The organism is Flavobacterium lacisediminis, assembly GCF_025909975.1.
Classification (GTDB): domain Bacteria; phylum Bacteroidota; class Bacteroidia; order Flavobacteriales; family Flavobacteriaceae; genus Flavobacterium; species Flavobacterium lacisediminis.
Genome location: NZ_JAPCIO010000003.1, coordinates 345,096 through 391,933, shown reverse-complemented (window position 1 = coordinate 391,933; position 46,838 = coordinate 345,096). Strand labels below are relative to the sequence as shown.

Here is a 46,838-nt window from a genome sequence, read left to right as displayed (position 1 = left end):
TGTACCAATAGTGATGGAGCAGTTGTAACCGTAAATGCTCTTCCAATTGTAGATTGTCCTGATGATTCAATGGATAACTTAGTGCAATGTGGTGTGTCTGCGACTTCAGCTCAAGCTTTAACAAATTCTAGTTTCAATACATGGTTCGGTTCTTTTGCTACATTAAATTCAAGTCTTGAAGTAATTAATATTACTTATGATTATGAACCAAATAGTGCACAACCACCTGCTGGTAATGCTCCTTTGAATCCAACTTTAGGTGTTCCAGGTGTTGTAGAAACATCAGTACTTGTTACATGGTTTGTTAAAGATGAAAACGGATGTGAATCTTCCTGTTCTGCAACATTTGCCTTGTCTTATAACTGTACTATTGGTTGTGAAAATACTATGACTCCAGTACTTTGTTATGGAGCAAATACGGGTAGTATTACAGTCGTAGCACAAGGTGGTACACCTCCATATACCGTTAATTTATTTAGAGCTCCAGATGTAGCTCCATACCGAACAGAGGGGCCATTAAATACAGGAGCTATTAGTGTAGTTTTCGATAATTTACCTGCTGGAACTTATAGTTATTCAGTTACTGATGCTTCAAATGGTGATTCATGTAATAATAATGAGCCTATTGTAATTACTCAGCCTCTAGCCGCCTTATCTAGTATAATAAGCGATGTTGATGTATTGTGTTATGGTGAGGGAACAGGTTCGATTGATTTAACTCCTTCTGGAGGAACTCCTCCTTATACTTATGCATGGACAGCTACAAATGGTGGACAGGTGCCAATAGGTCAAGAAGGTAATCAGGATTTGACTGATTTAATAGCTGGGACTTATAGTGTAATAATTACTGATGCCAACGGAACTACAGGGGGTTGTAGAGCAGAGAATAGCGCTGTAATTAGTCAACCTGATAAGTTAAGTTGTTCAATTGATGTAAATAGTGATGAACAGTGTGCTGGCGGTTTAAATGGTTCTGCAACTGTTAATGTTATAGGTGGAATAGGTGAATATAGTTATTTGTGGGATAACAATGAAACAACTGCGACTGCCTCAGGATTAAGTGGAGGACTACATTCTGTAACTGTTACAGATTCTAACGGTTGTTCTACAACTTGTGAAATTACAATTCAGACAATTCCTTGTGAGGATGGGCATTGTACCTATACTCAGGGTTTTTATGGTAATTATAATGGTTTAGGTTGTACTCCAGATTATGGAATTGTCAATTCACATACTATGATGGTTAATGCACTTAATCAGGTAGGAGGATTATATAATTTTGGAAGTACAAATACAGGGAATTATTTTCAACTAAAATTATCTGATGTTACAGGTGTAGTTAGACCGAAGGATAATAAAATTTATAAAATGCTACCTGGTGGTGGAACTCCAAGAAAATTATCTGGATTTGCAACATACGATGTTTTTTCAACTTGGTCAGATAACGATCCATTAACTGCTACGGGTTCTAAAAAAGGAGCTATCAATAATAATTTATTAAGTCAAACGATGACTCTATTCTTTAACATTCAAATGGATTCATCATTAGCTTTTTTCGAACTTGAATCAAGTTTTGCTACTGCTGCTTCAGTAGAGTGTGGTTCAAATATTCCTAATATGGAAACCATTCAAGTTTTCAATATTCCGCAAGGTATAATTGATTATCTAAGTTTAAATGGCGGTGCTACTGTTGGAAATTTATTTGCCTTAGCTAATAAAGCACTTGGAGGAGAAAATATCGGAGGAATTTCACATTCAAATGTTAATGCTGCCCTTGATGCAATTAATAGAGGATTTGACAAATGTAGAATAAGAGTTGCTATACCAGAATATATTGAAGTTGAAGCTCCTGTTGCTGAAAGTTTAAATATTATAGTTTCTCCAAATCCTTTTAAAGATTATATTAATTTAAATTATTTATTTGAGTATTACTCAAGTGTTGAAATTCAAATTTTTAATTCAAAAGGGGTTTTACTTTATGAATTTAAAGATAATGACGCTTACTATGGTAAAGAAATGCGAATTGATGTAAACTTTAACTATGGAAAAGGGGAGTTGTTTATCATAAAATTGGTTACAAATAAAGAATCAATTATTTTAAAACTAATTTCATCAAATTATTAAGCTAAAACTTATAAAAAAAGAGCTGTCAATCTAGTGCAGCTCTTTTTGTTTTTTAGATAATAGTTAAAATTCGTTCTAATGCCATTCCTCTGGATCCTTTAATAAGAAGTAAACTATTACTTGGTTGGTTCAACTTTAAAAAATCTGAAAATGTCTCAAAATCTTCAAAGAAGTTCATGTGTGAATTATTAATGCGATTACTATAAAAATCTTTTCCAATAAAATAAGTATTAATATTAGTTTCATTAAATAAAATTTCAATGATTTTTTTATGTTCAATCAGGCTTTCCTTACCTAGTTCAAACATGTCTCCTAGTATCGCAATTTTGTTTTTCTTTTCTAATTGTATGAAATTTGCTATGGCGGCCGACATACTGCTTGGATTTGCATTGTAAGCATCTAAAATAATTTCATTCCCATCTTTCTCAATTAATTGTGAACGATTGTTTTCTGGAATGTAATTTTCAATTGCTTCTTTGATTAAATCTTCTGAAACTTTAAAATAGTTTCCGATTGTTATCGCAGCATTGATATTGTTAGCGTTGTAAATTCCGATAAGATGTGATTTAATGATTTGATTATTGAAAAAAATAGTCACCATTGGATTGGCTTCAATTTTTGAGATTTTTAAATCTGAATTTTCATCATTTGTTGAAAATGTATATCTCTCTATTTTTTCAGTTTTTTCTTTTTGAATCGTGTCGTCTAGATTTACAAATGTAATTTTGTTGTTGCTTTTTAGGAAATCATACATTTCGCTTTTGCCTTTGATTACTCCTTCAACACCACCAAACCCTTCTAAATGAGCTTTGCCAAAATTAGTGATATAGCCGTAATCAGGTTTTGCAATTTGGCATAAGAATTCGATTTCTTTTTGATGATTGGCACCCATTTCAACAATACCAATTTCGGTTTCTTTTGTGAATCTTAATAATGTAAGCGGAACTCCAATATGGTTGTTTAAGTTGCCAATAGTTGCTAATGTATTGTATTTTTTTGAAAGCACTGCATGGATTAATTCTTTAGTAGTTGTTTTTCCATTACTTCCCGTTAAGGCTATAATTGGTAAACCAAGATAGCTTCTGTGGAATTTTGCTAATTCTTGTAATGATGTAAGGGAATCTTCAACTAATAAAGTACGCTCGTCTATTTGATACTTTGGGTTGTCAATTATCACATATTTTGCCCCTTTTTCTAAGGCTTCTTTTGCAAAAGTATTAGCGTCAAAGTTTTCTCCTTTAAGTGCAATAAATAGTGAGTCTTTTTCTATTTTACGAGTGTCTATTGAAACACTAGAGCAATTTAAAAACAAAGTATGTAAAGAGGCGATTGTGATCATGTGTGTTTTTTTAAATCGAAACGAAGATAAAAAAAAGCCCTTTCAAACGAAAGGGCTTTTTTAAGTATTTTGTATGAAAATTATTTTTTAGGATTTCCTCTAGGAGTCTTTTTGTTTGACTTAGGACCTACTTTAGACATTGCACATCTAAATCCGATATAGTCTGTAGCCATATCTTGAGGGAAGAATCTTCTAGAAGCAGGGTCTAACCAGTAAGCTCTATCTCTCCATGAACCTCCTTTGTAAACTCTAACATTGTCATCTACTAATGTAGTTCTTTTGCTAGATTTATCAAATTTCTTATTCATTTTACCTAAGCTATCTGCTGAAATAGAGTGCTTAGGAGCTTCGTACATTCTGAATTTTTCTTCACTTCCTCCTTCACTTCCTTCTTCTGAATCGTTAAATTTATAGTAGCGAGTAGATTGTCTATCACCATCTCTATAATTTCTGTTATCAGAAGTTGAGAATTGAGTTCTTAAATAAGTTTCGTTTTCATCAACTGGTACTTGAGCAATTTGACCAGGGAAATTTCTAGCCATAATTCTACCATTACTTAAAGTATCGTAAGTAATGTTGTCAGAAGTTACTAATTCAACAACTCCATCTTCACCAATTTTATTTTTAGTATAAACGTTACCTCTAAAGTAGTTGAAGTCATTTGCTTCATCATCAACCATAGGTCTATAAACGTCTTGTACCCACTCAGCTACGTTACCAGCCATGTCGTATAATCCGAAATCATTTGGTGCATAACTTTTTACTTTATTAGTAATGTCAGCTCCGTCATCAGACCAACCTGCAATTCCTCCGTAATCCCCTTTACCTTGTTTAAAGTTGGCTAATTGGTCACCTCTGTATTGTCTTTTAGACGAACGAGTATATTGACCACTCCATGGGTATTTCTTTTGTCCTTTGTAAATGTTGTATTCTCTGTTTCCAACTAAAGCTACAGCAGCATATTCCCACTCAGCTTCTGTTGGTAATCTGTATTCTGGTAAAATTAAACCAGAACTTCTTTGAGCATATACGTTTTTAGCAGTATCTGCAGCTGGTCTTCTACCTCCACCCATTTCTTTTTTCAATACAACTTCTTCATTACCTCCAAATGATTTAGATGGAGTATTGATATAAGTTTCAGTACTGAAAGAGTTTTCAGCAGTTACATCAGAACCTAATTTGATTTTGTTATCTTTTTTAAGGTAACCTTCACGCTCTAAAATATTCTCATTTACACGGTCAGTTCTCCATTTACTAAATTCAACAGCTTGAATCCAGTTAACTCCAACTACAGGGTAGTCAGCGTAAGCTGGGTGTCTTAAGTAGTTGTTAGTCATCGTTTCGTTATAACCTAAACGATTTCTCCATACTAGAGTATCTGGAATTGCTCCGTTGTAGATATGTTTGTAATTTTCTTCTGTTGGAGGAAATACAGTTTTTACCCAAAATAAGTATTCAGAATACATTTTGTTTGTAACTTCTGTTTCATCCATGAAGAAAGATTGTACGTGTTGTTGATTTGGAGAGTTATTCCAATCATGCATAACATCGTCTTGTACTTTACCCATTGTAAAAGTACCACCTTCTACTGAGATCATCCCTGGAGGGGTTTCTTGTTGCTTAAACTTGTCGTTAAACTGAAATCCACCTTTTTTGTCATTGATTTTCCATCCCGTAGCAGTAGAACCACCTTTTGTGCTTCCTTTTTTGCTACAACCAGTAAAACCTAATGCCAGTGCTAATACTACTAACACTTTTAAAGCCATAATTTTCTTAATTTTCATACTTTAGTAGGTAATAAATTTAGTGTCGCAAGATAATAATTATGAATTAAAATGCAACATGTTTTTAAAATTTTGTAAAAAAAAATTAATGTTATGTTAAAATCCTTTCTCTTACAACGTTTTAAGCTAAGTTTTATTGTAAAAAATTAGAATAAACTAAATATTTTTTTTCTCTTTGTAATATATAGGTGTTAATCACGTTTTATAGCTAATGAAAAAGACTACTTTATTTTTGTTTTTATTTTATTTTACGTTTGCTAAAGCTCAGCAATCGGAGAAAGTTTCGATTAATTGGAATTCGAGCGTGGATTATAATATTGGGGAAGCCACAATAAAAGTACCGCAATTTGATTTAGAGTTTTATGATATTGATATTCCTTTGAAGAAAATTCAGTATAGAAAAATTGTTTCTGTCTCTGCTCTTACTAATTCTTCAAGTCTTGTTATTTCAAATGTGATTTATCAAACCATGACTGAATCTGAACTTTTCGATTTAAATAAATCGCTTATTCCAAATAAAATTCAGGCGTCTTTAGAAGTTGTTCGTGCTCGTGATGATTATAAAGGGTTGCTTATTGTTAGTCCAATCATTAAAGAAGCTAATATTTATAAAAGAGTTATTTCATTTTCTTACTCTTTTCAAAATACTCAATCCAACAGAAATCAAAATCCAAATGTAGTTCAATCTATTTCTAATTCCGTTTTGGCAACTGGAAGTTGGTATCGCTTTTATGTTGAGAAATCGGGTATTTATAAAATTTCTAAATCATTTCTGCAAAGCCTAGGTTTCAATGTAAATGTTGATCCTAGAAATATTAAAATTTATGGAAATGGAGGTAGGATGTTGCCTTTGAATAATTCCTTGCCTTATTCTGATGATTTAGTTGAAAATGCTATTCAGTTTTCGGGTGAAGATGATGGTGTTTTTGATAACAATGACTATATTTTATTTTATGCCGAGGGAGTCGATACTTGGAATACGGAAAGTTTAACTAGTGTGAATTTATTTGCCGACAAGTCATATTATTATGTAACGTCTTCTGGTGGAGCAGGAAAAAGAATTCAATTAGCGACAGAACCATCAGGAACACCAACTCTTAATTTTTCTAAGTTTGATGATGTTTTATATTATGAAAAAGATTTAGTCAACGTTGGTAAAGTAGGTAGAAGATGGTTTGGGGAGCAATTTAATATTACAAATGAACAAACTTTTGATTTTACTATTCCAAATTTAGATAATGTAACACCGATTTCTATTTATGTAAATACAGCTTCTAAGTCTTTTGGGAATTCATCATTTGCTTTTAAAGTGAATAATCAGGATATTGGATCTATAAATTTTCCAGCTTTAGTTGCTTTTAGTGGTGTTGAAGGTTATGAGTCTGCAATTAATAATTCTATTTCTGTTACTTCAAACACAATTAGTGTAAAATTGACTTACAATAATGGAGGTGTTCCTAGTTCAAATGGGTATTTAGATTTTATTAAAATTTCTTCTAAACGTAACCTTGTTGGTTTTGGTAAACAATTTTCGTTTTTTAATAATGACGAACAAAATAATGTTGGAATAGGGCAATATACCATTACAACGGCTGCTAATATTCCTCAGGTTTGGGATGTAACAGATTTATCAAATGTTGCTAAGTATGAGAATACTGCGGGTGCTACTTTTTCTTTCAAAGTAAATTTAGGTAATCAGAGAAAATATGTTGCACTAGATTTGTCAGATACTTATGTCCCTTTGAAGGAAGCTAATAGTGTAGTTCAAAACCAAAACATAAAAGGGACAATTTTTAATAATAATCAAGGTAATTTTCAAGATATTGATTATTTAATTATAACTCCTCAATTCTTAATTACTCAAGCTGAACGTTTGGCAGATTTTCATAGAAATAATTCGGGATTAAGTGTACGAGTTATTACGTTGGAAAAAATTTACCAAGAATTTTCCTCTGGTAAGCAAGATATTGCGGCTATTCGTAATTTGATTAAATATGTATATTGGAATGCCTCAGTACCAGACAAGAGAGTTAAATATGTAAATCTATTTGGGGATGCTTCGTACGATTATAAAAGCAGACTTTTTAGTAATACTAATATAGTTCCTGTTTTTCATGGTTTCAATCCTTTTTCTTCTGATATCAATAATATTTCTAATATGTCATTGTATTCGTCATTTATGTCGGATGATTTTTATGGATTAATGGATGGTGGTGAAGGACAAATGAATGGTGGTTTTGACGGGATTGATATTGCTGTTGGGCGAATGTTGGTTTCTAATATTGGTCAAGCTAAGGAAATGGTGGATAAAGTAGTGGAGTATCATGATGAGCAATCCTATGGTAGATGGCGAAATAATTATGTAATCTATTCAGATGATGCTGATAATACAACCGATGCCACGCTTCAGTTTGGATTGGATAATTTGGCTAATACATTAACAACACAAAAACCTTTTGTAAATGTCAAAAAAATACATGCCGATGCTTATATCCAACAAGTGGCAGCTGGTGGTGAACGTTATCCTGAAGCGAAAAATGATTTTTTAGATGCTTTGGAGCAAGGTGCGTTAGTGTTTAATTATTTTGGTCATGGAAATGAGGAAGCATTAGCTAGGGAACGTTTATTTGAAAAAATTGACGCTCAAAATTTGACCAATCGTTACAGATATCCACTTTTTATTACAATAACTTGCGAATTCACACGTTTTGATGATCCAAACCGTTTTACCGGAGGTGAATATATGTATTGGAATAAAAGCGGTGGAGCAATTGCTTTAGCAGCTACAACCCGGCAAATTGGTGTAACAACTGGTTTTGTGATGAATAATTATTTGAGCGAATATTTGTATGCATTTGGTTCTACAAATTATCCAACAATTTCAGAAGCGCTTCGATTAACAAAATTAGCAACAACTTCTGATAATAGAAGAGTAGTTTCTTTTATTGGTGATCCTGCAGTTAAGCTTGCGATTCCTAGACCTAAAGTTGTATTAACAAAAGTAAATGATGTTCCTGTAAATCAGCCATTGCCAGTATTGCAAGCCTTGAGTTTAGTTAAAATTACAGGTGAGGTTTGGGATGAAAATGATGCAGTAATTTCAAATTATAATGGTGATTTAGCTGTGCAAATTTTTGACAAAGATATTAACAGAAGTACGTTGGGGAATAATGGTGTTACTAATGGAAGCGGACTTATAATAATGAATTTTGTAACTTTAGGAGAAACTGTTTTTAGAGGAAATGCTTCGGTGGTTAATGGTCAGTTTGAGTTTAGTTTTGTGGTGCCTCAAGATATTAGAGTGCCAGTAGGAAATGGAAAGATTAGTTTTTATGCTAAACGCGATGCGCCTAATTTAGATAATCAAACAGGTTTTGATAAAACAATCCAAATTGGAGGTGTTAACGTAAATGCTCCTACAGATTCTAATCCGCCTACAGTGCAATTGTATATGAATGACGAAAGTTTTGCTTCTGGCGGAATTACAAATTGTTCGCCTTATTTGATTGCTATTTTGAAAGATGAAAATGGGATCAATACGGCTAGTGGAATTGGTCACGATATAGTGGCTATTTTAGATGGTGACGAATCTAATCCGTATGTGTTGAATGAGTATTATGAAACAGAAAATGATGATTATACAACTGGAAAAGTAAGATTTCCATTCCGAGATTTAACGCCAGGAATGCATACAATTTTATTTAAAGCCTGGGATGTATACAACAATCTAGTAACTGCAGAAATTCAGTTTAATGCGGTTTGTTCAGATGAGGGTTTACGTATTGAAAAAGTATTGAATTATCCTAATCCGTTTGTGAGTTATACCGAATTTTGGTTTAGCCATAATATGCCATTTGAGCCCTTAGATGTTCAGGTTCAAATTTTAACTATTTCTGGGAAATTAGTAAAAACAATAAACCAGCAAGTTATAACTGATGGTTTTTTATGTAGAGAAATTACTTGGGATGGGAAAGATGATTTTGGTGATAAGATAGGAAAAGGCGTTTATGTATACAAACTAACAGTTCGGTCAACAACAACAGGTAAATCGGTAGAAAAATTCGAGAAACTTGTAATCCTATAATAAAATACTATATTTGTCAAATTAATATTAATGAAAAAAATGAGAAAAATTGCTTTATTATTAGCCGTTTTAGCGGTTAGTCAATATGCAAAAGCACAAGAAGATAATCGTGTTATTACTACAGGAGTTCCATTCTTACTTATAGCTGCTGATGCGCGTTCTGCGGGTATGGCTGATATGGGGGTAGCAACATCTACTGATGCTTTTTCACAACAATATAATCCAGCAAAGTATGCTTTTTCTTTAGATAAGCAAGGTTTTTCTGTGAGTTATACGCCTTATCTTACCAGTATTGCAAACGATATTTCACTTGGTCAATTAACTTATTATAATAAAATTAATGAAAGAAGTGCTTTTGCTGGTTCTTTCCGTTTTTTTGGATTAGGAGACATTGAATTAAGAGAAACAGGTGATCCTAATGAAATTCCAAGAACTGTAAATCCAAATGAATTAGCATTAGATGGTTCTTATTCGCTAAAACTAAGCGAAAGATTTTCTATGGCAGTTGGAGGTCGATATATTCGTTCAAATTTAAAAATTGCTGACGCAAGTACAGATGCATCTTCAGCTTCAACTTTTGCAGTTGATATTGCAGGTTATTATCAATCTGAAGAAGTTGCGTATGATGATTTTAATGGAAGATGGAGAGCTGGTTTCAATTTTCAAAATATGGGACCAAAAATAAGTTATGATAATGATGATTTAAATGATAATTTCTTACCTGCAAATATGCGTCTTGGTGGAGGTTTTGATTTTATTTTTGATGAATATAATAAGGTTAGTGTTAGTGCTGAAGTTACTAAGTTATTAGTGCCAACACCTCAAGAAGTTAAAGATTTTGATGATGATGGAGATATTGATAGTTCTGATTATGCAGAAGCAAATAGTAGATATAGAAAAACAAGTTGGGTAAGTGGTATTTTTAAATCATTTAACGATGCTCCTGATGGTTTTTCTGAAGAGTTAAAAGAGTTTACTTGGGCTTTAGGTGCAGAATATTGGTATCAAGACTCATTTGCATTGCGAATGGGGTATTTTAATGAAAATGAATTAAAAGGAGCAAGAAAGTATTTTACTTTAGGAGCAGGTTTCAAATATAATATTGTCAAAATTGATGTGTCGTATTTGTTTTCTACTTCAACAGTGAAAAATCCATTAGAAAATACGTTGCGTTTCTCACTTACCTTTAATTTTGGTGATAAATACGATGAACTTTAAACAAAAAATAAATTAATAAACAATCCAAATTCTTATTTTAGAATTTGGATTTTTTTTCCTTACATATGAAGCAAATTTCAATAAACACGACCATTTCGGTACTTTTAAAAGAAGAATTATCTCAAGAGGAGGCAACATTAATGATGCAAGCGGTAGAAGCTAGAAGTAAAGCTTACGCACCTTATTCAAAGTTTACTGTGGGTGCAGCTATTCTTTTGGATAACGGAATTGTAGTTCAAGGTTCAAATCAAGAAAATGCAGCTTACCCTTCAGGCTTGTGTGCTGAGCGTGTAGCAATTTTTTATGCAGGGGCAACCTATCCAGATGCAAAAATTGTAAAAATGTTTATTACGGCATCTCCGCAAGATAGAGATTTAGAAGAGCCAATTCCACCTTGCGGAAGCTGTAGGCAAGCAATCGCAGAATACGAATTCAAACAAGATATTCCAATTGCTATTTTCTTTATGGGAGCAAAAGGCGATATTTATAAGTCAGATTCATTAAAAAATCTACTGCCTTTGGTTTTCGATAAAAATCATCTATAACGATTTCGTAACTTTTTTTATCGATTTTGTTATAAAAAATACAAAAATCGTAGAATTTAATTTTTTCAATCAGGTTCTATGTAGTATTTTTGCTGTTCGTAAAATTGTGATTGATAAATAATGCCTTTCACAATTCAATTGTATTAAAAAAACAAACTAAAATGAAACCAATTACAAGAGAAGTTTACCTAAAGTGGTATGAAGACATGCTATTTTGGAGAAAGTTTGAAGATAAACTTGCAGCTGTTTATATCCAACAAAAAGTTAGAGGATTTTTGCACCTATACAATGGTCAAGAAGCAGTTTTAGCTGGGGCTTTGCACGCAATGGACTTGTCTAAAGATAAAATGATTACCGCTTACCGTAACCACGTTCAGCCAATTGGAATGGGTGTAGACCCAAGAAAAGTTATGGCAGAATTATACGGAAAAGCTACAGGTACTTCAAAAGGTATGGGTGGATCTATGCATATTTTCTCTAAAGAACATGGTTTTTATGGAGGTCACGGAATTGTAGGAGCACAAATTCCAGTAGGGGCAGGTATTGCTTTTGCTGATAAATATTTCAATACTGGCGGAGTTACCTTAACTTATTTTGGAGATGGTGCTGCGCGTCAAGGTTCATTACATGAGGCTTTCAATATGGCAATGTTATGGAAATTACCAGTAGTATTCATCGTTGAAAATAACGGTTATGCTATGGGAACTTCTGTAGAAAGAACTGCTAACCATACTGATATTTGGAAACTAGGTTTAGGATACGAAATGCCTTGCGGACCAGTTGATGGAATGAATCCAGTGAAAGTAGCAGAAGCTATGCATGAAGCTATGGAAAGAGCACGTCGTGGAGACGGACCAACTTTCTTAGAAATGAAAACTTACCGTTACAGAGGACACTCAATGTCTGATGCACAATTATACAGAACAAAAGAGGAAGTGGAAGAATACAAAAAAATCGACCCAATTACTCAAGTTCTTGATATTATCAAAGAAAATAACTACGCTACAGAAGCTGAAATCGAAACAATCGATCAAAGAGTAGCTGATTTAGTAGCTGAATGTGAAAAATTCGCAGAGGATTCTCCGTTCCCAGAAGTAAATCAGTTATATGATGTAGTGTACGAACAAGAAAATTATCCTTTCATCCCACATAAATTATAAGAACTATGGCACAAATTATAACAATGCCCCGTTTGAGTGATACGATGACAGAAGGAGTTGTAGCAACTTGGCTAAAAAAAGTGGGTGATACAATCAAAACTGGCGATATTTTAGCCGAAATTGAAACGGATAAAGCTACAATGGAGTTTGAATCATTTCATGATGGTGTTTTATTACACATTGGAATTCAAGAAGGACAATCAGCTCCAGTGGATTCTTTATTAGCTATTATTGGAAAAGAAGGCGAAGATATTTCGGCTTTATTAAGTGGAGGTAATGCTACTGAAACTAAAGAAGAAAAAGTAGTTGAAGAAGCAAAACCAACTTCTGCTGCAGTTGAAATTCCAGCTGGTGTAAAAGTAGTAACAATGCCTCGTTTGTCTGATACCATGACAACAGGTACAGTTGCAACTTGGTTAAAGAAGGTAGGAGATACTGTAAAAGAAGGTGATATTTTAGCTGAAATCGAAACGGATAAAGCTACTATGGAATTCGAATCTTTTAATGCAGGAACTTTATTATATATCGGAGTACAAGAAGGTGATTCTGCTCCAGTAGATACCATCTTAGCAATTTTAGGACCAGCAGGAACTGACGTTTCAGGAATTGCGGCTAATTATAAAGTTGGTGCTGTTGTTGAAGCTCCAAAAGCAGAAGAAGTAAAAGAAGTTGCTCAAGCAGTTGTAGTAACAGAACAAGCTACTTCAGGTAGAGTTTTTGCTTCTCCATTAGCTAAAAAAATTGCGCAAGATAAAGGAATCAACTTGTCTCAAGTAAAAGGTTCAGGTGAAAATGGAAGAATTGTAAAATCGGATGTAGAGAATTTCTCTCCATCTGCCGTTGCAACTCCAACTCAAGCCGTTGCAGAAGCTACAAGTGCAGTTGCAGCTGTGAAACCATTTGTTCCAGCAGGAGAAGTTTTCCAAGAAGAAATCAAAAATTCGCAAATGCGTAAAACCATTGCGAGAAGATTATCAGAATCTAAATTTACAGCACCGCATTATTATTTAACTATCGAGTTAGATATGGACAATGCTATTGCTTCAAGAAATATGATTAACGGATTGCCAGAAACGAAAGTTTCCTTCAATGATATGGTAATCAAAGCAAGTGCGATGGCATTGAAAAAACATCCACAAGTAAATTCACAATGGAGAGAAGATGCAATGGTAATCAATCACCACGTGAATATTGGTGTTGCAGTAGCAGTTGAAGACGGATTAATGGTTCCAGTATTGAAATTTACAGACCAAATGAGTTTAACTCAAATTGGTGCTAACGTCAAAGATTTAGCTGGAAAAGCAAAATCTAAGAAAATTCAACCAGCTGAAATGGAAGGAAGTACGTTTACAATTTCTAACTTAGGAATGTTCGGAATTCAATCGTTTACTTCTATTATCAACCAACCAAATTCTGCTATTTTATCTGTTGGTGCTATTATTGAAAAACCAGTAGTTAAAAACGGACAAATCGTAGTTGGAAACACAATGACAGTTACTTTAGCTTGCGACCACAGAACAGTGGACGGAGCAACAGGAGCTCAATTCTTACAAACGTTCAAAGCGTTTATGGAAAATCCAGTAACGATGTTAGCATAATAAGTGTTAAATTTATCATACAAAATCCCGATTTATTCGGGATTTTTTTATTTTTACTTAAAACTACATGCTATGAAAAAATTCTTGTTACTAATTTCTTTTGTTGGATTGTCATTGAATGCACAAACCAATGTTACTTCGAAAAATATTTCAAAGGTAAACTATCAAGTTGCTGAAGAAAATGTAATTAAAACCTTGTCTTATTTAACTTCGGATGAATTAGAAGGAAGAGATTCTGGTAGCGAAGGAATTGAGAAAGCTGCGGTTTATTTAGAAAATCTATTAAAAGAAAATGGAGTAAAGCCTTATTTTAAAACGTATCGCGATACCTTATCGAATTTTGACAAACCGGCTTTTAATATTGTAGGTTATATAGAAGGAACCGATAAAAAATTGAAAAATGAGTTTGTGGTAATCGGAGCGCATTATGATCATATCGGAATGTTGCAAAATGGTGTTAATGGCGATGTAATTGTAAATGGCGCAAACGACAACGCAACTGGAACAACTGCCGTGACTGAAGTAGCTAAATATTTTGCCAAGTTTAAAAACAACAAACGAAGTATTCTTTTTGTGTTCTTTTCTGCAGAGGAAAAAGGCCTTTTAGGTTCGAAACATTTGGCAGCCAAATTGAAAGAACAAAAAATGGATTTGTATTTCATGTTCAATTTTGAAATGATTGGTGTGCCAATGAAAGACAAAGGAATGGATTTCTATCTAACAGGTTTTGGAAAATCGAATATGGCAACCAAAATGAACGAATATGCTGGAGAAAAATTGGTCGGATATTTACCAATTGAAACAAAATATATGCTATTCAGAGCTTCAGATAATTATCCATTTTTCACCGAGTTTAATGTGCCGGCGCAAACCGTTTCTACATTTGATTTTGAAAATTTTGAATTCTATCACCAACCTGATGATGAGTTTGAATTGATGGATACGAAACACATGACCAATGTAATTTCAAAAACAATTCCGGTTTTAGAACAAATGATTAATGCGTCTAAAAAAGAAATTAAATTGAATTAAATTCCGTTCATTCGATTCAAAATTTCTAATAAACTCGCTTTCTTTCTTTTGGAAACGGGTAACGAACTTTTGTCGCTCATTACCACATAGCCTCCATCTTTAAAAATAAAACTGGTAAGATGGTTGAGGTTGATTATATGTGAATGATGTATGCGCTCAAAACCATTATTACAAAGTAAATCTTCAAATTCTTTCAACGGCTTTGAAATGAGTAGTTTCTTTCCATCGATGAAGTGAATGTGTGTGTAATTTCCTTCTGAAGTACATTTTAAGATGGATTTTATTTCATGAATAAAAATACCTTGAGAAGTTTGTAATGCTATGCGCTTATTTTGATTTTGAAGCGATTGATTTTTAATAAAATTCTCAATTTGAACCTGAACTTCGGAGGAGTTTATGGTTTTTGCTTTGGCTACAGCTGCTTTTAATTCATCGCCATTTATAGGTTTTAATAGATAATCTAAAGCACTAAATTTAATTGCATTAATCGCATATTGACTATAAGCTGTAGTGAAAATTACATGAAATTCACCTTTTTGAAACGCTTCTAAAATTTCAAAACCAAGTCCGTCTGTTAATTGAATGTCTAAGAAAACCAATTCAGGTTTGTTCTCTTTTATTAACTGAATGGCTTCATCAACACTTCCAGAAGTTCCAATGACTTTTAATTCTGGACAGTAGCGATTTATATCGGCCATTAAGGCTGAAATTGCTTGTATTTCGTCTTCAATTATAATTGTTTTCATTACCAAATGGTTTTATATGGAATTTGTATAATTACCTTCGTTCCAGATGAATTTCCTAAACTATCTGTTATTTCATTTATTTCAAAAATCACTTCAGTCGCTTCTTCATTTTCTATTAAGGCTAGTCTTTCTTTTGTTATTGAAATTGCTTTTGATTCGTGTTGGCGTTGCCTTTGTTTTTCTAATGATGCTTTAATTCCAATTCCGTTATCAATAACTTGACATAAAAGCGATTTTTCATTTTTGGTAAACGAAATGGTAAGTTGACCATGTTCTTTTTTTGGAGCTAAGCCATGAATAATCGCGTTTTCAACAATAGGTTGTAATAGTAAGGTTGGAATTGCAGTGTCTTCTAAATTGATTTTCGGGTCAATTGAAATGTCATAATCAAAAACATTTTTATAGCGAATTTGAGTCAATTCAATATACAATTTTAGCATTTTCACTTCGGTTCCTAATGGAATTGTTTGTTCGGTGTTTTCTAATAACATACGAAGCAACATCGAAAATTTCGAAATATAATCTCCCGCTTTTTCATCATTTCCTTCCGAATAATAGCCTTTAATCGTATTCAAAGCATTAAAAATAAAATGCGGATTCATTTGCATTCGTAACGCTTTTTGTTCCAATTCAATCATTTGTTTTTCTAGATTGGCTTTGTCGCGTTCCATTTCAATTTGATGGCGCTCTGTTTCAAATTTTTGATTTAAACTATGAATCCTTTTTTTCCAAATAATAAAAAATGCCAATCCAAAAACACCAAATAGAACTGCTAAAAACCAATAGGTTTTCCAAAAAGGCTTTCGGATAGTGAAAGCTATTTTTTCAATTTTACTTTTTACTCCAGAAGCATTGGTAGCATAAATTTGAAATTCGTAATCACCGGGTTCTAATCCTTGATAATTAATTTGACGTGTTTTTGTGGTACTCCATTTTTCGTTTTGTTTGCCTAATTTAAAAAAGTAGGTGATGTTCTTTTGTGAGTTAAATGAAAGTCCAGTGTAGTTTATGCTAATATCGTTTTCAGAATATCGAAACGATAATTCGGGTTTCATAGCTGTGTTTTTGCCATTTACTAAGAATTCTTCGATTTTTAGATTTGGAATTATTGTACTCGATTGTAAGGAATTAATATCGAGATATAGCAAACCATCATCTGAAGCCAAGAATAAATTGGATTCAATAATTTCGGTATCGTTAACTTTTAGATTTTCTATACCAATGAATTTGTTTAAGTTTTCAAAAGTGAATTTTCCATTAGTAAAAGTAATTTGATTCACGCCTAAATTAGTGCTAATAAGTAATGAATTTGGGCGAAATCCTATTTTAATTGAATATAAAATATTGCTATTTAATCCATCTTTTTTGGTAAAATGTTGGATGAGTTTGTCGTTCTGAAAAACAAATAATCCATTAGAATTAGTAGCAACAAAAAGTAAATTCGTTGCTTTGTCAAAATATAATTTTGAAATTATGGTTTGGGTTTTCGGATAGTTTTCAGATAAATAAATTGGTTTGTTGTTTACAATCTTATAAATGCCATTGTTTGTTCCTGCCCAAATGGTTTTATCATTTCTAATTAATGAATTAGTTCGTTCCTTTAAAACAACTCTTTTGTCAAACGAATAAAGATCATAATTAGAAAGTTTGTCAATTTCTTTTTTTGGAATTTTTAATAGATAATTGGCACCAATCCATAAATCACCAAATTCATCTTCAACTATCGATTTTGCGCCAATAAATGGGATGTTTTTATTCTTTTCACCTTGAATTAAAATTGCGTGCTTTCCAATGATGTATTGATTTTTATTTGAAAAATAAATCTGAAAAATATAGTTTTTAGATTGGATGCTTGATTTAGCATCAAAACTTTTAAGATCTTTTGACTTATCAACTTTATAGAACAAGTCATTAGCCGTTCCACACCATAAGTTTCCAAATTCATCTTTAGTTAAGCAAGTTGAAATTAACGATTCATTAGTGTTGGATTTTAATATTTTAGCTGTTGTATTTGGAATATAGTAAAGTCCATTATCAAGAGTTGTAATCCAAATTCTGTTTTCAAAATCTCGTTGAACACTTGAAATAGCGTTTTCTTTAAAGAAAATTTCAAAATTTGGTTTTAGGTTGTTTAAATCATTCACATAAACACCGTTTCGTGTGCCAACCCAAATTTTGTTATCCTTATCTATAGACAAACTAATTATGCCAGTTTCAGGAACAGGAACGTCAAATAATTTGGTGCAAACATTATTCTTGATAGTATAAATCGCATTTAGGTGTGAAAAATAGAGCGTATTGTCCTTAAGAATAGAGCGTACGATTACAAATCCGTTTAATTTTTTTTGAGGTAATTTTTTAATTAATTTAAACTTGTTGTTGTGAATTCCGGTAGGATTAATGAAGTAGTCTATATTGTTTTGGATGTAATGTAATATGATTTGTTTTCCATTAATAAAGGTATTTGTGTTTTTTTTGAAGTTCAAAATTCTAACATTACCATTAGAATAAATTACAATGATTTCCCCTTTTGTGTTTTCAGAAATACGCGAAATGTAGCCGTTTTTTTGATTGGTTTTTAAGAGAGCAAAATTAGATTCGTTAAAGATTTTGTTGTCTAATAAAAATGAAATTTTACCATTATATGCGAGAAACCAAATACGCCCTTTTGAATCCTGAAAGCAGCTAAAATTTTCATTATCAGCTAATCCATCTTCAGTACTTAATAAGGAAAACGAATAACCATCATATTTTAAAATTCCTAAATCACTTGCAAACCATTGGTAACCATTTTTGTCTTGTAGTGAATGGTAAATATTTAATGAAGGCAATCCATCTTTTCTTCCAAAAGAAACGTGATAAGGTTCTTGAGAAAGAGCAATTTGCGTGAATAATAATAAGAAAATATAAAGTTGTTTAAAATGCATTTTTGTTGCTTATGATAACAAATGTAAAATATTTAATTTACTTGAAATTGAAATCCAGTTACAATTACAACTTCTTGTCGACCACTTTTCCTCTTTTACAATTCATTTAATAAGTAATACCAACCACTTTTCATTTATAAAATTCCCACTTTAATATAATTTGTTGTTTTGTTTTATAATAATTCAAAATCAAATAATTATGAAAAGATTTTTACTTTATTCAATTTGTTTTTTATTGGCACAAAATTTTAGTGCACAAACTCAATTAGGTACGACAATGAATGGTGCTGTAACGGGAGATTTATTCGGAGCATTTGTTTCTATATCGTCAAATGGAAATAGATATGTTGTTGGAAGTTCTGATAATACCATTTCTTCTGCTTTTGGAGGATATGCTAGGGTTTATGATTATAATGGTTCAGCTTGGAATGTTTTAGGTGCCGATATTGCAGAAGAAGTGAATGGTGATAATGCGGGAGCTGTTGCTATTTCAGGAGATGGAACTCGAATTATTATTGGTGGTTATTTGAATGATGGTAACGGAACAGATTCTGGTCATGTAAGAGTCTATCAATGGAATGGTTCTGCTTGGACACAAGTGGGAGCAGATATAAATGGGGAAGCAGCCGGAGATAATTCGGGTGTATCTGTTTCTATTTCTTCAAATGGAAGTGTAATTGCTGTTGGGGCTCATAATAACGATGGTAACGGTGCAAATTCTGGACATGTTAGAGTGTACGCTTGGAATGGTTCAGCATGGGTACAAAGAGGAGTTGATTTAAATGGTGAAGCAGCATCTGATAATTTTGGTGTAGCCCTTTCTATGTCGCAAGATGGAACAAAATTAGCAGTTGGTGCAAGATATAATGATGCTGGAGGTTCAAATGCAGGACACGTGAGAGTGTTTAATTGGAATGGTTCATCTTGGGTACAAATGGGCGCAGATATTGATGGGTTTCAAGTAGATATGGCCTTTGGAAGTGCAGTAAGTATTTCAAATACAGGAACAAGAGTAGCAATTGGAACACCATTGTATAATGGAACAATAGGAGATCAAGGAATAGCAAGAGTTTACAATTATAATGGGTCCTCTTGGTCTCAAATAGGGCAAGATATTATTGGATGGAGCGGTACTTCTGGAACAAATTTAGGGAAGTCAATTTCGATTTCAGGTGATGGTAATGCAATTGTTGTGGGATCAAGTGGCTATTCTGGAGGAGGAAGTACATTTAGGGGGTTAGCCGAGTATTATAAATTAGTATCAAATGTTTGGACGCAACAAGGTGCTGATGTTTTAGGAAATACTAACGGGGATCGATTTGGATTTGGGGTTTCATTGTCTAATGATGGAAACAAAATTGCAGTAGGAGCACCTTATAATGCTTCAAGAGGATATGCAGAAGTTTTTGATTACACAGCCTTATTATTTTCAAACGATTTTCAATTAAATAATAAATTCTCAGTATATCCTAATCCAATAAATACTCAATTTCAATTGAATACCGATATTTCAATCGATAAGGTAGAAGTATTAAATCTTCAAGGACAAGTTATCAAAACATTTGAAAGTCAAGAATCTTATAATATTAATGAGCTATCTGCTGGAATTTATTTAGTAATGATTCATTCTGAAGAAGGAAATGGAATTAAAAAAATAATCAAAAATTAGTAGTATGAAAAAGTTTTTAAAATCGATTGTATTGGTTGCAGTAACGTTATCTCTTGGCTCTTGTAGTGATAATGATGACAATCAAACAAATGACAACATGAGTTTTACTCAAGTTTCAACCTCTGGTTCATTGCCATTAGGTTTGAGAGGACATCAAATGATTCAATTTAATAATAAATTATGGATAATTGGCGGAACTAATGATTCCAATACTATTACTAACACAGTTTTAAATAGTGTTGATGGAATTGTTTGGAATTCGGTAACTACAACTGGAGATGCAATTCCAGCAAGATCTTATCATAAATGTATTGTCTTTAATAGTAAATTATGGATAATCGGTGGATATGATGGTAATGGGCGAAGTGATGTTTTTTCATCTACCGATGGTGTAAACTGGGTTGAAGAAACTACAAACGTTGCTTTTGGAAATCGTTATGCGTTTGATGTTGTGGTTTATAATAGTAAATTATGGTTAATTGGAGGTGTAAGCGGAAATAACACGAATGTTCACAACGATGTTTGGTCGAGTTCAGATGGTGTTACTTGGACAGAAGAGGAAGATTTAACTTCATTTGAAAAACGCGGTCATCATAAAGCATTTGTTTACGATAATAAAATGTGGATTTGCGGTGGTAATGGTGACGGAAATACCTATGGAGACATTCAATCTTCTTCAGATGGAATCAATTGGACACAAGAAGTAATATCAGGATTTGAACCTATTTACGGACATCAATTAGTAGTAAAAAATGATGAATTCTATATTTTAGGAGGTCGCGATTCGAATTCTTATTACAATACTATCCTAAAATCTACAGATGGTAAAAATTGGTCAGAAGTTGAGGTTTCAAATCCTTTTCCGGCAAGTTGTTATCATCAAGCAACTCTATTTAATGGCGAAATTTTTGTACACGGAGGTTCAGATGGAAGTTCTTTAAATGTTTCTAGTATGTGGAAATCCAACTAAAATGATTTGTCATGAAACAACTTTTTTCATCCATAGATAAATACAAATTAGAGTTATTGCTTTTGTTGTTATATATTCTAATAGGTTTGGTTATTGTTGCTATTGTATAATTTAGTTTGTTAATCTAAATCCCGAAATTTCTTCGGGATTTTTTTTATTCCTATTTTTACAAAATAATCACTTTGAAATCGAAGATTAACGTACACAAAAAAAATAAAATTGTGAGTAAAAATATCATCATCACTGGAACTTCTCGCGGAATTGGTTACGAATTAGCTTTGCAATTTGCAAACGCCGGACATCAAGTATTGGCGATTTCCAGAAAAACACCAAAAGAGTTAATTGAAAATCCAAATATTACGTGTTTGTCAATTGATATTTCAAATCCAGAAGAATTGCTTCAAGTGGAAAATTTTATCAATAGAACTTGGAAAAAAGTAGATGTTTTAATTCACAACGCAGGAAGTTTGTTGCATAAACAATTTACACAAATTACTTCAGAGGAATTTCAAAACATTTACAAAGTCAATGTTTTTGCTGTTGCCGAATTAACAAAAATCTGTATTCCATTCATGGAAAAAGGAAGTCATGTAGTAACAATTAGTTCTATGGGCGGCATACAAGGAAGTATGAAATTCGCTGGATTAGCTGCATATTCTTCAAGTAAAGGAGCTGTAATTACCTTGTCAGAATTATTAGCAGAAGAATACAAAGAACAAGGAATTTCATTTAATGTTTTAGCACTTGGAGCTGTAAATACCGAAATGCTACAAGAAGCGTTTCCGGGTTACGAAGCACCACTTTCAGCGAAAGAAATGGCAGATTACATCTTTAATTTCGCCTTAACCGGAAACAAATATTACAACGGAAAAGTATTGCAAGTTTCATCTTCAACTCCTTAAATATGAAAAGCATTATTTCATTTTTATTTTTCATTTTTTGGATAAATTTTTCATTTTCTCAATTGAAAGACACTCTTTATGGAAACGTGAAATCGGTTAGGGAAGAATTAACTTTCTTAGACAAAGACAGGCAAAATTATAGGCTCTTTAGTGTTGATGGAGATTATGGTCATAGTGGTTTTATGAGTAATATTTATACTAAAAGTAGATTTTATAGTAATTGGTATCATTCTTCTTTTGTGCATTATTTGAATTATTATAAAGAATTTGATGAAAAAGGAAAAGCAACTTTTGAATATTGGTTTTATAAAAATGGTGATACAGTAAGATCATATAATTACAAATACAACGAAAACGATAAACTAGTTCAAGTTAAAGAATTTTATGATTTGGATGATTTTAAAGTTACAAATTATAGTTATAATAGATATGATGGTAATTTAATTTCTGAACTGGTATATTATTCAGACACTCCGGAGGTGTATAGATATGATTACTATGTTTATGACAAAAAGAGTAAAAATTTAATTGAAGCGAATAATTTTAATTATGAAGGGCATCTTGGAGGCTTAAAATTTGTCTATGATGAATTTGGAAGGAAAAAGAAGAAAATTAGCCAAGATTACTGGGTTTATGAATATCATAATGATGGGTCTAGTTCGGTTTATTTAGGAAATGTAAAAAGAGATAAAATAAAAGAAGAATATTTTTATGATGAAAAAGGTAATCTTCAAGAAACATGGCTTTATGAAAATAAACCTAAAGACGAAAATCAAGTTGAATTAGGTAGTAAAACAAAATATTACTATTCAAATAAAGGATTGCTTGAATGTTCAATTGTAACCACTGCACACGATACTCTGACTAGTTTAATTGAATATAAATATGATAATAGAGGTAGAAAAACAGAAGAGATTTATATAAATAGAAAATTTATAACGGATAAATCTGATATTTTATTTGATAAGAAAGACATAAAAATAAATAGTATAAAATTCCCCAAAAATGATCTCATTATTCAGAGAAAATTGAGTTATAAATATGATAAAAATAATCTTATCGAGTTAAAAGAAACAGATACTTTTGGAGATATTGTTACAACAACTTGTAAATTCGAATATGTTTTTGATAAAAATTATAATTGGATTGAACAAGTAAAATATATTAATGGTGAAAAGTTATATGTTTGGAAGAGACAAATTACGTATTGGTAAATTATAATGAGCGAAGTTTTACAAAAATACCTTCCTGAACATGCAGTTCATCATTGTTTTGAGTTAATCAAAGCAAATCATGTGCATCTTAAAATTGTCAACGAACGTCAAACGCGTCATGGTGATTATCGAAAAGATGCGCAAGGTTATCATTTGATTACAGTGAATGCAAGTTTGAATAAATACCGATTCTTAATCACATTAATTCACGAAATAGCCCATTTGGTAGCATTTGAAAAATATGGTCGAAACATAAAACCGCATGGCGACGAATGGAAACTCACTTTTCAACGCATGATGGTGCCGTTTATTCGTCCGGAAATATTTCCAAATCAATTATTGCCCTTACTTGCGAAACATTTTAGAAATCCGAAAGCAAGTAGTGATACTGATGCAAAATTAGCTATCGCATTAAAGCAATTTGACCAAAAAGAAACCGATAAAAATTATATCTTTGAAATTCCGATGGGAAGTCATTTTAGAATTCACAATGGGAAAATTTTTAAGAAAATAGCATTACGTGTTAAGCGATATGAATGTTTAGAAATAAGTTCTGGACGATTGTATTTGTTTCAACCCAATGCTGAAGTAGAATTGTTGCCGAATTAGAAAAGCAATAAAAAAATCTTTCAAAAAATGAACAAAAATTATTACGCAATATTAATGGCTGGTGGAGTTGGTTCTCGTTTTTGGCCTGTGAGTACAACTGAATTTCCTAAGCAATTTCACGATATGTTAGGAACTGGAGAAACGTTGATTCAAAAAACCTTTACTCGTTTGTCTCAAATTATTCCAAAAGAAAATATTTTAATTCTTACGAATGAAGATTATAATAACATTGTTTTAGAACAATTGCCAATGGTAAAACAAGAGCAGATTATTTTAGAACCTGTAATGCGAAACACTGCGCCTTGTATTTTGTATGCTTCGTTGAAAATAAAAAAACAAAATCCAGATGCAGTTATGGTAGTAGCGCCATCAGATCATTGGATTGAAGATGAAGTACAGTTTTGTTCTAATTTGCAACACGCTTTCGATTTTTGTGAGCGCGATGAAAACTTAATGACTTTGGGAATTTTACCAACATTTGCCAACACTGGTTACGGTTATATCGAATTTGATAAATTAGACTCACGACCAATTAAAAAAGTAAAACAATTTCGCGAAAAACCAGATTATGCTACAGCAAGAAAATTCATTCAAAGCCGAAATTTCCTTTGGAATGCAGGGATTTTTGTTTGGAGTGCCAAAACTGTTTTAAAAGCCTATGAAGAGTTTCAGCCTGTTATGTTTGCGCATTTCATGAATGGTTATGAAGCTTTAAATACACCAAAAGAAGCGGCTTTTATTAAAGATAATTATCCTTTAGCTCAAAATATTTCGGTCGATTATGCAATCTTGGAAAAAGCGCAGAATGTTTACGTTTTACCTGCTACTTTCGATTGGAACGATTTAGGAACTTGGGGTTCATTATATGATAAATTACCAAAAGACGAACAAGAAAATGCAGTTGTAAATGCAACCGTTTACTTAGAAAATGCAACTAATAATATCATCAGAACTGAAGGGAAAAAGTTAGTAGTGATTGATGGTTTAACTGATTACATTATAGTTGACAAAGACGATGTATTGTTGATTTATCCAAAAAATAAAGAGCAAGATATTAAGCAAATAGTTTCTAAATTAAAATAGTACTATTTCACATCATCTTCCAAGTACATTTTTCTTACACGCTTGAATAACTCAGAAGAATAAACAAAATCGGTAACGGCTTCGTTATCGGTTTTGAAAATTTCTTTATTGCTTCCTTCCCATTCCAATAATCCGTTTTTTAAGAAAACGATTTTCTGACCAATTTCCATTACAGAGTTCATGTCGTGAGTGTTAATTACAGTAGTAATGTTGTATTCTTCAGTAATTTCCTGAATCAAATTGTCAATTACAATAGCAGTTTTTGGATCTAAGCCTGAGTTAGGTTCATCGCAAAATAAATATTTCGGATTATTTACAATAGCTCTAGCAATTGCTACACGTTTTTGCATTCCACCAGAAATTTCAGACGGACGTTTGTGGTGTGCGTTTACCAAATGAACTCTATCTATAACAAAATCAACACGCTCTTTAATTTCTTTTGGCGTTTTATTTGAGAACATTTTTAAAGGAAATCCAATATTTTCTTCCACAGTCATTCCGTCAAATAAAGCACTTCCTTGGAATACCATTCCTATTTCGGTTCTTAAAGTTCTTTTTTCGTCGTTTGAAAGTTCTGAATAAATTCTGCCATCAAATGAAATTGTTCCGCTATCAGGAGTGTGTAAACCTAATAACGATTTTAAGAAAACAGTTTTTCCCGAACCACTTTGTCCAATAATAAGATTGGTCATTCCAGCTTCAAAACGAGTAGAAACGCCTTTTAAAACGGTTTGTTCGCCAAACTTTTTTACGATGTTTTTTACTTCAATCATTAGCTCAATAGGAGTTGGGTTAATATAAAGTTCATTAAAATAATTACTACCGATGTCCAAACGAAGGAAACAGTACTTGCTTTACCAACTTCTAAAGCGCCACCTTTCATGTAATAACCGTGAAAGGAAGGAATAGTCGCAAGCAATAAAGCAAAAACAATAGTTTTTATAAAGGCATACGCAATATGAAACGGAATAAATTCGGTTTGAAGTCCGGTAGTGAATTCAAAACTAGTGGTAAAACCGCCATAAACGGCAGCCATCCAACCTCCAAAAACACCCAAAAACATACTCAATCCAATTACGAACGGATATAAAAGTAAGGCGATAATTTTTGGAAAAATCAAATAGTTCAATGAGTTAACTCCCATAACTTCTAGTGCGTCAATTTGCTCCGTAACGCGCATGGTTCCAATACTTGATGTAATAAATGAACCCATTTTACCTGCCATAATAATGGAAATAAATGTTGGAGCAAACTCTAAAACCACCGATTGACGTGTTGCAAAACCTATCAAATATTTAGGAATTAAAGGATTGGTCAAATTTAACGCTGTTTGAATTGCCACAACTCCTCCAACAAAAAAGGAAATAAAAGAAACTATCCCTAGCGAACCAATGATTAAATCATCAACTTCTTTTAAGATTAATTGTTTCATTACCGACCATTTAGTAGGTTTGTTGAAGATTTCTTTCAACATGATAAAGTATTTTCCTATTTGCGATAAGTAGCGAACTAGCATCATATTATTTAGTGTTCAGTGATCAGTTTCTAGTATTCAGTAAAAATACTATATTTTTTTGGAATAGGTTAAAACAACTTTTCTTTCATTTTTTTCCAGCGGTAGTTTCTGAAAAATTTGGCTTGCTCAGGAGTTACAAATAAAGGTTTTCCAGATGATTTTGCTTTCCAAAACCCCATTAAATAGTCTATAAATAAAAGAGGTTTACCTTTTCGCATTGCCAATTTCAATGAGGAAATGGCAGTGATGATAAATCCATAGCCTAAACTGTAAAAAGCTTCTCCTTGTTTATAACGCGCTGCTTTGTTGTAGCTTGCACCAGTTGGTTTTAAGTGTTTTACGTGTAAACTTTCGTCGGTTACTACTTTCCAATTGTAGAATTTACAAAGCAATTCGTCAACCGTGTCCCAACCCATTGCAGGTTTTAATCCGCCAATTTGTTTGTATGTTGCTTTTCGATAGGCTTTTAAGGCTCCACGTATGTGATCTTTATCGGTTAGATTTTCTAAAACCCAATCCCCATTTTTTTCTACATAACAAAACCCACCAGCCATTCCAATTTTCTCATCTGATTGGAAGTACTTTATAATCGTTTCGAAATAGCTGTTTGGAAAAATCAAATCTGCATCTACTTTTACAATGATGTCATAATTGTCATCAATGTGTTTTTCTCCTTCATGGAATGCCTGAATTACTTTACTTCCTGGAAGATGAATCGCGTCAGATTTTTTATTAACTAAAGTGATAAAAGGATGTTTTGATGCAAATTCAGAAACAATTTCTGGAGTTTTATCAGTAGAATTATCATTGACCACTACCACTTTTGCTGGCAAAATCGTTTGTTCTACTAACGATTGAAGTGTTAATGAAATGAATTTTTCCTCGTTGTATGTTGGTATGATTATGTAGTATCGCATAGACTAATTACTATTCACTAATTACTAATCACTTTCTTTCTGCGTAAACCAAATAATATCTCGGTGTAAACCATCTTAATAATGGTCTAAAACCAAGTTTCTTAACAGGATGTGTGAATTTTACTCGGTCAACAATTTTATATCCTGCTTTTTCCAAAAGCCAATCCAATTGCCAATCTTCAAATTCGTGATAATGTCTGTCCCACATATCCGTTTTGCTTCTATAAGCTGAAGAAAACCACAAACGTAATGGAATCGAAATTAAAATTTTATCTGCTTTTACGTTTTGTAAAACCGTGTAAGGATTTAGTAAATGTTCGAAAATTTCAAAACCTGTAAACACATCGTAATTCTCAGTTTGAAGAGCCGATTGATCATTGTCAATGTCTTCGCCTTTTGTGTTGATAACAGAATAGCCATTATCTACCATGATTTTTGAAAAAGGATTTGGAACGCCTAAATCAAAAATGGTTTCAGAAGTTTTGATATGTTTTTTTAGAAAATCTAAAGTGATATTGAATCGTTTACTCGGATATGTTTTCTCGTACATTGAAATAAAATTGGAGTACAAATTTACTTTTTTCTTTGAACATCCAACTTCGAACATCCAACTTTTTTACATCTTGTACACAATTGCGTTAATATTCATTCCCGCACCAACAGAAGCAAAAATAATAACATCGCCTTTGTTTAAATTTTGTCCTTCTAATTCTCCGTTTACAATTAAATCGTATAAGGTTGGAACCGTTGCAACACTTGAATTTCCTAATTTATGAATACTCATAGGCATAATTCCAGCTGGTGTTTCCATCTTGAATAATTTGTAAAAGCGATTAATGATGGCTTCGTCCATTTTTTCATTTGCCTGATGAATTAAAATTTTCTTTACATCGGTAATAGCGATTCCGCTTTTCTCTAAGCAAGAAGCCATTGCTTTTGGAACATTAGAAAGTGCAAATTCGTAAATTTTTCTGCCATACATTTTGATGTAGCGAATATTTGGGTCTTCATTTTTATTAAACGAATTTCCAAAATATAAAAACTTAGCTTCATCAAAAGAAAAAGTAGCTGATTCATGAGCTAAAATTCCGCCTTCATCATCAGTGGCTTCAATAATTGTTGCTCCAGCGCCATCAGAGTAAATCATGCTGTCGCGGTCGTGTTTGTCTACAACTCTTGATAAAGTTTCAGAACCAATAACCAAACATTTTTTAGCCATTCCGGCTTTAATATAGGCTTGTGCTTGAATAACAGCTTCTATCCAACCTGGACAACCAAAAAGAATGTCATAAGCGACACATTTAGGATTTTTAATTTGTAATCCATATTTAACACGAGTGGCTAAACTTGGAACAGTATCTGATTGAATTGTATTTGTTTGAATGTCACCGTAGTTGTGAGCTAATATAATATAGTCTAAAGTCTCAGGATCAATACCTGATTTTTCAATTGCTTTTTTTGCAGCAATTATTGCCATGTCAGAATTAACCATGTCGTCAGCGGCATAGCGTCGTTCTATAATTCCGGTAATTTCAACAAATTTCTCTGCAATAATATCATTTGTCATATTAAAAGCAGTGCCGTCTTCATTTAAAAAATCATGTTGAGCAAAATCAGAATTAGTTACCTTTTTTGTTGGAATATAACTTCCTGAACCCGTTATTTTAATATTCATAATAGTTATTGTTTGTCTAACGAAATTATTAATTATTTCTTAACATAATGTAAAAACGTCTATTTTTTTGTAGTAATTATTGAATCTTTAATTTAAGCTCAAAATAATACGAAATTGACTTTTTTTAAGGGGTTTTTACGAAAATTTTATCTGCATAATAGTCGCCATACTCAACCCTTGTGTTTTCATTTGCTCGGCATATTTACCTTCAAAATATTCATCAATCGTTGAATTAAAATGATGCAACCAAGTTTCAAAATGGTCTTTTGTAAAAGCATGCTTGTTATGAACCTCTTTATGAATCGAAAACATATTGTTATAGTAGCCACCTTTTAAAAATAAGGATTGCTCCCAAAACGTAGCCAAAATCTCAAAATGTTCTTCCAAATGTTGGTCAACCGATGTAACTTTGGTAAAGAAAAAATTGATTGATTCATCAGCTAAAAGCTTTTCATAGAACTTACGCATGATGAGTAGGATGTCTTCTCTATTTTCAATGTCTTTCATTTCCAGATTTTATAATCGTACAAATTTACAACAATACTTCTTGAAGCAAGTGACTTTTGTCATGTTTAAAAAAAATCCCAAAAACCTGAATTGGAATTTGGGATTTTAAATATTGGAAATTTATTTTTTACATGTACGCTTCAATTGGAGCACAAGAACAAACTAAATTTCTATCTCCATACGCTTCATCAACACGACGAACCGTTGGCCAGAATTTATTTTCAGCAATATAATCTAAAGCAAATGCCGCTTGTTCTCTTGTGTAAGGGAAAACCCACTCGTTAGCTGTAACCATAGCTAAAGTATGAGGCGCATTTCTTAAAATGTTATTGGCATCCTCTTTTGTTGAAGCTTCAATTTCTTTACGAATTGAAATCATCGCATCACAAAAACGATCTAATTCCGCTAAATCTTCTGATTCAGTTGGTTCAATCATTAATGTTCCAGCAACTGGGAAAGAAACCGTTGGTGCGTGGAAACCATAATCCATTAAACGTTTTGCAATATCGGTTACTTTGATTCCTTTTTCTTCGAAAGCTCTACAATCTAAAATCATTTCGTGAGCCGCTCTTCCCATTTCTCCAGAATATAAAACTGGATAATGTTCATCTAAACGTGCTTTCATGTAATTTGCATTTAGGATAGCATATTTAGTAGCGTTTGTTAATCCTTCAGCGCCTAACATAGTTATGTAACCGTAAGAAATCAAACAAACTAAAGCAGAACCATAAGGTGCAGAAGAAATTGCGGTAATTGCTTGGCTTCCTCCTGTTGGAATAACTGGATTAGTTGGCAAGAATGGAACTAATTTTTCATTCACACAAATTGGTCCAACACCCGGTCCACCACCACCGTGAGGAATAGCGAACGTTTTGTGTAAGTTTAAGTGACAAACATCAGCACCAATAGTTGCAGGATTTGTTAATCCTACTTGCGCATTCATATTCGCACCGTCCATATACACTAAACCACCATTATCGTGAATGATTTTGGTGATTTCAATAATAGCACTTTCAAAAACTCCGTGAGTTGAAGGATAAGTAACCATCAAAGCAGATAAGTTATCTTTGTGTAAGATTGCTTTTGCTCTCAAATCTTCAACATCGATATTTCCATTATCCATGGTTTTTGTTACGATGATTTCCATTCCTGCCATAGCAGCAGAAGCTGGATTAGTTCCGTGAGCAGAAGCTGGAATTAAACACACATTTCTATGGTTATCGCCTCTTGATAAATGGTAAGCACGAATAGCCATCAAACCTGCATATTCACCTTGAGCACCTGAATTTGGTTGTAACGTTGTTCCTTGGAAACCTGTTACGACATTCAATTGCTGCTCTAATTTTTTCAACATGATTTGGTAACCTTCTGCTTGTTCAACTGGAGCAAAAGGGTGAATGCTGTTCCAGTTTGCCATAGATAACGGCAACATTTCAGCAGCAGCATTTAATTTCATAGTACAAGAACCTAATGAAATCATTGAGTGATTCAATGATAAATCTTTACGTTCTAATTTTTTGATATAACGCATCAATTGCGACTCTGAATGATGGTTGTTGAAAACCTCATGTTGTAAGAAAGTTGATTTTCTTACTAAGCTTTCAGGAACCATAACTTCATTAGCTAATTGACTAACTGTAATTTTATCTTTTCCAGTAGCTTCAGCAAAAATAGCGATGATTTGGTTGATGTCATTTAAAGAAGTCGTTTCGTTAAATGAGATCGAAACCGTTTCTGCATCTGGATAGAAGAAGTTTACTTCGTTTTTCTCAGCAATTGCTTTTACTTTTTGAGCATCTGCTTTTACTAAGATTGTATCGAAGAAAGCAGTATTCGTTTGGTAAACACCTAATTTATTTAAAGCATCGGCAGTTGTAACCGCAGAAGCATGTACTTTATTAGCAATATATTGTAAACCTTTTGGTCCGTGAAAAACAGCATACATTCCAGCCATAACTGCTAATAAAACTTGTGCAGTACAAATGTTTGAAGTTGCTTTTTCACGTTTGATATGTTGTTCACGAGTTCCTAAAGCCATACGTAATGCGCGGTTTCCGTTTACATCGATAGAAACACCAATGATTCTTCCTGGCATTGAACGTTTGTATTCTTCTTTAGTCGCAAAATAAGCAGCGTGTGGTCCACCATAACCCATTGGAATTCCAAAACGTTGTGTAGTACCAACTACAACAGCAGCTCCCATTTCACCTGGCGAAGTTAATTTAGCTAATGATAAAATATCAGCAGCAACCGCTACTTTAATTTCGTTTTCTGCTGCTTTTGCGATGAATCCTGCATAGTCATAAACTTGACCATATTTTCCTGGATATTGTAAAATCGCACCAAAGAATTCTGTTGAAAAATCGAAAGTTTCGTGATTTCCAACTACTAATTCAATATTTAATGGAGTAGAACGTGTTTGTAAAACCGATAAAGTTTGTGGTAAAATTTCTTCCGAAACGAAGAATTTCGTCACATTATTTTTCTTTTGATCGCGAGTTCTTACATCAAAAAGCAACGCCATTGCTTCTGCAGCAGCTGTTCCTTCATCTAATAAAGACGCATTTGCGATTTCCATTCCTGTTAATTCGATAACCGTTGTTTGGAAATTTAAAATTGCTTCTAAACGACCTTGAGCAATTTCTGCTTGATAAGGAGTGTAAGCTGTGTACCATCCTGGGTTTTCAAAAATATTTCTTTGAATAACCGCCGGAACGATCGCTGGGTGATATCCTAAACCAATGTATGATTTGAATACCTTATTTTTCTTTCCTAATTCTTGAATGTGAGTTAAATACTCATACTCAGTCAAAGGAGCATCTAAATTTAAGTCGTTTTTTAAACGAATATCATCTGGAATGGTTTCGAAAATTAATTGGTCTAAAGATTCTACACCAACCGTTTTAAACATGTGATTTAAGTCACTTTCACGTGGCCCTAAATGTCTCAAAGCGAATGCATCTGTTCTCATTTATTAAAAATGTGTATGTATGTTATTATGTGTTGTTTTGGTCAACAAAAGTAATTATTAATCTTGTAATAATTTGTTTTTAAAATGTGAAATTTTGTGATTTTATCAACTAAAATAGAGTCTTATTAACAGATTGATTATTTTTGTTGAATGGTGATTTTAAAGAAAATTCTCGATTTTTACATCAATAGTAGTTTGCATGTCGCATTATCAGCTTTTGCTTTAGTGTCGATGACGCAATATTTCTTTGGTGTTGAAGGCGATTTTTCGGTAGCTTTCTTCGCTTTTTTTGGGACAGTAGTAGGTTATAATTTTGTGAAGTATGACGCCATCGCAAGGTTAAACAAAACCGAAATCAAAAAAGAGCTTAAAGCCATAGTTTTTTTGAGTTTTATTTCGTTGTTGGCTTGTTTTTATTTTTTCTTTCAATTGAGTTGGGAATCAAAGTTAAGTGCTTTTACTTTTTTTGGTCTTACTCTTTTATACACTTTACCTTTTTTTCCAAACAAACAAAATGCACGAAATTGGAAAGGTGTCAAAATTTACATCGTTGGAATTACTTGGGTTGGAGTAACCGTGATTTTACCTTTGGTAGAGGCTGAAATTTCGTATTCAATGGATATGCTTTTGATGGCTTTTCAGCGATTTTTATTAGTATTTTCGATTGTTTTGGTGTTTGATATTGTAGATGTAAAACACGATGACATTCATTTACAAACCGTTCCACAAAAAATAGGAGTGAAGTTGACGAAAAAACTAGGTTATCTCTTGTTGTTTTTACTCTTGATTTTGGAGTTTTTCTATACCAATAATCACCATTTTTTACCGTTCTTTTTCAAACTTTTGGTTTGCGGAACGATTGCTGTTTTTCTCTTTTTTGCCAATGAAAATCGTTCACGATATTACGCTTCATTTTGGTTAGAAAGTGTTCCGATTTTGTGGTGGTTGGTGTTGGTGGTTTTCTGATTGTTCAGATAGGTTTTATCATCAGCAACAATAATTTCATTTATTTTTATTTTTGTCATTGTTTTCGATTTTATAAATCATACCAAAAAATATGGCTGTTAGTGAATAGGCTAAAACTGTATTTTCTTCTCTATTATTGAAAATGAGATAAAAGGAAATAATAATTCCAATTGTACAAAAACTTAGAATTATAGGTTTTATGTAAAGAGGTTTTATACCTTTTTTATCCAATATGTAATATGTTATTCCAAGTATGATATAAGTTGGTAGTGAAAAAAATAATCCAAATATTACGGTAATTGGATATACAGAAGTTAGATTGAATAATGTTTCTATGTCAGTATAATAGTAAGTTAATATATCAGAAAGTATTGGTGCAATTAGTAAAGTTGAAAACCAATGTTTGATAAGATATGACCAATTCATGTTGTTTGTTTTTTATCCTGACAGGTTTCCAAAACCTGTCAGGATTGTGAACTTACCCATTAATCACAATTCGTTGTTCTACTTGTGCTTGACTTGCTTTTCGTTTTCCTCTAAAGAAATAATATAAGTTTAAGAATAGCATTATTCCCAAATAAATTGAAAATCCGCCAATTTTGTAACTCAGTTTTTCGATTAAAACTTGGTAAGTATCATCATACATATTCATTTCTAATATCATAAGCGCAAAACCTAAATTCAGTAAATAAAATCCGGTTTCGAATAGTTTGTTGGTGGCGTTGGCGATTTCTTCTCGGCCTTTAAAAATATCCAACATATAAATTTTACTGTTTTTAAAAAGTGTTTTTGAAACATAGTAGGTTAAAAATAAAGCAATTGGAAGATAAATTGCATAACCGATTAAAATTTTTGTAGTTTCCATAATACGAGTGTTTAAATTAATTTTTTGATGTAATTCGTTAATAATATAATGTTGATGTAATGCATCACGGCAATCGCAATAATAATGAAAGCCGATTTTGAGGTAATCACTTCAATGAGTTGTGTGATACTTTCAATTTGTTCCCAAGAAATTATCGTCATCGCACAATAACCAATATTTAACAGATAGTAGCCCACCAAAAGCAATTGATTTATTTTATGACACAAGTCTTCATGATTGGGAATCAATTGCGAAACGAAAATGTTTCCGTTGTTGTAGCAAATTCTTCCAACCTTCACAATGATAATACCTGTGATGCTGAAATAAATTAGGTAGGCGATGATGTTGAGGTTCATGGTTTTTCTTTTTGAGAGTAAATTATTACTGAAATATAGATGCAAAGTGCTAAAGGTGTAAAAAGCAATATCCAAGTCAGCTCATCGATATAGTTTACATTCACGTTGTAATACCATAAACTGAAAAAAGTCAATACTAATAGGAAATATATTTTTATGTAAATATTTTCTTTATGTTTAGTCCAGAAAATGATTCCAACAATGATTTGTAGTAAACCTGTTAGCATTGTTGAATATGCTGAAAAATATAAACTGATTGGTTCTACAATTCCCAAAATTCCAAGGAATAATGGAATTATGATTGCAATTGAATTAGTTAATTTTAAATTTTCCATATTATCTATTATTTTAAACTTTCAGAAATAATTGAAAGTTTTGGTTAAATTTTTTTATTTCATGATTTTAACAACCAATTTTGCCAACCAATTGTCTTTATATTCTGTGATTTTATCCAAAACGTTATCTGCTTTTAATACGAAGTCGTACAATTTGGTGGTTTGATCTACGAAATGTTTTTCGGCTTCTGTGTTGTCTGATTGAATAGAAGAAACTTCTTTTAAAACTTTCAAGGCTGGTTTTATTTCACGTTTGCTTCTTTCTCTCGAAATTTTTACGGCTAATTCATCTAAATCTTTTTCCGCTGTGAAAAATTCACGTCTTTCGCCTGCTTTGTATTCTTTGTAAACGATGCCCCAGTCCATTAAAGCTCTTAAATTCATCGAAGCATTACCGCGTGAAATTTGTAATTCTTCCATAATGTCTTCCATTGAAACAGGTTCGTGCGAAACCATCAACAACGCATGAATCTGTGCCATGGTTTTGTTAATGCCCCATTGAGAGCCTAAAGCTCCCCAGGTTTGTACGAATTTATTTTTTGCTTCTTTGAATTCCATTTTGATGGTTATTTCATTTTGATAGGACAAAGATATATAAAAGTTTTTAAACTTTCAAAAAAAAATGAAAGTTTGTTTAAAAAAGAAACCGAAGTGTTTAATTTCGGTTTCTAAATATATAAAATTCTGATAATTTAAATCAACCCTGCTCTCTTTAACAAAGCCTCTACTTTCGGCTCCTGACCTCTGAATTTTTTATATAATTCCATTGGTAATTCGGTGCCGCCTTTTGAAAGAACGTTGTCTTTGAATTTCGTTGCTACTTCTGTATTGAAAATGCCTTTTTCTTGGAAATATGCAAACGCATCAGCATCTAAAACTTCCGCCCATTTGTAGCTGTAATATCCCGAAGAATAACCGCCTTGAAAAATATGAGAAAACGAAGTACTCATACAATTTTCTGCAACATCTGGATATAAACTTGTGCCTTCCATTGCTTGTTTTTCAAATGCTTTTACATCGTCAATAGTTTGCGATTTTCCATGATACGTCATGTCTAAAATCCCGAAACTTAATTGGCGTAATGTTGCCATTCCTTCTAGGAAACTCGCACTTTCTTTGATTTTTTCTACATAGTCTTGCGGAATAATTTCACCCGTTTCGTAATGTTTCGCAAATAAAGCTAATGCTTCAGGTTCGTAACACCAGTTTTCCATTACTTGACTTGGTAATTCCACAAAATCCCAATAAACCGAAGTTCCAGATAAACTTGGATAAGTTGTATTGGCTAACATACCGTGTAACGCGTGCCCAAATTCGTGAAACAATGTCGTTACTTCGTTAAAAGTTAATAATGATGGTTTTGTTTCCGTCGGCGGTGTGAAATTACATACGATAGAAACATGTGGTCGTTCGTTAATTCCGTCCTTTATATATTGAGGTTTGTAGGATGTCATCCAAGCGCCATTTCGTTTTCCTTTTCTTGGGAAGAAATCCGAATAAAAAACAGCCACTAATTGTCCTTCGAAATCTAAAACTTCAAAAGTTTGAACGTCTTCGTGGTATTTATCAATATCAAAAATTTCTTTGAATGTGATTCCGAATAACTTTTCAGCGATAGTGAAAGCTCCGTTCAATACATTTTCCAATTGGAAATAGGGTTTCAACAACTCATCATCCAAACTGAATAATTTTTGTTTCAATTTTTCCGAATAATAAGCACCATCCCATTTTTCTAATTGGTCAATTCCGTCTAATTCTTTTGCGAAAGCTGTTAATTCAGCAAATTCTTTTTGAGCAGCGGGTTTTGCTTTTTCCAACAAATCATTCAAAAACGATTGAACTTTTTCTGGGTTTTGCGCCATTCGTTCTTCCAAAACAAAATGCGAATGTGATTGATAACCCAATAAATTAGCTCGCTTGTGACGTAATTCCACAATGCGTTTTACATTTTCTTTATTATCGAATTCATTATCTTGAAACGATTTTTTTCCAGCGGCAATAGCAATTTCTTTTCGCAATTCACGATTTTCAACGTAGGTTACGAAAGGTAAATAACTTGGGAAATCTAAAGTGAAAACCCAACCTTCCAAATTTTTAGATTTTGCCAAACTTGCCGCCATTTCTTTAGCGCCATCAGGTAAACCTTTTAAATAGGCTTCATTGATAATATGTAATTGATAATTATTGGTTTCCGCCAAAACGTTTTCACCGAAAGTTAGTTTGATTTTGGCTAATTCGGTATCAATTTCGCGTAGTTTTAATTTGTCTTCTTCATTCAATAAAGCTCCATTTCGAGAAAAACCTTTGAATTTTTTGTCTAATAAAGTCGCTTGTTCGGTAGTTAATATCAAAGCATCTTTTTGATCATAAACTGCTTTTACTCGTTTGAATAAGTCTTCGTTCAAAGCAATATCGTTACTAAATGCAGTAATTAATGGAGAAACTTCTTGTGCGATTTTTTGCATTTCATCACAAGTTTCAGCCGAATTCAAATTGAAGAAAATATTGGACAATCTATCCAATTGTTCGCCAGAATAATCCAAAGCTTCAATTGTATTAGAAAAATTAGGTATTTCTGTGTTATTTACTATGCTATCGATTTCAGTACGAGCGAGTTCGATAGTTTTTTCGAAAGCTTCTTTATAATCTGAAAGATTAATCTTACTAAATGGTGCTGTATTGTGTTTTGTTGTGAATTTTTTAAAAAAAAGTTCCATAAAAATTTGTTTTTATCGATAAAGTGTATAATTTTGTCGACGAAATGATGTACGAACATCCTTTTTGCCCCAAACAGAGAGAGAGTAGAATTTTTTTATAGTTGTCACTTAATTGTGAGTAGAAATCCCGAGTTAGCAATAACTCGGGATTTTCTATTTTTATTTCAATCCTTCCGAAGCTTTTAAAACTGCTTGTTTTAATCCTTCTTTGTAAGCGATAATTTTATCTAAAACACATTTATCAGAACTTCCGATAATTTGTGCAGCTAAGATTCCAGCATTTTTTGCTCCGTTTAACGCAACAGTTGCTACAGGAACTCCACCTGGCATTTGTAAAATAGATAAAACTGAATCCCATCCATCAATAGAATTGCTCGATTTTACAGGAACTCCAATTACAGGAAGTGGCGACATAGAAGCAACCATTCCAGGTAAATGAGCCGCACCACCAGCACCAGCAATAATTACAGAAATGCCTCTTTCGTGTGCGTTTTTACTGAAGTCAAATAATTTTTCAGGTGTTCTGTGTGCCGAAACAATATCTACCTCGGTTTCGATATCAAATCCTTTTAATATGTCGATGGCTTCTTGCATTACCGGCATGTCCGAAATGCTTCCCATTATGATTGCTACTTTACTCATGTTTGTTGTTTATTATTTTTGGTTTGCTGTTTATAGTTCAGTGAAACTATTACAATTAAACAAATTATATAATTGTATGCTATATTGATAAAATGTGTTCCATGCAATAAAGTTCGTTCGTTACATTTGCCTCTAACTTCAAATTGATAATACATTTCAAATGGAAAACCAATCATTAAATTTGGGGATATATTATTGAATCTACTGTAAAGCATTGAAAATGATAATGATAAAAATGAAATTACACAAAATAAAATTGTGGTATAAAAACTAACTTTTATTATTTTATTTATCATTTTCAAATTGACACATTGTCTTATTGGCAAATCACTCTAATTGAATTCTTGACTTCCTCTGCAATTTTTCTTGCTTCCGTCATGTTTTCATTTACAATCGTAACGTGTCCCATTTTTCGGAAAGGTCTTGTTTCTCTTTTTCCGTAAATGTGTGGTGTTACGCCATCAATTGCCATGATTTTCTCTATGTTTTCGTAAACTACTTGTCCGGAAAAACCTTCTTCACCAACCAAATTTACCATAATTCCGGCAACTTTGCTATCGGTGTTTCCTAAAGGTAAGTTTAAAATCGCACGTAAATGGTTTTCGAATTGCGAAGTATAACTCGCTTCAATCGAATAATGTCCCGAATTATGTGGGCGAGGAGCAACTTCGTTTACCAAAATTTCATCGTCTTCGGTTTGAAACATTTCCACTGCTAATAGTCCAACATGATTGAAAGCTTCTGAAACTTTCAACGCAACTTCAGTAGCTTTTTGTGCTACTTTTTCATCGATACGAGCAGGGCAAATAACATATTCCACTTGATTCGCTTCTGGATGAAATTCCATTTCTACTACAGGATAGGTTTTCACTTCTCCAGAAACAGAACGTGCTACAATTACCGCTAATTCATTTTTGAACGGAACCATTTCTTCTGCAATACATTCTACATCAGGTAATTTTACCAAGTCTAATGCTGAGCGACAAATTTTAACGCCATTTCCGTCGTAACCAAATTGCGCACATTTCCAAACGAATGGAAATTCTAATTCGTCTTTCGCTAAAGCGTTTCTTAAATCGTTCAAATCAACAAAGCGTTGGTGTGGCGAAGTGGGAATATCGTTTGAAACGTAATAATCTTTTTGTTTTCCTTTGTTTTGAATCAAACGTAAGGTTTTTGGCGAAGGGTAAATCGGTAATCCTTCTGCTTCCAATTGATCTAAAGCCTCTAGATTTACATTCTCAATTTCGATAGTTAACAAATCGACCATTTTACCAAATTGATAAACAGTGTCAAAATCCATTAAACTGCCTTTGTAAAATCCGTTGCAACTGTATCGTGCTGGAGCTTCTTCGCTTGGTTCTAAAACTAAAGTTTGAATATCAAATTTTCGAGTTTCGGTCAAAAGCATTTTTCCTAATTGACCTCCTCCTAAAATTCCTAATTTAAAATCAGAAGAAAAATAATTCATTTTGTTGTTGTGTTGTTTGTGTCGCAAAGATACTCAGACAATTGATAATTAACAATTGATAATTAACAATTTGTTACTTGTTGAGTTTTTTCAAAAGATTTCGAGTTGCCGCTTGGTAAGCCGCGGTATGATTCGAATAATCTTGAGAAATAATCGTTTTTAATTCTTCGTGAACCCAATCGTATTTCTTTCCCAAGACAAAAAGGGCTTTCATAGCATACACTTTTGCTGCTACTTTTTCGTCTTGAATCAATCGGTCAATTAAGGCTTCGATTAAATTGTGTTCTTGTTGTTGTGTGAGAGAAATTCCGTTTTTTCTGTGATTACTTTTGGATAGAAAAAAGGCAATTTTAGTCGCTGGTCGTAATGCAGAATCATCTTTTATTTTTGGAAGAACGCTACAAAAATCTTCAATATAAGGAACAAATTGTTTCAGTTTCTTTTCGCAAACCAAATCCAAACTCCAAAAGGCTTTTACATGTAATTCATCTTTTGTGTCAAAAGCAAGTTGTATCATTTCTTTAAGGTGATTTTCATCTTTCATAGCAAAATTACTAACCATTTTCCGGCTGGCAACATGGCAAGTGCTTTCTTCGATTTTCTGATACATTTGACTTTTCATTCGGTAAATATATCAAATTTGCAAAAAAGTTGAAATACTTTGTAGCTATTCATTTGACTTTCTTAAATTTGTTGTTTATTTCTAAATCTAACCAAAGTGATACAACTACACGATAAGAAATTTGAAGTTTTTATTTCGGGAGAGGAAATTAACTTCGCCATTGAAAACATGGCAAAACAAATTGAAGACGATTTTTGCGATGACGTCCCTGTTTTTATTGGAGTTTTGAATGGCGCTTTCATGGTTGTGGCTGACTTATTGAAAAAATACAGTCACAATTGCGAAGTTTCATTTGTAAAAATGGCATCTTATGAAGGAACACAAACCACAAACGAAGTAAAAGAACTGATTGGTTTAAACCAAAGTTTAGAAGGTCGTTCTGTAATTATTGTCGAAGATATTGTAGATACTGGAAATACGATTGAGGAATTAAAAGCTATTATGAAGCAACACAATGTGAAACATTTCAAAATCGCTACTTTATTCTTAAAACCAGAAGCCTATACAAAAGACATTAAACTAGATTATGTAGGAATTCGAATTCCAAATAAATTTATAGTAGGATATGGTTTAGACTACGATGGTTTAGGAAGAAATTTAAAAGACATTTATCAATTATCAGAATAACTAACTATTACAACTTAACATAACAAAACAATGATCAATATCGTATTATTTGGTAAACCAGGAGCAGGAAAAGGAACACAAGCCGATTTTTTAAAGCACAAATACAATTTAGTACATTTATCTACAGGGGATATTTTTAGATTTAACATTAAAAATGATACTGAATTAGGAAGATTAGCTAAAACTTTTATGGATAAAGGTAATTTGGTTCCAGATGAAGTAACTATTAAAATGTTGCAAAGCGAAGTAGACAAAAATCCACAAGCAGCAGGTTTTTTATTTGATGGTTTTCCAAGAACAATTGCTCAAGCTGAAGCTTTAGATAAGTTTTTAGAAGGTAAAAATCAAGAAATTACAGCTACAGTAGCTTTGGAAGCTAATGATGAAATCTTAGTGCAACGTTTGTTAGAAAGAGGAAAAACTTCAGGAAGACCAGACGATCAAGACGAAGAAAAAATCAGAAATCGTTACCAAGAATACAACGAAAAAACCGCGCCACTAATGGATTATTACAAAGCGCAACACAAATTTTACGCAGTTGATGGTATTGGATCTATTGAAGAAGTTACCGAAAGATTAAGTTTGGTTTTAGACACATTTTAATTGAAAAATAAGGCTTTGAGATAAATTTCGGGCTTTCGATTTTTTTTTCGATATTTGCACACAGAAAAGGAGCTATTTCCGTAATTTGGGATTTTAGCTCTTTTTTTATAATTTTAACTATGGAAATTTTAATCATTCTCTTTCTGATTCTTTTAAACGGTGTTTTTTCAATGTCGGAAATCGCATTGATTTCAGCACGTAAAAACCGTTTAGAAACAGCAGCAAAAAAAGGGAACAAAAATGCTAAAGCAGCCTTAGATTTAGCTAATTCACCAAATGAATTCTTATCAACAGTTCAAATCGGAATTACCTTAATCGGAATTTTAACGGGTATTTATTCGGGGGATAAAATCACTACTGATGTTCAAAATTTTGTAGCCACTTTTGAAGCACTAAAACCTTATGCAAATTCTGTTGCAGTTGGAATTGTGGTTGTGGTATTAACCTTTTTCTCTTTGGTTTTAGGAGAATTATTGCCAAAAAGAATTGGCTTGAATTATCCTGAAGGAATTGCTAAAGCAGTTGCCGTTCCAATGAAATTGGTTTCAACGATAACAATGCCTTTTATATGGTTGTTGACTACGTCGACTGAGTTTTTATTGAAAATGCTTCAAATAAAACCAACGGCTGATGGAAAAGTTACCGAAGAAGAAATCAAAGCTATTATTAAGGAAGGAACAGAAGTAGGAGAAGTTCAAGAAATTGAACAAGATATTGTGGAACGTGTTTTTCATATTGGAGATAGAAAAGTAAATTCGTTAATGACACACCGAAATTCAATTGTGTATTTGTCTTATGAAGACACAATTGAAGAAATTAAAGCGAAAGTTTTAGATGAATTGCATTCGGTTTATCCAGTATGTGCGGATAATTTAGATGATGTGGAAGGAATCGTTTTATTAAAAGATTTGTTTTCTAATTTCGAGAAAGGAAATTTCGATTTAAAAGCGATTACCAGAGAACCGGTTTATTTTATTGAACATACCTCGGCATACAAAGCATTGGAAAATTTTAAACTTTCAAAAGTACATTATGCTTTGGTTACCGATGAGCATGGTGTTTTCCAGGGAATTATTACATTAAACGATATTTTAGAAGCGTTAGTAGGAGATGCGGCTGATTTCTATGAAGACGAATTTAAAATTGTGGCAAGAGAAGATGGTTCGTGGTTAGTTGACGGACATTATTCGTTACACGATTTCTTAACTTATTTCGATATGGATGAGTTAACAGGTGATTACGAAGTAACAACAGTTAGTGGATTAATCATAACAGAATTAGGGATAATCCCAAAACAAGGACAAAAGTTAATTTGGAACAAATTAGAGTTCGAAGTTATCGATATGGACGGTGTTAAAATTGATAAAGTTTTAATTACCAATTTAAAAGAATAAAAGAAAAGATGACAGAAGATTTGATATTAAGAGGAGAATGTCCAGTGGACATTCGGTTTAATAGTAGTCTTTGTCAAAAATAATTTAAAGAAAAGAAAGAATGACTGAAGGTAACTTTGTAGACTACGTAAAAATATATGTTTCTTCCGGAAAGGGAGGAAAAGGGTCGTCGCATTTACACAGAGAAAAATTTATTGAAAAAGGTGGACCTGATGGTGGTGATGGTGGTCGCGGTGGACACGTATATATAAAAGGAAATAAAAATCTTTGGACTTTATTTCATTTGAAATTTCTGAAACACATGCGTGCTGGTCACGGAGGTGATGGAGGAAGTTCAAGAAGTACAGGACATGACGGAGAAGACAAATACATTGAAGTTCCATTAGGAACGGTTGTAAAAGACCAAGAAACAGGAGATGTTTTGTTTGAAATTACAGAACATGATGAGGTTCGAATTTTAGCAGAAGGAGGAAAAGGTGGTTTAGGAAACTGGCATTTTAGAAGTTCAACCAATCAAACACCTCGTTACGCGCAGCCTGGAATGCCTGTAAAAGAAGTTGATGTAACTTTAGAATTAAAAGTATTAGCAGATGTTGGTTTAGTAGGTTTTCCAAACGCAGGAAAATCAACTTTACTTTCTGTTTTAACTTCGGCTAAGCCAAAAATTGCTGATTATCCGTTTACGACTTTAAAACCTAATTTAGGAATTGTAGCTTACAGAGATTTTCAATCGTTTGTAATGGCTGATATTCCGGGAATTATTGAAGGTGCGGCGGAAGGAAAAGGATTAGGTCATTATTTCTTGCGTCATATTGAGCGTAATTCAACTTTGTTATTTTTAGTTCCTGCAGATGCAGATGATATTAAGAAAGAATACGAAATTCTGTTAGATGAGTTACGTCGTTACAATCCAGAAATGTTGGATAAAGATCGTTTGATTGTGATTTCAAAATGCGATATGTTAGACGATGAATTAAAAGCAGAATTGAAAAAACAATTGGACAAAGAATTTAAAGGAACACCTTATATGTTTATTTCTTCTGTTGCGCAACAAGGTTTACAAGAGTTGAAAGACAAATTGTGGCAAATGTTGAATGTAGAAGAAAAATAAAAGTAATAAAAAAGTAAGAAAAAGCATCTTCAATTTGGAGATGCTTTTTTGTTTTTAATGCAGGTATTATAATAAAAAGTTAAAATTGCTTCAATCTAATCTGATTTTTAGGGTATAATTTTATCGAAATCGTATTTTTAATTATATTCGCCTCACAAATCAAAAGAACACATATTTATTATGAAAAAATTATTATTATTTGTCGTTTCTGCAATTATGCTTGTACCAGCTTCGGTAAAAGCAGATGAAGGAATGTGGTTTTTAATGTTCATTGAGCGTTTAAATCACCGCGACATGCAAAAAATGGGCTTGCAATTAACAGCCGAAGAAATTTACAGTATCAACAACCACAGTTTAAAAGATGCTATTGTGCAATTTAACGGTGGATGTACAGCTGAAATGATTTCAAAAGACGGATTAGTATTAACTAATCACCACTGTGGATATGATGCAATTGCAGAATTATCATCAGCTGATAAAAATTATTTAAAAGATGGTTATTGGGCTAAAAACAGATCAGAAGAGTTAAAACCTTCAAGCTTATATGTACGTTTCTTTGTTCGTATGGACGATTGTACAAAAAGAATCTTGTCTGTAGTTAATCCAAGCATGAGCGAAGCTGATAGAGAAAAAGCTATCAATGCTGAAATCGCTAAAATTGAAAAAGAAAACAACGAAGGTGGAAAATATACTGTTTCTGTTCGTCCGTTTTTCCAAGGAAACGAATATTACTATTTCGTTTACCAAGACTATAAAGATGTTCGTTTAGTAGGAACTCCACCTGAAAGTTTAGGAAAATTTGGTGGTGATACTGATAACTGGGAATGGCCACGTCACACAGCAGATTTCTCTATGTTTAGAGTGTATGCTGATGCTAATGGAAATCCAGCTGAATATTCTACAAGCAATGTTCCATTAAAACCAAAACACCATTTGCCAGTTAATTTAGGCGGTGTTAAAGAAAATGACTTCGCAATGATTTTAGGTTATCCAGGTAGAACTAACCGTTGGATGCCAGCAGGTGGAATTGAGCAAAATGTAAAATTTGCATATCCAGCATGGGTTGAAGGATCTAAAACAGGAATGGACAACATGAAAAAATACATGGTTCAAAGTGATGCTTTAAACCTGGTATATGCTTCTAAATTTGCAGGAGTAGCTAACTACTGGAAAAATCGTCAAGGAATGATTGATGCATTATCAAAATTTGGTACAGCTAAAACAAAAGCAGCTCAAGAAGCTAAATTCCACAAATGGGCTAACCAACCAGCTAATAAGGCTAAATATGGTAATGTAGTTCCTACAATCAATAAATATTATGCAATGACGAATGAAAAATCTCGTCATGATAATTATTTACAACAATTATTCAGAACTTCTGCTTTTGGAACTATTGGAAGAACTTTAGGTAGACAACTAGATGCTTATGTAAAAGCGGATGCTGCTAAACGTGCTGAAATGGCTCCTGCTATTTTAGAAATGGTTGACGAAATGTATAAAGAATTACATATTCCAGCAGAGAAAGACATTTTAGCTGCGCAATTAAGTTTGTATAGCAAAAAAGCAGGTTACACTTTAGCTCCAATGGTTGAAAAATTAGCTAAAGAAAATAATGGAGATTTTACAAAATATGTAAATGCAGCTTTCGATTTAAGTATTTTTACTTCTAAAGAAAAAGTAAAAGCATTTTTAGATTTACCAACAGAAGCTTTATTAGTAAACGATCCATTATATGTTTTATCAAATGATTTAACAACACATTTCGGAAAAAGAAGTGAAGAGTTAATGAAAGCGCAAAACGATTTTGGTGCATCTTTCCGTTTATTAGTGGAAGGTTTAAGAGAATCTAAAATTGGAGAAATCAAATATCCAGATGCCAACTCAACTTTACGTTTAACTTATGGAAAAGTTCGTTCTTTGCCAGCTGACAAACGTAATGATGCTTCAATCAACAACTACACTACATTAGCAGGTCAAGTTAAAAAATACAAAAAAGGGGATTTAGAATTTGATTTACCTACAAGAGTATTAGAAATGAATGCTAAAAAAGAATTTGGTCGTTATGCAGATAAAGACGGTTCTTTACACGTTTGTTTCTTAACTGACAATGATATTACAGGTGGAAATTCAGGTTCTCCAGTATTAAACGGTAAAGGAGAGTTAATCGGTTTAGCATTCGACGGAAATATCGAAGCTATGGCAGGTGACGTTATCTTTGACAAAAAATTACAAAGAACTATCAATGTTGATATTCGTTACGTGTTATGGGTAATTGAGAATTTCTCAGGAGCTAAACACATTGTAGACGAAATGACAATTGTGAAGTAATTCCAAATACAATATAATGAAAAACGACTTGAGAAATCAAGTCGTTTTTTTTTATGGATTATAATCAAATGGTAACATATCTCCAACTTTTTTCCAACCCATATAGCCATAAAAGAATAAATTGGCTGGGTTGTAATAATTTCCATCAGCGAAATACTCAACAGCATCATCTTCATTTTTTAATTGCGAAACTTGAAAATTTGCATTTTCT

General features: G+C 32.7%; 40 protein-coding genes (1 of these 40 only partly in view). 19 read left to right on the top strand and 21 right to left on the bottom strand.

Features of this window, described 5'->3' with window-relative positions; all coding sequences use genetic code 11:
- Window positions 1-2,124 (top strand): T9SS type A sorting domain-containing protein (locus OJ995_RS07020; protein ID WP_489886096.1); only part of this gene is annotated, 2,124 nt, incomplete at its 5' end.
- Between the two features lie 52 nt (window positions 2,125-2,176).
- Here OJ995_RS07020 and OJ995_RS07015 read toward each other — a convergent pair.
- Window positions 2,177-3,460: a UDP-N-acetylmuramoyl-tripeptide--D-alanyl-D-alanine ligase gene (locus OJ995_RS07015; RefSeq protein WP_264368766.1), complete on the bottom strand. Its 1,284-nt coding sequence runs from the start codon at window positions 3,458-3,460 to the stop codon at window positions 2,177-2,179.
- Between the two features lie 83 nt (window positions 3,461-3,543).
- Window positions 3,544-5,247, bottom strand: a complete 1,704-nt coding sequence (gldJ, locus tag OJ995_RS07010) for a gliding motility lipoprotein GldJ (RefSeq protein ID WP_264368762.1) — start codon at window positions 5,245-5,247, stop codon at window positions 3,544-3,546.
- A gap of 211 nt (window positions 5,248-5,458) precedes the next feature.
- On the opposite strand from gldJ, the gene porU reads away from it, so the two are divergent.
- From porU to OJ995_RS06980, 6 genes are all read left to right on the top strand, one after another.
- On the top strand, window positions 5,459-9,331 hold the full coding sequence (porU, locus tag OJ995_RS07005) for a type IX secretion system sortase PorU (RefSeq protein ID WP_264368761.1): 3,873 nt from the start codon (window positions 5,459-5,461) through the stop codon (window positions 9,329-9,331).
- Window positions 9,332-9,370: 39 nt separating this feature from the next.
- On the top strand, window positions 9,371-10,549 hold the full coding sequence (gene porV / locus OJ995_RS07000; RefSeq protein ID WP_264368760.1) for a type IX secretion system outer membrane channel protein PorV: 1,179 nt from the start codon (window positions 9,371-9,373) through the stop codon (window positions 10,547-10,549).
- Between the two features lie 65 nt (window positions 10,550-10,614).
- Window positions 10,615-11,094, top strand: coding sequence for a cytidine deaminase (gene cdd, locus OJ995_RS06995; protein WP_264368759.1), 480 nt, complete (start codon window positions 10,615-10,617; stop codon window positions 11,092-11,094).
- Window positions 11,095-11,255: 161 nt separating this feature from the next.
- Complete coding sequence (gene pdhA, locus OJ995_RS06990) at window positions 11,256-12,254, top strand: pyruvate dehydrogenase (acetyl-transferring) E1 component subunit alpha (RefSeq protein WP_133609496.1); 999 nt, start codon at window positions 11,256-11,258, stop codon at window positions 12,252-12,254.
- A gap of 5 nt (window positions 12,255-12,259) precedes the next feature.
- Window positions 12,260-13,852 carry a dihydrolipoyl dehydrogenase family protein gene (locus OJ995_RS06985; protein ID WP_264368758.1) on the top strand — a complete coding sequence of 531 codons (1,593 nt, stop codon included), beginning with the start codon at window positions 12,260-12,262 and terminating at the stop codon, window positions 13,850-13,852.
- Between the two features lie 72 nt (window positions 13,853-13,924).
- Window positions 13,925-14,884 (top strand): M20/M25/M40 family metallo-hydrolase, encoded by a 960-nt coding sequence (locus OJ995_RS06980; RefSeq protein WP_264368757.1) that lies wholly within the window; start codon window positions 13,925-13,927, stop codon window positions 14,882-14,884.
- Here OJ995_RS06980 and OJ995_RS06975 read toward each other — a convergent pair.
- On the bottom strand, window positions 14,881-15,630 hold the full coding sequence (locus tag OJ995_RS06975) for a LytR/AlgR family response regulator transcription factor (protein ID WP_264368756.1): 750 nt from the start codon (window positions 15,628-15,630) through the stop codon (window positions 14,881-14,883). The genes OJ995_RS06980 and OJ995_RS06975 overlap by 4 nt on opposite strands.
- A complete protein-coding gene (locus tag OJ995_RS06970; RefSeq protein WP_264368755.1) occupies window positions 15,630-18,557 on the bottom strand; it encodes a sensor histidine kinase in 2,928 nt (975 codons plus the stop codon). Before OJ995_RS06970 ends, OJ995_RS06975 begins: the two co-directional genes overlap by 1 nt.
- 199 nt (window positions 18,558-18,756) lie before the next feature.
- Here OJ995_RS06970 and OJ995_RS06965 point away from each other — a divergent pair, with 199 nt between their 5' ends.
- From OJ995_RS06965 to OJ995_RS06940, 6 genes are all read left to right on the top strand, one after another.
- Window positions 18,757-20,226 (top strand): T9SS type A sorting domain-containing protein, encoded by a 1,470-nt coding sequence (locus OJ995_RS06965; protein ID WP_264368754.1) that lies wholly within the window; start codon window positions 18,757-18,759, stop codon window positions 20,224-20,226.
- 4 nt (window positions 20,227-20,230) lie between these two features.
- The gene (locus tag OJ995_RS06960) at window positions 20,231-21,196 is read left to right on the top strand and encodes a Kelch repeat-containing protein (protein WP_264368753.1); all 966 of its coding nucleotides are present in this window, start codon (window positions 20,231-20,233) and stop codon (window positions 21,194-21,196) included.
- A 218-nt stretch (window positions 21,197-21,414) separates the two neighbouring features.
- On the top strand, window positions 21,415-22,098 hold the full coding sequence (locus tag OJ995_RS06955) for an SDR family NAD(P)-dependent oxidoreductase (protein ID WP_133609510.1): 684 nt from the start codon (window positions 21,415-21,417) through the stop codon (window positions 22,096-22,098).
- 2 nt (window positions 22,099-22,100) lie between these two features.
- Window positions 22,101-23,312 carry a hypothetical protein gene (locus tag OJ995_RS06950; RefSeq protein ID WP_264368752.1) on the top strand — a complete coding sequence of 404 codons (1,212 nt, stop codon included), beginning with the start codon at window positions 22,101-22,103 and terminating at the stop codon, window positions 23,310-23,312.
- 6 nt (window positions 23,313-23,318) lie between these two features.
- Window positions 23,319-23,921 (top strand): SprT-like domain-containing protein, encoded by a 603-nt coding sequence (locus OJ995_RS06945; protein WP_111567004.1) that lies wholly within the window; start codon window positions 23,319-23,321, stop codon window positions 23,919-23,921.
- Between the two features lie 27 nt (window positions 23,922-23,948).
- The gene (locus tag OJ995_RS06940) at window positions 23,949-25,004 is read left to right on the top strand and encodes a mannose-1-phosphate guanylyltransferase (RefSeq protein WP_264368751.1); all 1,056 of its coding nucleotides are present in this window, start codon (window positions 23,949-23,951) and stop codon (window positions 25,002-25,004) included.
- A gap of 2 nt (window positions 25,005-25,006) precedes the next feature.
- Here the strand turns inward: OJ995_RS06940 and OJ995_RS06935 are convergent, their stop codons facing one another.
- From OJ995_RS06935 to gcvP, 7 genes are all read right to left on the bottom strand, one after another.
- A complete protein-coding gene (locus tag OJ995_RS06935) occupies window positions 25,007-25,777 on the bottom strand; it encodes an ABC transporter ATP-binding protein (RefSeq protein ID WP_133609514.1) in 771 nt (256 codons plus the stop codon).
- The gene (locus tag OJ995_RS06930; RefSeq protein WP_133609516.1) at window positions 25,777-26,523 is read right to left on the bottom strand and encodes an MlaE family ABC transporter permease; all 747 of its coding nucleotides are present in this window, start codon (window positions 26,521-26,523) and stop codon (window positions 25,777-25,779) included. Before OJ995_RS06930 ends, OJ995_RS06935 begins: the two co-directional genes overlap by 1 nt.
- Before the next feature lie 65 nt (window positions 26,524-26,588).
- Window positions 26,589-27,437: a glycosyltransferase family 2 protein gene (locus OJ995_RS06925; RefSeq protein ID WP_264368750.1), complete on the bottom strand. Its 849-nt coding sequence runs from the start codon at window positions 27,435-27,437 to the stop codon at window positions 26,589-26,591.
- 28 nt (window positions 27,438-27,465) lie between these two features.
- Window positions 27,466-27,987, bottom strand: coding sequence for a class I SAM-dependent methyltransferase (locus OJ995_RS06920; protein WP_264368749.1), 522 nt, complete (start codon window positions 27,985-27,987; stop codon window positions 27,466-27,468).
- A gap of 66 nt (window positions 27,988-28,053) precedes the next feature.
- Window positions 28,054-29,112, bottom strand: coding sequence for a 3-oxoacyl-ACP synthase III family protein (locus OJ995_RS06915; protein WP_264368748.1), 1,059 nt, complete (start codon window positions 29,110-29,112; stop codon window positions 28,054-28,056).
- A gap of 135 nt (window positions 29,113-29,247) precedes the next feature.
- The gene (locus OJ995_RS06910; protein WP_264368747.1) at window positions 29,248-29,619 is read right to left on the bottom strand and encodes a group III truncated hemoglobin; all 372 of its coding nucleotides are present in this window, start codon (window positions 29,617-29,619) and stop codon (window positions 29,248-29,250) included.
- Between the two features lie 127 nt (window positions 29,620-29,746).
- Complete coding sequence (gene gcvP, locus OJ995_RS06905; RefSeq protein ID WP_264368746.1) at window positions 29,747-32,590, bottom strand: aminomethyl-transferring glycine dehydrogenase; 2,844 nt, start codon at window positions 32,588-32,590, stop codon at window positions 29,747-29,749.
- Between the two features lie 150 nt (window positions 32,591-32,740).
- Here gcvP and OJ995_RS06900 point away from each other — a divergent pair, with 150 nt between their 5' ends.
- On the top strand, window positions 32,741-33,556 hold the full coding sequence (locus tag OJ995_RS06900) for a UbiA prenyltransferase family protein (RefSeq protein WP_264368745.1): 816 nt from the start codon (window positions 32,741-32,743) through the stop codon (window positions 33,554-33,556).
- A gap of 36 nt (window positions 33,557-33,592) precedes the next feature.
- Here the strand turns inward: OJ995_RS06900 and OJ995_RS06895 are convergent, their stop codons facing one another.
- The 9 genes from OJ995_RS06895 to OJ995_RS06855 all read right to left on the bottom strand — a co-directional run bounded on the left by OJ995_RS06895 (window position 33,593) and on the right by OJ995_RS06855 (window position 40,552).
- Window positions 33,593-33,982, bottom strand: a complete 390-nt coding sequence (locus OJ995_RS06895) for a hypothetical protein (RefSeq protein ID WP_264368744.1) — start codon at window positions 33,980-33,982, stop codon at window positions 33,593-33,595.
- Between the two features lie 52 nt (window positions 33,983-34,034).
- Window positions 34,035-34,421: a hypothetical protein gene (locus OJ995_RS06890; protein WP_264368743.1), complete on the bottom strand. Its 387-nt coding sequence runs from the start codon at window positions 34,419-34,421 to the stop codon at window positions 34,035-34,037.
- 11 nt (window positions 34,422-34,432) lie between these two features.
- Entirely contained in the window at window positions 34,433-34,777 is a 345-nt protein-coding gene (locus OJ995_RS06885) for a hypothetical protein (protein ID WP_264368742.1), read from the bottom strand.
- Window positions 34,774-35,112, bottom strand: coding sequence for a hypothetical protein (locus OJ995_RS06880; protein WP_264368741.1), 339 nt, complete (start codon window positions 35,110-35,112; stop codon window positions 34,774-34,776). The genes OJ995_RS06885 and OJ995_RS06880 overlap by 4 nt, the downstream gene beginning before the upstream one ends.
- A gap of 54 nt (window positions 35,113-35,166) precedes the next feature.
- The gene (locus OJ995_RS06875) at window positions 35,167-35,670 is read right to left on the bottom strand and encodes a GbsR/MarR family transcriptional regulator (RefSeq protein WP_008254547.1); all 504 of its coding nucleotides are present in this window, start codon (window positions 35,668-35,670) and stop codon (window positions 35,167-35,169) included.
- Between the two features lie 134 nt (window positions 35,671-35,804).
- Complete coding sequence (locus OJ995_RS06870) at window positions 35,805-37,829, bottom strand: M3 family metallopeptidase (RefSeq protein WP_264368740.1); 2,025 nt, start codon at window positions 37,827-37,829, stop codon at window positions 35,805-35,807.
- 159 nt (window positions 37,830-37,988) lie between these two features.
- Entirely contained in the window at window positions 37,989-38,471 is a 483-nt protein-coding gene (gene purE / locus OJ995_RS06865) for a 5-(carboxyamino)imidazole ribonucleotide mutase (RefSeq protein WP_008254544.1), read from the bottom strand.
- Between the two features lie 316 nt (window positions 38,472-38,787).
- Entirely contained in the window at window positions 38,788-39,942 is a 1,155-nt protein-coding gene (locus OJ995_RS06860) for a 5-(carboxyamino)imidazole ribonucleotide synthase (RefSeq protein ID WP_264368739.1), read from the bottom strand.
- A gap of 73 nt (window positions 39,943-40,015) precedes the next feature.
- Window positions 40,016-40,552 carry a HEAT-like fold family protein gene (locus OJ995_RS06855; RefSeq protein ID WP_264368738.1) on the bottom strand — a complete coding sequence of 179 codons (537 nt, stop codon included), beginning with the start codon at window positions 40,550-40,552 and terminating at the stop codon, window positions 40,016-40,018.
- A gap of 108 nt (window positions 40,553-40,660) precedes the next feature.
- On the opposite strand from OJ995_RS06855, the gene hpt reads away from it, so the two are divergent.
- The 5 genes from hpt to OJ995_RS06830 all read left to right on the top strand — a co-directional run bounded on the left by hpt (window position 40,661) and on the right by OJ995_RS06830 (window position 46,627).
- A complete protein-coding gene (hpt, locus tag OJ995_RS06850) occupies window positions 40,661-41,191 on the top strand; it encodes a hypoxanthine phosphoribosyltransferase (protein WP_133609540.1) in 531 nt (176 codons plus the stop codon).
- Between the two features lie 30 nt (window positions 41,192-41,221).
- Window positions 41,222-41,794: an adenylate kinase gene (locus OJ995_RS06845; protein WP_264368737.1), complete on the top strand. Its 573-nt coding sequence runs from the start codon at window positions 41,222-41,224 to the stop codon at window positions 41,792-41,794.
- 170 nt (window positions 41,795-41,964) lie between these two features.
- Window positions 41,965-43,188, top strand: coding sequence for a hemolysin family protein (locus OJ995_RS06840; protein ID WP_242004808.1), 1,224 nt, complete (start codon window positions 41,965-41,967; stop codon window positions 43,186-43,188).
- Window positions 43,189-43,288: 100 nt separating this feature from the next.
- The gene (gene obgE / locus OJ995_RS06835; RefSeq protein WP_133609546.1) at window positions 43,289-44,299 is read left to right on the top strand and encodes a GTPase ObgE; all 1,011 of its coding nucleotides are present in this window, start codon (window positions 43,289-43,291) and stop codon (window positions 44,297-44,299) included.
- 180 nt (window positions 44,300-44,479) lie between these two features.
- The gene (locus OJ995_RS06830) at window positions 44,480-46,627 is read left to right on the top strand and encodes a S46 family peptidase (RefSeq protein WP_264368736.1); all 2,148 of its coding nucleotides are present in this window, start codon (window positions 44,480-44,482) and stop codon (window positions 46,625-46,627) included.
- A 51-nt stretch (window positions 46,628-46,678) separates the two neighbouring features.
- Here the strand turns inward: OJ995_RS06830 and OJ995_RS06825 are convergent, their stop codons facing one another.
- Window positions 46,679-46,838 carry the 3' end of a carboxypeptidase-like regulatory domain-containing protein gene (locus OJ995_RS06825; RefSeq protein ID WP_264368735.1) on the bottom strand. The gene runs 1,007 nt beyond the window's last position, so 160 of the gene's 1,167 nt are visible here — the last part of the coding sequence; the start codon falls outside the window, past its right edge — the gene reads right to left on this strand; its stop codon occupies window positions 46,679-46,681.

Excerpts from the sequence above, each read along its gene's own strand:
- gldJ (WP_264368762.1), bottom strand. The coding sequence starts at position 5,247 with ATGAAAATTAAGAAAATTATGGCTTTAAAAGTGTTAGTAGTATTAGCA.
- cdd (WP_264368759.1), top strand. The coding sequence starts at position 10,615 with ATGAAGCAAATTTCAATAAACACGACCATTTCGGTACTTTTAAAAGAA.
- OJ995_RS06845 (WP_264368737.1), top strand. The coding sequence starts at position 41,222 with ATGATCAATATCGTATTATTTGGTAAACCAGGAGCAGGAAAAGGAACA.
- pdhA (WP_133609496.1), top strand. The coding sequence starts at position 11,256 with ATGAAACCAATTACAAGAGAAGTTTACCTAAAGTGGTATGAAGACATG.
- OJ995_RS06860 (WP_264368739.1), bottom strand. The coding sequence starts at position 39,942 with ATGAATTATTTTTCTTCTGATTTTAAATTAGGAATTTTAGGAGGAGGT.
- OJ995_RS06975 (WP_264368756.1), bottom strand. The coding sequence starts at position 15,630 with ATGAAAACAATTATAATTGAAGACGAAATACAAGCAATTTCAGCCTTA.
- OJ995_RS06965 (WP_264368754.1), top strand. The coding sequence starts at position 18,757 with ATGAAAAGATTTTTACTTTATTCAATTTGTTTTTTATTGGCACAAAAT.
- OJ995_RS06830 (WP_264368736.1), top strand. The coding sequence starts at position 44,480 with ATGAAAAAATTATTATTATTTGTCGTTTCTGCAATTATGCTTGTACCA.
- OJ995_RS06950 (WP_264368752.1), top strand. The coding sequence starts at position 22,101 with ATGAAAAGCATTATTTCATTTTTATTTTTCATTTTTTGGATAAATTTT.
- OJ995_RS06980 (WP_264368757.1), top strand. The coding sequence starts at position 13,925 with ATGAAAAAATTCTTGTTACTAATTTCTTTTGTTGGATTGTCATTGAAT.
- OJ995_RS06915 (WP_264368748.1), bottom strand. The coding sequence starts at position 29,112 with ATGAATATTAAAATAACGGGTTCAGGAAGTTATATTCCAACAAAAAAG.
- OJ995_RS06885 (WP_264368742.1), bottom strand. The coding sequence starts at position 34,777 with ATGAACCTCAACATCATCGCCTACCTAATTTATTTCAGCATCACAGGT.
- OJ995_RS06970 (WP_264368755.1), bottom strand. The coding sequence starts at position 18,557 with ATGCATTTTAAACAACTTTATATTTTCTTATTATTATTCACGCAAATT.
- OJ995_RS06945 (WP_111567004.1), top strand. The coding sequence starts at position 23,319 with ATGAGCGAAGTTTTACAAAAATACCTTCCTGAACATGCAGTTCATCAT.
- OJ995_RS06895 (WP_264368744.1), bottom strand. The coding sequence starts at position 33,982 with ATGAATTGGTCATATCTTATCAAACATTGGTTTTCAACTTTACTAATT.
- OJ995_RS06870 (WP_264368740.1), bottom strand. The coding sequence starts at position 37,829 with ATGGAACTTTTTTTTAAAAAATTCACAACAAAACACAATACAGCACCA.
- porV (WP_264368760.1), top strand. The coding sequence starts at position 9,371 with ATGAGAAAAATTGCTTTATTATTAGCCGTTTTAGCGGTTAGTCAATAT.
- OJ995_RS06890 (WP_264368743.1), bottom strand. The coding sequence starts at position 34,421 with ATGGAAACTACAAAAATTTTAATCGGTTATGCAATTTATCTTCCAATT.
- purE (WP_008254544.1), bottom strand. The coding sequence starts at position 38,471 with ATGAGTAAAGTAGCAATCATAATGGGAAGCATTTCGGACATGCCGGTA.
- OJ995_RS06940 (WP_264368751.1), top strand. The coding sequence starts at position 23,949 with ATGAACAAAAATTATTACGCAATATTAATGGCTGGTGGAGTTGGTTCT.
- OJ995_RS06880 (WP_264368741.1), bottom strand. The coding sequence starts at position 35,112 with ATGGAAAATTTAAAATTAACTAATTCAATTGCAATCATAATTCCATTA.
- OJ995_RS06840 (WP_242004808.1), top strand. The coding sequence starts at position 41,965 with ATGTCGGAAATCGCATTGATTTCAGCACGTAAAAACCGTTTAGAAACA.
- OJ995_RS06985 (WP_264368758.1), top strand. The coding sequence starts at position 12,260 with ATGGCACAAATTATAACAATGCCCCGTTTGAGTGATACGATGACAGAA.
- OJ995_RS06960 (WP_264368753.1), top strand. The coding sequence starts at position 20,231 with ATGAAAAAGTTTTTAAAATCGATTGTATTGGTTGCAGTAACGTTATCT.
- OJ995_RS06930 (WP_133609516.1), bottom strand. The coding sequence starts at position 26,523 with ATGATGCTAGTTCGCTACTTATCGCAAATAGGAAAATACTTTATCATG.
- OJ995_RS06875 (WP_008254547.1), bottom strand. The coding sequence starts at position 35,670 with ATGGAATTCAAAGAAGCAAAAAATAAATTCGTACAAACCTGGGGAGCT.
- OJ995_RS06910 (WP_264368747.1), bottom strand. The coding sequence starts at position 29,619 with ATGAAAGACATTGAAAATAGAGAAGACATCCTACTCATCATGCGTAAG.
- OJ995_RS06900 (WP_264368745.1), top strand. The coding sequence starts at position 32,741 with ATGGTGATTTTAAAGAAAATTCTCGATTTTTACATCAATAGTAGTTTG.
- OJ995_RS06920 (WP_264368749.1), bottom strand. The coding sequence starts at position 27,987 with ATGTACGAGAAAACATATCCGAGTAAACGATTCAATATCACTTTAGAT.
- obgE (WP_133609546.1), top strand. The coding sequence starts at position 43,289 with ATGACTGAAGGTAACTTTGTAGACTACGTAAAAATATATGTTTCTTCC.
- porU (WP_264368761.1), top strand. The coding sequence starts at position 5,459 with ATGAAAAAGACTACTTTATTTTTGTTTTTATTTTATTTTACGTTTGCT.
- OJ995_RS06935 (WP_133609514.1), bottom strand. The coding sequence starts at position 25,777 with ATGATTGAAGTAAAAAACATCGTAAAAAAGTTTGGCGAACAAACCGTT.
- OJ995_RS06925 (WP_264368750.1), bottom strand. The coding sequence starts at position 27,437 with ATGCGATACTACATAATCATACCAACATACAACGAGGAAAAATTCATT.
- OJ995_RS06855 (WP_264368738.1), bottom strand. The coding sequence starts at position 40,552 with ATGTATCAGAAAATCGAAGAAAGCACTTGCCATGTTGCCAGCCGGAAA.
- gcvP (WP_264368746.1), bottom strand. The coding sequence starts at position 32,590 with ATGAGAACAGATGCATTCGCTTTGAGACATTTAGGGCCACGTGAAAGT.